Origin of the sequence: Pyxidicoccus xibeiensis, from assembly GCF_024198175.1 — a bacterium.
Taxonomy (GTDB): domain Bacteria; phylum Myxococcota; class Myxococcia; order Myxococcales; family Myxococcaceae; genus Myxococcus; species Myxococcus xibeiensis.
Genome location: NZ_JAJVKV010000003.1, coordinates 922747 through 978816, shown reverse-complemented (window position 1 = coordinate 978816; position 56070 = coordinate 922747). Strand labels below are relative to the sequence as shown.

The window sequence follows — 56070 nt, the reverse complement described above, 5'->3', positions numbered from 1 at the left end:
TGCCGCCGGTGGGCATGAAGCTGCCGTCCACCACGTAGAGGTTGGGCACCTCGTGTGCCCGGCAGTGCTTGTCCAGCACGGACGCGGACGCGTCGTTGCCGAAGCGGCAGGTGCCGTGCTGGAGGATGGTCGTCTCGCCGCGGACGGTGCCGCGCTTCACCTCGTCCGGGTCCAGGCGCATCAGCACCTCCTCACCGCGCTCCACCAGGAAGCGCGTGGCGGCCAGGTCCATGGGGTGCCGCTCCACGGTGATGGCGGCCACGGGGATGCCGTACTTGTCCTTCACCTCGTTCTCCACGGACACATAGGTGCCGGGGGTGGAGAGGAACTCGGCATACACCTCGAACTGGAGGATGCGCGAGTCGCGGTAGTCCCGCATCCTGTCCTTCAGCGCCTTGCCGAAGACGGCGGACGTGCCCTTCCCGGCCAGGCCCACCGCCGCGAAGATGGGGTTGGGGTGCGTCCACATGAAGCCCAGCGTGCCGCCCTTGCGGAAGCCGAAGCGGGCGTCCGGCATGAGGTAGAAGTCCTGGAGGCTGCGGTTGATGAAGGGCGCCGGGTCCTTCAGCCACGGGCGCTTCTCGGCGTGCTTCGACACGCGGAAGGTGGCCTGGGACTCGCCGAAGGAGCTGAACGTCAGGTTCCTTCCCACCAGCCCGCTGCCGTTGGCCAGCCCGCGCGGGAAGCGGCTGGAGGTGGAGTTGAGGAGCAGCCGCGCGCTCTCCACCGAGGTGCAGGACACCACCACCACCTTCGCCGGCTGCTCCTGGGTGACGCCGTTGGCGTCCAGGTAGATGACGCTCTTCGCGCGGCCCTGCTTGTCCACCTCCACGGTGCGCGCCATGCAGCCGGGGCGCAGCTCCACCTTGCCGGTGGCGAGCGCGGCGGGGATGAGGCTGGCGTTGGTGCCGCTCTTGGCGCCCATCTCACAGCCGTAGCTGCCGCACAGCGCGCAGTACGAGCACCCCGCGCGGCCCCGGTACGGCTTGCTGATGATGCCGCGCGCGGTGGGCACCGAGTGCCAGCCCATGGCGGTGCACGCCTTGTCGATTTCCCCGGCCAGCGGGTGCACGTCCAGCGGGGGCAGCGGGTAGGGGCCGGAGCGGGGCTCGGCGAAGGGGTGGGGCACGGCCTCGCCGGACACGCCCATCTCGGCCTCGGCCTTGTCGTAGAAGGGCGCCAGCTCCTCGTAGGAGATGGGCCAGTCCGCCACCGTGCTGCCGGGCACCGGGCCCAGCGTGGAGCTCAGGCGGAAGTCCACCGGCTTGAGCCGGTAGAAGTAGCCGCTCATGTGCACGGTGCCACCGCCCACGCAGTTGGCCGTCCACGCGGAGTTGGAGCGCTCGTAGCGGCCCTTCGCGCCCTGGCGCATCAGGTGCGGCTCGTCCCACGGCAGCGGCATGAAGAAGTTGCGCCGGCTGTTGAGGATTTCGTCGTGGACGAAGTCCTGCGGCTTGTAGTGGCGGCCCTTCTCGAGCACCACCACCTTGAAGCCCGCGCGGCCCAGCTCCAGCGCCATGGGCGCGCCGCCCGCGCCGCTGCCGATGATGCAGACGTCCACCTCGGGGAGGCTCACTTGTGGACCCCGCACTCCTTCAGGCACTTCGGGCCGTCATAGCCCTCCGGGGGCGCCATGGCCACGGTGCCCACGGCGTCGAACCCCATCAGCCGCCAGCCCACCTTCCCCTTGTTGCCGCCATAGGACGGGTCCCCGAGGAAGCCCTCCATCGTCATCACCGTGAGCAGCTCGAAGAAGTGCGCCTCGCCGCTGCGCACGGGGCTGTCCTTGAAGACGGTGAGCAGCTCGTCCTGCTGCGCGGGGGTGAGGGCGGCGAAGCCCTTCTCGAACATGCTGTGCGAGCGGCGCTCCAGCGCGGCCAGGCCGCTGAGGAAGTCCTCGCGTATGCGCTCCAGGGACGGTGTCTGGAGGATGCGGTCGATGTAGACAGGGACGTCCGCGTCCACGGCGCCCGGGTCCTCGTCGCGCGGGAGGATACGCTCGGTGGCGGCGACCACCACGGCGTATTCGAATGTCGAGAAGGTGCGAAGCGGCTGGCCGCCCGCCGTGGTGCCCAGGGGGCCGGGGTCGGCCGGCTGCGCCTTGGCCTGCTCCTCGGAGCGCTTGCAGGCGGGGCCGAGCAGCACCACGCCTCCGCCGAGGAAGGTCAGCCGGTGGATGAAGGAGCGCCGGGACAGGCGCCTCCGGGGGGAGTGGGCGCGTGACATAGGGCCGGGAGTCTAGCCCAGCGCGCAGCGCTCCGCCGCATGGATGAAGCATGCTCGGCTGCTCCCTGTGACGGCTCGCTGGCATAGGATGGCGCGACGTCGTACAGGGCCGACACTTCGCAAGGAGAAGCACATGAAACGGCACGTCTGGGCACTCGGGATGACGCTCGCGCTCGGATGCGGGAAGGACAACCCGGGCAACCCGGATGGGGGCACCAAGCCGCCGGATGACCCGAACGCCAACTCGCCCTTCACGCGGCTGGTGGTGGACGCGGCGGCGGGCGACTTCGACCCCATCTCCTCCATCGCCATGGCGGTGGGCCCGAATGACCGCATCGGCATCGCGTACTTCTCCAAGACGGGCACCCGCACGGAGAACGCGCCCGACTCGGACCTCTTCTACCGCGAGTTCAACGGCGGCAGCCTGGGCGCCGCGGAGAAGATTGCCACCGTGCAGCGCGTGTACGGCGTGTCCCTGGCCTTCGGGCCGGACGGCCAGCCGGCGGTGACGTACCTGGGCGGCGGCCGGGATGACTCGACGTTCTGGTACCAGAGCGACCTGGCGGTGTCCTACCGGAGCGCGAACGGCACGTGGACGCAGCGCATCGCCGTGACGCGCTCCAACCAGGCGGTGGCGGGCAACCCGGTGAGCGACAGCCCCGGCGGCTTCCTCGTGGGCCTCAACGCCTCCATCGTCTTCTCCGGTGGTCAGGCCATCGTCGCGTACCGCGACGGGCACCAGGGCAACTTCGGGCGCCAGGACTGGGAGGCGAGCGATTTGGAGCTCGCCACGGGCGGCCCCACGGTGTGGCAGCACCGCGTGGTGACGGCGGGAGGCAATGACAAGCAGGGCTACGGCGGCCACCTGTCCCTCATCATGGCGGGCGCCCAGCCCGCGGTGGTCCACGACACGGCACCCGAGGCCGCGCTGGCGCCTGGCTCCAACGTCATCTTCCAGCGGCGCAACCCGGACGGCGCCAGCTGGTCCACGCCGGTGCGCGTCCAGCAGGTCGCCAACGCGCAGCTCGGCCCGTCGATGGCGTACGACGCCACGGTGGGCTTCGGCATCGCCGCGGTGGACCGCGTGGGCGACAAGCTCACGTACATCGAGTGCGACGAGGGCTCGTCGACGAAGTGCACGGCGGCCGGGGACTGGTCCACGCCGGACCCGGTGTACAACGCGGGCACCGGTGGCTGGTACCCGTCGCTGGCGTTCGACCCGGTGAACCACGAGCCGTCCATCGCCTTCTACGTCTGCGCGCTGGAGTCGGGCCGCAACGACACCGGCTGCAACCCCGGTGACGACGAGCTGGTGGTCACCACGCGCATCTCCGGCAACTGGCGCGAGACGCTGGTGGACGCCAACGGCGGCTGGTCTCCGAAGCTGGCGTACCTGTCCAACGGCAAGCGCGTCGTGCTGTACCGGTCTCCGGTGATTGCCTCGGACAAGGGCGCGCTGAAGCTCGCGGTGGAGAAATGAGCCGGGCGGCACGTGCACTGGCGGCGCTGGGCGTCGCGGCGCTGACCTTCGGGGCGGGCCTGACGGCGTGCGGGCTGGAGGACAACACGCTGGAGGGCAGCGTGTCGGAGCTCTTCCCGCTGGGGGACATCTCCCGCGTGGAGGTGCTGCGCAACTCGGAGGCGCTGCAGGTCAGCTACTTCCGCAACAACGAGCTGGACGTGGACCTGGTGGCGCGGCTCACGGTGTCCACCGAGGGGTTGGACTTGCGGCCCGGCGCGAAGGTGGACCTCGCGGGCACCACGCCCTCGGGGCAGGCGCGCGCGTCGGTGGTGCACCTCAACGCGGGTGAGCCGGCGCGCGTCTTCGCGCCGGTGGAGAACGGCGACCTCCAGCTGGAGGAGGGCGGCAACCCGGGCGAGAAGACGCGCGGGGACTTCTCCATGTCCTTCCGCAAGGGCGACGGCTTCGGCGCCGGCCGCAGCCTGGAGGGCGCCTTCAACGCCGTGGCCGTGGACGCGAGCTTCGGCCCCGAGCCGGGCGAGCTGCTGGACGCGGGCGTCCCGGCTCCGTAGCCGGGACGGGCTGCTACCGCTCGGGGAGGGCCCCCCGGGCGGAGCAGGGCAGAGGGGCTGCTGTTCGGAAATGTCGGGGGTTTTGCGCCGCGAAAAGTCCCGACATTTCCGAACAGGGAGCGCCCGGTGCGGCTACGGAGCCACGCAGGTGCTGAGCGCCAGGCCCCGGGACACGGAGCCCTGCGCCACGGCGTGCCGGGCGAGCGCCGTCGCGCCACCCTCCTCGTACACGCGGCGGGCGAGCGCCACGGCCTCGCGCGCGTGGACCGTCAGGGTGGTGCCGGCCGCGTCCGTCACGGCGACGGCGCCGTCATCCGCCTCCTGGGCCTGGAGGAGCATGGCGCCCGCGTCGTCCCGGACGACCATGCCGTTCTCCAGCGGCTCGAAGTAGCGCACCATGGGCTCCTGGCCCTCGCGCTCCAGCTCCAGGCGCATCACCCCGCTCGCCTCGCGCGACAGCTTCAGCGTGTCCGTGGGCGAGAGCTGGACGATGCGCGTCTTCGAGTCCACGCCGTCCGCGCTCGACACCGGGTTGCTGCCGGTCCAGAACTCGATGCTGTTGACCACCAGGGCGTCGATGAGGGAGCCGAGCTCGTAGACGGGGACTATGACCAGCACCAGGAACATCAGCCACTGGATGAACTTGTTGCCGGAGATGCCCTTGTTGAACTTCCAGATGGCCTGCGTGAGCTTGAACTGGCCGAAGCACCCGGTGGCATGGACGGAGATGAAACCCGCGCACAGCACGGCGAGCCAGGGGGACGGACGCTTCATGGTGACTCCTCCTCGGGGGAATGGCTGGACTGCGAGTGCGGCGCCACGATGCCATGGCGTCCGCGTGTGTCACGGCCTGTTCCTGGCGGCGTCCGCTGCACGGCAGTTGCCCGGGACTGGCGACGGAGCGGCCTCATGAGCTCGCGCACCGTCCTGCTGCTCCTGCTCCTGCCCCGGCTGGCCCTGGCCGCGACGGACGCGCCGCCCGCGCCCCTGGCGTGCCTGGCGAAGTGGTACCCGGTGGTGGAGCCGGTGCGGCTGGAGTCGGGCTGGGGCTACCGGCTCCCGGACGGGCGCACGTACCCGTTCGACGACGGCCGCGTGAAGACCTTCGCCCAGCGGCTGGAGTCACCGGACCTGGAGGACACGCTCTGCCTTCCCTACCGCACCGGCCCCATCCAGCCGGTGACGAAGGAGGACGAGGACCCCGGCCGCATCCGCTTCGACCCGCTCTTCCAGGCCACCTATGGCGCGTCGGCGGAGGCCGTGGACGTGGTGCCCATCCGCTTCCTCGGGCAGCGACTCGAGGTGCACCGCAAGGTGGCGCCCGCCTTCCTGCGCGTGGCCACGAGGCTGGAGGCGCTGCTCGCGAAGGATGCGTCGGTGAAGCCGTACCTCACGCGCCTGGGCGGGACGTTCAACTGGAGGAAGGTGGCCAACACGCAGCGGCAGAGCGCGCACTCGTACGGTGTCTCCATCGACCTGAACACCGCGCACGCGCACTACTGGGAGTGGCAGCGACCGAAGCAGCCGGTGCGCTGGCGCAACACCGTGCCCCAGGCCGTGGTGGACGCCTTCGAGGCCGAGGGCTTCATCTGGGGCGGCCGCTGGTACCGCTACGACACGATGCACTTCGAGTACCGGCCGGAGCTGTTGGACCCGGCCTGCGCGCCGCGCTGACGGCGCGCCCTTCAGTCGCCCTCGCTCTGCACCAGGCCGTACTTGTGCAGCAGCGAGTAGAGGTGCTTGCGGTCCAGCTCGGCCTCGCGGGCGGCGCGGGCGATGTTGCCCTTGGCGCGGCCGAGCAGGCGGGTGAGGTACTCCCGCTCGAAGGCGCGGACGAGCTCGTCCTTGCAGACCTTGAAGGGGCCGGTGAACTCCGCGGGGAGGAAGTCGCCGGCGGGGGCGGGGGGCTCGCGGGTGAACTCGCGCAGCAGCGTGTCCCCGGCCAGCTCCGGGATGTCCACCATGTGCCGGGCGCGCTCCAGCGCGTTGCGCAGCTCGCGCACGTTGCCCGGCCAGGTGTGCCCGTTGAACTGCTCGCGAATCTTCTCCGGCAGCCGCGTCCACAGGCCCTCGCCGGCGAAGGCGTCCACCAGCAGGGGGATGTCCTCCTTGCGGTCTCTCAGGGCGGGCAGGCTGAAGGTGAAGACGGAGAGGCGGAAGTAGAGGTCCTCGCGGAAGCGGCCCGCCTGCGTCTCCGCCCACAAATCCTTCTTGCTGGCGACGACGATGCGCGCGTCGAAGGAGATGGGCGACGAGGAGCCCAGCCGGCGGAACTCCCGGTCTTCGATGGCGCGCAGCAGCTTGGGCTGCAAATCGAGGGCGAGGTCGTCGATTTCGTCCAGGAAGAGGGTGCCACCGTTGGCTCGCTCCAGGCAGCCGATGCGCTGGCCCACCGCGCCGGTGAAGGCGCCCTTCTCGTGGCCGAACAGCTCGCTCTCGATGAGGGAGTCGGACACGCTGGCGCAGTCGAAGACGACCAGCGGCCCGGGGGCGCGCGGGCTGAGCTTGTGGATGGCCTTGGCGGCGGCGCCCTTGCCGGAGCCCGTCTCGCCCACCAGCAGCACGGTGGAGTCGGTGGGGGCGATGCGCTGGAGCAGGGCGAATATCTGCCGCATGGGCAGGCTGCGGCCCACCAGGTCGCCCAGCCGGTCCTCGACGGTGGGCTCCACCTGGACGGGGGACACCTGGGGGCTGAAGCGCAGGCGGACGTCGCCGACCTCGAGCAGGGCGCCGGGGCGCAGGTACGCCTCGCGCACCTGGGCACCGTCCAGGAAGGTGCCGTTGGTGGAGTCCAGGTCCTGCACGAGGAAGCGGTCGCCCTGGCGGCGCACCACCAGGTGGTTGCGGCTCACCGTGGGGTGGTCGATGACGACGTCGTTGTCCGGCGCCTTCCCCACGCTGAGGGACTCGTTGGCCAGGGGGAAGACGGTGCCGGCGCGCTCGGTGTCGAGCAGCACCAGGTGGAAGTGCTGCTCGGAGAGCCTCTCTCCCTGCGCCCGTGCGCCGACGACGGTGTGGGTAGGGATGGGGGCGGGGGGTAGGGCGGGCATGACTGGTGGGGATTCTAGACGGCTTCGAGCCGCGTGGTGACTTCCTATCCCTGGAGGCTGACTCTGCCCACCAGGCAGCCGGGCGTGGCCGGGGCCCGGCGGGACCTGCTACGACGCCCTCCATGCGCACACGCTCCCTGCTCCTGCTGCTGGCCACCGCCTGCGCCTCCGCCCCCCAGACACTTCCACCTGTTGAGAAATTGGTTCCCGCGCGCCCGCCCTCCCGCGTCTGGAAGCAGCCGCGCGCCGTCGTGGTGCGGCATGCCACGGTGATGCCGGCCACCGGCCCGGCCATCGAGGACGGCGCGGTGGCCTTCGTGGACGGGAAGCTCACCGCCGTGGGCCGCAACGCGGACGTGACGTCGCCCCCGGGCGCCGAGGAGGTGGACGGCACCGGCCTGTACGTGACGCCCGGCATCATCGACGCGCACAGCCACCTGGGCGTGTATTCCTCACCGTCCAGCTTCTCCAACGACGACGGCAACGAGGCCACCGCGCCGGTGACGGCCGAGGTCTCCGCCGAGCACGCCTTCTGGCCCCAGGACCCGGGCCTGCGGCGCGCCGCGGCGGGCGGTGTCACCTCGCTCCTGGTGCTGCCGGGCAGCGCCAACCTGATTGGCGGGCGGGGCTACCCGGCGAAGCTGCACTTCGGCCGCTCGGCGGCGGAGCTGCGCTTTCCGGGGGCGAAGGACGTGCTGAAGATGGCGTGCGGTGAGAATCCGCGCCGCGTCTACGGCGAGGGGAAGAAGGTGCCGCCGGCCACGCGCATGGGCAACGTGGCGGGCTACCGGCAGGCCTTCGCGCAGGCGCGCGAGTACATGGACAAGCTGGAGGAGTGGAAGAAGAAGAAGGAGAAGAAGCCCGACGAGGCCGGCCCCGCCCCGCTGCGCGACTTGAAGCTGGAGACGCTGGCCGACGTGCTGCGCGGCGAAATCCTGGTGCAGAACCACTGCTACCGCGCGGACGAGATGGCGGTGATGCTCCAGGTGGCGGAGGAAGCCGGCTACCAGATTCGTGCCTTCCACCATGCGCTGGAGGCCTACAAGCTGCGCGACAGGCTCGCGGAGAAGAACGTGGGCGTGGCCACGTGGGCGGACTGGTGGGGCTTCAAGCTGGAGGCGTGGGACGGCATCCCGGAGAACGCGGCGCTGGTGGCGCAGGCGGGCGCGAAGGCCGTCATCCACTCCGACTCGGCGTACGGCATCCAGCGGCTGAACCAGGAGGCGGGCAAGGCGATGTGGCGGGCGCGCGAGTCCGGCCTCCCCGTCACCGAGGAGGAGGCGCTGCGCTGGGTGACGCTCAACCCCGCGTGGATGATGGGCGTGGAGGCCGTCACCGGCTCGCTGGAAGTGGGGAAGATGGCGGACGTGGTGCTGTGGCGCGGGCACCCGCTGAGCGTGTACGCGCGGGCGCAGCGCGTGTGGACGGACGGCGTCGTCACCTTCGACGCGGCCACCGGCGTGGTGGACGCCAGCGACTTCGAGGTGGGAGAGAGCGCCGCCAACGCCGCGAAGCTGGTGGCGAAGTCCGCGCCTTCACCGTCGCTGGAGGACCTGGGCCTCGCCGCGCGCTGCGACGTGACGAAGGATGCGGCCTGCGCCGCGCTGCTGCCCCTGGAGCCGCAGGCCTGCACCGTCTTCACCGGCGTGACGGCCTTCACCGGCACCGAGTGGGTGAAGGACGCCCTGGTGCACGTGGTGGGCGGCCGGGTGGAGGCCGTGGTGCGCAGCGCTCGCGGGACGCTGCCCGCGGGCTGCCGGCAGGTGGACGGGAAGGGGCGGGTGCTGACGGCGGGCCTCATCGACCCGCTGACGGAGCTGGGGCTGGTGGAGGTGGGCGCCGAGGAGACGACGCAGGACGACGGGCTGCGCGGGGACGCGGCGAAGCAGGACGTGCGCGCGGCGCTGCTGGCCGCGGACAGCATCCACTCGGCATCGGCCGCCTTCCCGGTGGCGCGGCTGGGCGGAGTCACCGGCGTGGTGTCGGCGCCGAGGGGCGGGCTCTTCGCCGGGCGCAGCGCCTTCGTCACGACGGACGGTGCCATCCGCTACACGCCGTTCGCCATGCACCTCAACCTGGGCATCACCGGGCGGGACGCGGTGTCCGGCTCCCGCGCGCGGGTGCTGGAGCGGGTTCGCGAGCTGCTGTTCGACGCGCGTGAGTACGGCCGGCGCAAGGCGGACTTCGAGCAGCGCCGGATGCGCGACGTGGCGGCGAGCCGGCTGGACTTGGAGGCCCTGCAGCCGGTGCTGGCGGGAAAGCTGCCGGTGGTGGTGCGGGCCGAGCGCGCGTCGGACATCCGCGCCGCGCTGGGGCTGGCGAAGGAGTACGGGCTGAAGCTCATCATCGCCGGGGGCAGCGAGGCGTGGATGCTGGCGCCGGAGCTGGCGAAGGCGAACGTGCCCGTCATCCTCCAGCCCACGCAGAACCTGCCGGCGGACTTCGACCGGCTGCACAGCCGGCTGGACGCGGCGGCGCTGCTGCACGCGGCGGGAGCCCGGGTGCTCATCTCCGTGCTGGGTGAGCCGGGCATGGTGCGCACGCTGGCGCAGGAGGCGGGCAACGCGGTGGCGTGGGGCCTGCCTCACACCGAGGCGCTGCGCTCGGTGACGCTGGAGGTGGCGGCGGCCTTCGGCCTGCCGGACGAGGGCCGCATCGCCCCGGGCGCCTCGGCGGACCTGGTGCTGTGGAACGGCGACCCGCTGGAGTCGTCCACGCGCCCGGTGGGTATGTGGCTGGCCGGCAAGCAGGTGCCGCTCACCAGCCGCCAGCAGGCCCTGTTCGAGAAGTACAAGGTGCTGCCGAAGTAGGGCGCTTCCGGAAATGAAGACGGCGGCCGTCCCCTGGTGAGGAGGACGGCCGCCGTGCCCTTCAGGCCACCCGGGTGGGGTCAGTCACCCGAGTAGATACCGATGGCGCCCGTCGTCTGGACGTTGGTCTTCGGATCCAGGGAGCCCATGAAGGCCACCAGCATCCGGCGCTTGCCCGTCGACGTGTCCGCCTGGATGTCGCTGATGCGCAGCATTCCGTACTGCCGGCCGAACTCGTTCAGGCTGTAGTTGGTGATGCTCCCGCCCTTCACGCGGGAGATGCCGCCGCCCCAGCTGGCGCCCGTCCAGACGCTGCCGTCCAGCGGGTCCAGGGAGAGGGCCGACAGGTACTTGTCCACCAGCCCCGAGCCCGCGCCCAGGCGCCCGACCACGTTGCCGCTCGCGTCCAGGCGCGCCAGGCCGTTGCTGAACGAGCTCACCCACACCGTGCCGTCGCCCGCCACCGCCACGCCGGACACGTGGTCCGGCACGCGCTCGTTCGGCTTCGAGTACTCGGGCTTGGCGTCCGGCCACAGGTCCAGCTTGTTGCTGGCGTCGTTCTCCGTGCCCGTCTGCGCGCGCCAGAAGTTGCCGCCATTGGTGCCGTACTTGAAGCGCGTGGAGCGGTCCGAGCCGCCGAACCAGACGTCGCCGCTGGGGTCCAGGCCCACGCCGTAGTACGCGTCCGTCAGCAGCACCGTGTTGCCCGCCGCGTTGAGCGCGTTGATGTGCGGGTGCACGTGCTCCAGCACGCCCGAGCAGTTGAGCTGCCCGTTGCACATGGGCGCGCCCTTGAACTCGGCCTCGCCGCGCGCGAAGCCGTGGTTGGCGCCGAACCAGACGCTGTTGGTGTTCTTGTCGTACTTGATGCGGAGGATGCTGCAGATCTTCTCGCGGCCACGCAGCTCGTCCCGCACCACGTTGGGGCCGGAGAAGATGTCGTAGTGCACCACGTTGATGGCGCCGTCCGTCAGCAGCGTCACCTTGTCCGCGTCACCGCTCTTGTAGCGCGCCGGGTCCGGCCTGGGGCCGTCCCAGTTGCTCTCGCAGTGGTCCGCGCCCGTGCCGGGCATGCCCTCGTAGCCCACGTAGACGGTGCCCGCCTTGCCGCCGGACACGGAGATGACCTTCAGGTACTTGGCCCCGGCGGGCGCGCTGCCGTCCGGCATGAAGCCGTAGGGCCGCAGGCCGTCCTCCAGGCCGTAGCGCTTGAAGCGCTCCGCGCCCGGCTTCAGCAGGAACAGGCCCTCCTCGCCGCCGGCCACCCAGACGTTGCCGCCCTCGTCGGCCGTCACCCCGTACACCACCTTGGGGCCGCCCTGCTCCACGCCATAGAAGGCCCAGCCCGCGGTGGTGGGAAGGGGCGGAATCTCCACCTTCGGCCCCGACGGAGGCGGAGGCGGCAGAGGAGGAGGCGGCGGAGGCGGCGGCTCCTGCGGCCCACCGTCCGGAGGAGGCTCCTGCGTGCCCCCGTCCGGCACCGGGTCCACGGTGCCGCTGTCCGGCACCGGGTCCACCGGTGGGTTCACCTGAGGGCCCCCCGGCCCTTCCGGAGGCTGGGGCGTCGGGTCGTCCAACCCGGGGTTGCCCCGCTCCGACTCATCCGCGCTGCTCTCCGAGGAGCAGCCCGCCGTCCACATCGCACCCGCCACGAAGAGCGCGCCCGCCCATCCCCATCCGCGCTTCATCCGCCACCACCTCATTCGAGAAAGCCGGCTGTCCCGCCGTGGGACGCCGTTTCCGCGCCTTCCCATGGCAAGGAGGGTGCCAGCGGCCCCTGCCCGAAGGAGGGGCGGCTCCGTCCGCTCCCCGACAGGGCGTGGGTAGCGGCGTTCCCACCCTGAGCACGCGGCTGTCCCGAATTGCCCCGGAAACGTGCTAGTTGCTCCCCAGATGGGCGGGAACGACGCGCGGGGCCGGACGCCGTTATCACTCGTAGGGCAGGAGCCGGACCTCCTCTTCTACACACGCCAGGCAACCGAGCACGGCGAGCCCGTGCTGGTGCTGGGCGCCGCCAATGGGCGCGTGGTGTGGGCCCTGGCCGAGCACGGCTTCACCACCGTGGGCGTGGACCCGTCCGAGGTGATGATCCGCTCCGCCGAGGAGCGCCGCGCCTCGGAGTCCCAGGAGGTCTCCCACCGCGCCCGCTTCCAGGTGGGCGACTTGCGCTCGCTGCGCCTGCCGGACCGCTTTCCGCTGGTGCTCGCCCCGCAGCACGCGCTGGGGCTGATGCCGGGCAACGACGACCTGGAGGCCTTCCTCGCCACCGTGCGCCACCACCTGGCCCCGGGCGGGACGTTCGTCTACGACGTGCTCAACACGCCCCGCGAGCCGGTGCTCCCGCGCGACGACGAGGAGCCCGGCGCCGGGCTGGAGCCCCGCCGCCCGCTGTTCGCGCTGCACCTACGCGAGCGGAAGCGGCCCGGCGCCCCCAGCCCCATCCGCCGCCTCAAGCTGCGGCACTTCTCCCCGGAGGAGCTGGACACGGCGCTCACCACCGCCGGCCTCGTCCCGCGCGAGCGCTACGGGCGCTTCGACGGCAAGCCGTTCGACCTGGAGGACTCGCGCCACATCGGCATTGCCGGGCCCTAACGCTCGAAGCGGTAGCCCAGGCCGCGCACGGTGAGGAAGTGGCGCGGCGCCTCCGGGTCCGGCTCGAACTTGAGGCGCAGCTGGCGCATGAAGTTGTCCACGGTGCGCGCGCTGCCCTCGTAGTGGTAGCCCCACGCGCCGGACAGCAGCTCCTCGCGGGTGAAGGTCCGGTCCGGGTGCCCGAGGAAGTGGGCCAGCAGCTTGAACTCCTGCGCGGTGAGCTCCACGGGCGCCCCCGCGCGCGTCACGGTGCGCGCGGCCATGTCCACGCTCACGTCGCCGAACGTCACCGTGGGCGCGGCGTTCGCCGACGGGTAGCGCCGGCGCAGCACGGCCTTGATGCGCGCCAGCAGCTCCTGGAGGCCGAAGGGCTTCACGACGTAGTCGTCCGCGCCCAGGTTGAGGCCGAGAATCTTGTCCGTCTCCATGCCCTTGGCGGACAGCACGACGACGGGCGTGTCCCGCCCGCGCTGGCGCAGCTCCTTGAGCACCTCGAAGCCGTTGAGCTCCGGCAGCATGAGGTCCAGCACCACCAGGTCCGGCGCCTCGTCCAGCGCGCGCGCCAGTCCCGCGCGCCCGTCCTGGGCCTGGAGGACCTCGTAGCCCTCGAAGCGCAGGTTCATGGACAGGCCGGCGAGGATGGACAGGTCGTCCTCCACCACCAGGATGCGCCGCGTCTTTTCGGTCATGCCTTCCCCACCGGCAGGTGGATGGTGAACCGGCTGCCCCGGCCCGGCTCGCTCTGCACGGCGATGCGGCCGCCGTGAGCCTCGACGATTCGCCGGGCGATGGCCAGCCCCAGGCCGCTGCCCTCCGTCTTGCGCGTCATCAGGTTGTCCACGCGGTAGAAGCGCTCGAAGATGCGCTTGCGTTCCTTCGGGGCGATGCCCACGCCGTTGTCCTCCACGGACAGGTCCACGAACTTCCCTCCCCCTCGCGCGGTGAGGGTGATGCGCCGGTCCGCGGGCCCGCTGTACTTGTAGGCATTCTGCAGCAGGTTGAGCAGGGCCCCGGCCACCGCTTCCTTGTCCACGTCCAGCCGCGGCAGGCCCTCGGCCACGTCCACCTTCAGGTCCACGCCGCCCTCCAGCCGCTGCGCGCGGAAGGCCGCCACCGCCGCCTCCACCACGTCCATGACGGGTAACGGCGCGCGCTGGTACACCTTGCGCCCGCCCTCGATGCGCGCCCAGTCCAGCACGCGCTCGATGAAGATGGAGAGCCGCTCCGTCTCGCGCGTCAGCAGGGTGAGCACCTCCTGCATCTGCGCCGGGTCCTTCAGCCGGCCCAGGGCGAGCGTCTCGATGAACATGCGGATGGAGGTGAGCGGCGTGCGCAGCTCATGGCTCACCAGGGACACGAAGTCCGTCTTCATCCGCGACAGCTGCGCTTCACGGTAGAGGGCGCGGCCCGTGTAGACGACGCCAAACGTCAGCGTCAGGTAGAACAGGCCCAGCAGCACGCCGTACAGCACGCGGTTGCGCGTGGAGGCGCGCGCCACCGGGTCCTCGCCGGTGGGCAGCACCACCAGCCGGAAGTCCTGCAGGGGCGGGGACAGCACGCGCTCCGCCAGGCCCATGGGGCCCAGGGCGCTGGCGCGTGCCTGCGCCACCTCCGACACCAGCTTGCCCATCAGCCCGCTCTCGGTGGCCTCGCGCGGCACCGGCTGCAGGGTGAAGCGCACCGGCTCGCCGGACACGGCGCGGGGGTCCACCCGCTCGGCCATCAGCGTCTCCAGGGCCCGCACCGACAGGCGCACGCCGTGCACCACGTCCCCCTCGCGCTCGGCGGCCACCATCACCGCGCGCGTCCCCGTCGCCAGGGAGAAGACCGTCGGCTCGGTGGGGAGTGCGCCCGCCTCCGGCAGCACGGCGGTGAGCGCCTCCTGGAGCTGCGGGTCGTTCGTGTGGACGCGCCCGCCCTCCACCTGGAAGGTGCCGTCCGGCTCCGACACGCTGCGGCCATCCGGCAACACCAGGCGCAGCGTGCCGGCCTCCTCCACCAGGCGCGCCGACGCCAGCGCCCGGGGCAGCTGGTCCGCCATCGACTCCAGCGTCCCCCGCCAGGCCGACTCCAGCCGCTTCTCCACCGCCGCGCGCTCGTTGATGATGGCCACCACGCCGAAGCCCGACAGGCCGGCGGACGGCACCACCACCAGCACGATGAGCAGGGCGAACGTGCGCCGGAAGTTGAGGATGACAGGGGGCGAGCGCGACACGGCTCCTCTCCTTTACTCCCACCCGGAGCCACATGCTCGCGGCGTTTGGACCCGGACTGCGGGAGTGGACTGTCCACCACCCGCACGCTGGGTGTGGAAGGAATCGACTTCCGGGGCTTTCTGGTGCAAGCATGTGGGGCCGCGGGGGAGGCGAGCGTCCAGGGCCGGCCGCCATTTCCCCCGTCACAAGGCAAGGCGTTCCGGAATCTGGCACGGGCAGGTGGGTGGTGGGCCGGGGCGCACGAGGAGGACATCCCATGAGACGGCACGTTCTGGCCGCGGTAGTGGCTTCGGTGCTGGGGCTGACGGCGTGTGGTGACCGTCAGGCCGAGGCAACCTGGAGCAATTCCTCCGGCTCGGTGGCGCTCAGCCGCGACGACGCCTTCCTCTACGTGGTGGACGCCGACAACGGCATCCTCGCGGTGGTGGACACCGCGCGCGGCGAGAAGGTCGGCGAGGTGAAGGTGGGCCAGCGCCCCGAGCGCGTGGCGGTGGGCCCGGACGACACCGTCTACGTCTCCAACCGGGGCGAGCGCAGCGTGTCCGTCATCCGCCGGGGTGACTGGAACGAGGCGGCGCGCATCTCCGTGGGCGTGGAGCCCATGGGCCTGGCGGTGGCGCCGGGCGGGGACACGCTGTACGTGGTGAACAGCACCGCGCTGGACTCCACCGCGCACGGCACGCTGATGGCGGTGGACACGCGCTCGCTGCAGGTGCGCTGGGAGCTGCCGGTGGGCGAGGAGCCGCGCGGCATCGCCCTGGTGGACGGTGGCAAGCGCGCGCTGGTGAGTCTCTTCCGCCACAGCGACCTGGTGACGGTGGACCTGGCGGACAGCGGCCGGCCCCGCGTGCAGCGGGAGCGCACGGACCTGTACTCGCGCGCCAACGTCCAGAGCGGCCCCAGTGACGTGCCCGAGGACCCTTCCTTCCCGGGGCAGTTCACCAACGTCACCTTCCGGCCCCGGGGCATGGCGGACGTGGTGGTGACGCCGAACGGTGAGCGCGCCCTGGCGCCGATGCAGTGGGCGCGCGAGGACCGCCTCGGCGGGCCGAGCCAGCCGGGCATGCCTTCGGGCGGCGACTCGCTGTACGGCGGCGGCCCCCCCTGTGGCACGGGCGGCGCCACGGGCGGCGTGGTGGCCCCCGGCATCGTCACCTTCGACACGGAGGACGGCAGGCCGCTGGTGGACGACCTGGACCAGTGCCGCCCGCCCCCGGAGGAGATTCCGGACTTCGTGCCGTCCACCATCCGCAGCCCGGAGCTCACGCACGCGATTCAGGGCCCGGTGGCCGCGGTGGTGGACCCGTCCGGCCTGTGGGTCTTCGTGGTGAACCGCGAGACGGACAACGTGGCCATCATGCCCACGGACCGCCGCACGGGGCCGGACCTGGTGAACTTCACCGGCAGCAGCGTGCGCCAGCTGGTGCGCGTGGGCTCGGGGCCCACCGGCATCGCCATGACGCGGGATGGCCGCAAGGCGTACGTCTACAACGCGTTCGACCACACGGTGACGACGCTGGTGAGCGACGGCTCCGGCAGCGTGGCCAACGTGCGCGCGGAGGGCCTGCCGCTGCCGCTGGCGGGGGACGTGCTGGAGCCGCAGGCGGTGGCCGGCCGCAAGCTGTTCTTCTCCGCGCTGGACACGCGCATGACGAGCGCCGCGGTGGGCACGTCCTGCGCGTCCTGCCACCCGGACGGCCGGGATGACGGCCACGTGTGGGGCTTCCCGGACGGCCCGCGCCAGACGCCCAGCCTGGCCGGCCGCATGGTGACGAAGACGGGCCCGTTCCACTGGAGCGGCGAGTTCCCCACGCTGCGCGACTTCCTGGACACCACGGTGCGCAAGCGCATGGGCGGCTCGGCGCTGGACAGCGTCATGGTGTCGCAGCTGTCCGCCTTCGTGGACGTCATCCCCGCGCCGGACAACCCGCACAAGCGCGAGGCGCTCACCGACGCGCAGGCCCGCGGCGCCCAGGTCTTCAAGAAGGCCGCGTGTGACGGCTGCCACGAGGGCGCGACGTTCACCAACAACAAGCAGGCGGACGTCGGCACCTTCATCACCACCGGCCCCATCCAGGACGACGTCCTGGTGCGGCGGCTGGGGCTGAACACGCCGTCGCTGCTGGGCCTGGCGCGCACGGCGCCGTACCTGCACGACGGCAGCGCCACGTCGCTGAAGGACCGGCTGGCGCAGGGGCGCAACTCGAACAAGCACGGCTCCACGGCGCAGCTCACCGACGCGGAGCTGGACGACCTCGTGGAGTACCTGCTGACGCTGTAGTCCGCGGGCCGCGCACGGGACGATGGGGGCCGCTTCGCGTGAGGACGCGGGGCCGGCCCCCTCGCCGTTTCAGGGCTCGCCCGCGTCGGGCGGCGGCGGCGTGGCGAGCGCGGCGGGCGTCGTGGCGCCCAGGGCGGAGCGCGCCACGTCGAGCGCCCGCTCCGCGTCGCCCCCCAGCCAGGTGACGACGAGCGCGCACGACGTGTCGTCATCCCACGTCATCACCTGCAGCATGCCCTGGGCGGGGGCGCGGCGGACGGCGGCGCGGCCCAGGGCGGGCACCTCCACGCCTCCGGCCTGGAGGGTGGGGGCCAGCAGCGCGTGCACGTCCGCCTGCGCGTAGCGGGGGTTGCAGTCCCACGTCACGGAGACGGAGACGTCCTTCTCCGACGTGGAGCGGAACGCGCACAGCGGCCCGCAGGTGGGGCACGCGCGCTCCTCCGTCATGGTGAAGCCGGGGAGCATCAAGTCGCGCGCGTCCGCGGGGAGGAGCACCTCGCAGCCCGGAAGGCCCGCGCCGGTGACGGTGGAGGAGGGCAGGGCGCCCGCGTCCGTCGCGGCGGAGTCGGCCGTGCGGGAGCGGCAGGCGCCCAGGGCCAGTGCCAGTACCAGTGCCGCTCGCCCTCCAACCCTCATCCCGTGGTCTCTCCCTGGCGCACGTTGGCGCGGCGCGGATGGTAGACCGGTACGGGCCCGGCGCGGCCACGTTTCCCGTGCACGGCTGCCCGCTACCGGACTGCGCCCACGCCGGGCCGGCGAGCGGGCGGGCTTCCCTCGTCTCGCCCCCCTCGGTGGACTAAGCTCGCGCCCGCTTCCATGGTCTCCGCCCGCCTCATCTCCCTGCTGCTCCTCGCCGTCCCGGGCGCACCCGCCCTGGCGCAGTCGTCCGCGGAGTCGCCCGCGCGAAACCCCACCCCGGACGAGTCCTGGGCGGCGCCCGCCGAGGTGGAGGCGCCCCGGCGCAACGGGCGTCCGGACGACGCGTCCTGGGAGGACTTTCCGGGCGCCACGGCGGTGCCGGCGGGGCAGGACGCCGCGGCGCTGCCGCAGTTGCCGGAGGTGCCGCCGCTCATCCCCGTGGAGGACGACGACGCCGTCCCCCGGGTCCGCCCGCGTGCGCCGCGCAGGCCCGAGGGGCCGCCCTTGCCGCCCAACCGGGTGAGCCTGCTGGGGGCGCGCACGGTGGGGCAGGGAGGGATTGCGGCGGGCCTGTCCCTGGGCTTCCCCACGATGTCCGCCCGGGTGGCGGTGGGGCTGCTGCCCCGCGTGGACGCCATCGTCGGGGTGGAGAGCCTCTACGGGCTGATGAACGAGGTTCGCGTGGGCGGGCGGTGGATGGTGCTGGATGGCGGTCCCCGCTGGAGCCTGGGCGTGGCGGTGGAGGGCGGCCATGCCTTCTTCCTGCGGCCGGCGAGCGTGGAGGAGAGGGGAGCGCGCTACATCAGCGGCCGGCGCAACTGGAACGTGCTGCCCGGCGTGGTGGGCAACCTCCAGCTGGGCAGGAGCCGGGGGACGCGCCTGTACATGGACCTGCGCTACCACCTCTCGCTGGACACGGAGGCCATCCAGCGTACGCCCTTGGGCGGGCTGCCGCCCTCGGTGGTGACGGGCAGCGCCTTTCCGCTGCGGTTCGGCGCGGAAGTGCCCCTGAGCGAGAAAACGTCCTACTCTGTGACGGTGGGCGGGGACCTGCGGACCCGCCCCGAGGACGCCGACTTCATGCCCGTCATCGCCGTCGGCATCGTCACCGGATTCTGAAGAGGCTCGAGAGCGGCCTCTCCTCCCACCCCCCAGCGAGGTCCTGCATGCGCGGCACTGTCATCGGCTCCGGCTCCTTCGGTACGGCCCTGGCGAACGTCCTCGCGGTGAACTGCGAGGAGGTGCGGCTGTGGGGCCGTGAGCCCTCCGTTGTCGAAGGCATCAACACCCGGCACGAGAACATCACCTACCTGAAGGGCATCCCCATCTCCGAGCGCGTGCGCGCCACGAACAGCCTGGAGGATGCGCTGGCCGGCTCGGAGTTGGTGGTGCTGGCCACGCCCAGCCATGCCACGCGCGAGGTGGTGGCGAAGGCGACGCCGTACCTGCCGCGGCATGTGCCGCTCATCACGGTGGCGAAGGGGATTGAGAACGAGACGCTGCTGACGATGACGGAGCTCTTGGAGGACTGCCTGCCGGAGGAGTTCCACCCGTACATCGCGGTGCTGTCGGGGCCGAGCTTCGCGAAGGAGCTGGCGCGGCGGATGCCCACGGTGGTGACGATTGCGTCGCACTGGGACAAGGTGGCGGTGCGCTGCCAGAAGGCGCTGCAGACGGAGACGTTCCGCAGCTACACGTCCACGGACGTGGTGGGCGTGCAGTACGGCGGCGCGCTGAAGAACGTGATTGCGATTGCGGCGGGCATGGCGGACGGGCTGGGCATGGGCCACAACGCGCGCGCGGCCATCATCACCCGGGGGCTGGCGGAGATTACGCGCCTGGCGGTGCGCAAGGGCGCCAACCCGCTGACGCTCTCCGGGCTGTCCGGCATGGGGGACCTGGTGCTGACGTGCACGGGCGAGCTGAGCCGCAACCGGCACGTGGGCATGGAGCTGGGCAAGGGCCGCAAGCTGCCGGACATCCTGGCGGAGATGAAGGAGGTCGCCGAGGGCGTGAAGACGGCGAAGAGCGCGCGGGATTTGGAGACCCGGACGGGCGTGGAGCTGCCCATCTGCCATCAGGTGTACCTGATTGCCTACGAGGGCAAGAGCGCGAAGGCCGCGGTGGTGGACCTGATGACGCGCCAGCCGAAGTCGGAGCTGGCGGGGGGCTGAGCGGGAGGCGTTTCGCGCGCGGAGACAGGACTCAAGCAGGCGCCGGGCGTGGCCATTCAGCACATCGCCCGGTCCTGCGCCAGCGCGCCGCGAAGCACTCAGTCCTGAGGCTCGACGACCAACCACCTTCCGGCTGGCAGGGATGGCGGAGCCAGTTTGCCCAGGACGTCAATCAGCGCGGACTCGATGTCTGCAGTTGAGTCCGCCAGCTTCTCGGGCACGAGGTCGGCGACGTCCTCAAGTTCCGTCGCCGGATGAATGGCATAGCCACCGCCCGGCGAAGGGGCCGGGACATCCAGCCCCTTTCGCCGACGACTCCGTGCGAGGTATTGTCACCACCTGCCAGGAACGGTACCGGGCTGCCTCTTGATGCCTAGAACTCCGGGGGTGACCAGTTCTTGGAGGCCGGAACCACCGGTGGCCACCGCGCTGCCAGTTCATCCGTCAAGGCAAGCCCGCGCTCGGAGAGAAAACGCTCGAACTCAGCGAAGAAGACACGAACGTTCTTCTCCGACCCGTCCATCAGGTCGATGTGTCCCGCGAACCCCAGAGTTCGCTTGCTCTTCAGCTTCACGGCCAGCCACCGTTCGAACTCTTCCATGAGCCCGGTCTCTTCTTCGGAGAATCCAGGTAATCCCAGGTCTTGCCGGGCCTCTACATACCCTCGCAAGTACGTGGCCAGCGTACGGACGCGCTCGTCACCCATATACATTCCAGGTCGCTTCCGAACAGCACTCAAGAATGGGAGCAACCAGGAGTCCATTGATTTCAACGCCATATACTCACCCCTCAGAAATTCGAGGTCATTCACGTATAGGCTCCCAACGCCCGCTCTATCGCGCATCCATCCACTCCCGACGGCTGAAGTACGGCCCGAGTCCGATGGACATCTCGTGGGTGAAGGACATCGTCCATGAGAGGTCCGGTGGAAAGACATGGATTTCGTTCCTGAGCGAGATGAAGTCCGGTAGCAGGTGGGCTTCGAGCCTGAGTGCGGGCAGGGCCTCACTCTCCGGAATCACCAGCACCTCGCCCGGTTGCTCGAGCGAATAGGCATGCTGCGCCTTGGTGCCGCTCAGCGCGTGTGCGTATTTGAAGCTGAACACGTGCCACTCGAACTGCCCGTGCTTCCACTTGCCCGTCGCGGCATGGAGCGACGACGCATAGACGCTTCGCCACTCCTGCATCAGGCGCCAGCGCTCACGGCGCGACACCTCCGCCATGGTGCCGCAGCGGGACAGGACTGAGAGGTAGTCGCTCGTGCTCATCAAGCCCCCGAGTCCCAGCACGTCCCTGGAGGCGGCACGGTGACTGCTAGTACCTGCGCACGCTCGCATCGGGCGTAGCGCCGCGGACGCGCCACACGGTGAGCCGCTGGGAGTTGGTGTGGCTCACCACCAGGCCCTCCTGCTGCATCTGCTCCAGCAGGCGGTTCGTCTTGAGCCGATCCAGGCCCACCGACTTCGCCAGCATGTCGCCCGGCATGCCGCTGATGTTGCGGCGCAGCTCGTTGACGATGGCGCGCTTGAACTCGTTCTTCTGCAGGCCGTCCAGGTCCTGCGTCCTCCACGCCTGGAGGATGCCCGCGGCGATGATGACCAGCGTGAGCACGGCCAGCGCGGGGTAGATGATGTGGCTGTTCTGCTCCAGCAGCTCGAAGTACTTCGGCGACAGGGAGGAGACCGGCTTGGTGTATTCCGGTGCGGCCTGCGCGAGCAGCCCGTTCATCAGGAGCGTCTGGAAGGAAGTCATCGCCACGCCCCCGACTCTAGGAGGAGCCACGCCTCCCCCGCAACCGGGCGGAGGAGGCGCGGAGTGCCCCCGGGTCCTAGACGGCGCCGATGGCCTCGGTCGCACCCTCGGCGAACAGCGTGGTGTCCGCCTTGGCCAGCAGGGAGGCAAGCCCCTCGCGCGTCGCGGCGCTGATGGCCACGCCGCCCCGGCTGCGCAGCAGCGACTCGATTTCCTCTGGCGCCAGCTTGTCCGCCTTGTTCCACACCATCAGGCGCGGCTTCTCCATCAGCTCCAGCCCCTCGAGGATGTTCTCCACCGCCTCCACCTGCTCGTCCCGCGACGGGTCCGCCGCGTCCACGACGTGCAGCAGCAGGCTGGCGTCGTACAGCTCCTCCAGCGTGGCGCGGAAGGCCGCCACCAGGTCCTTGGGAAGGTCCCGGATGAACCCCACCGTGTCGGTGATGATGACCTCCCGCTCCTGCGGGAAGCGCAGCCGCCGGCTGGTCGGGTCCAGCGTGGCGAACAGCTTGTCCTCCGCCAGCACCTGCGCGTTGGTAATCGCGTTGAGCAGCGTGGACTTGCCCGCGTTGGTGTAGCCGACGATGGAGATGACGGGCAGCTCGCGCCGGTTGCGCTGGGCCCGCCGCACGCTGCGCTCGCGGCCGATGGCGTCGATGCGCTTCTCCAGATTCGTAATCCTGTCGCGCACGCGGCGTCGGTCGATTTCCAGCTTCGTCTCGCCAGGGCCCCGGCCGCCGATGCCACCCGCGAGCCGGCTGAGCGAGTCGTCGCTCTGCACCAGCCGGGGCAGCCGGTACTTCAGCTGTGCCAGCTCCACCTGGAGCTTGCCCTCGGCGCTCTGCGCGCGCTGCGCGAAGATGTCGAGGATGAGCTGCGAGCGGTCCAGCACCTTGAGGCTGGTGGCCTCGCCGATGTGGCGCCCCTGTGACGGGGTGAGGTCCTTGTCGAAGATGAGCAGGTCCACCATGGACTGCATGGAGCGGAGGTTCAGGTCCTCCAGCTTGCCGCGGCCGATGAGGTAGCGCGGGTCCGCCTCGCGGCGCACCTGGAGCACGCTGTCGATGACCTCCACGCCCGCCGTGCGCGCCAGCTCCTTCAGCTCCGCCAGGCTCGCCTCGGCCTTGCCGCGGTTGCCGTCCAGGCACACCGCCACGAGGATGGCCTTCTCACGGCCCGCCACGGTGCGCGCCGCCGCCTTGCGGCTGAACTCCTCCTCCAGCGCGCCCAGCGTGTCCGTCAGGTCCGGCTGCTCCCCGTGGACGGAGGGCAGCGTGCTGACGTGCCAGAACTCGCCGGTGCCATTCTCCGGCACGAGGTACGCGTAGTGGAGCACGCCGGGCAGGCCCTCCTGCTCCACGCCGATGGCCGCCACGCAGTCCAGGCGCAAGAGCGCGAGGTCCGTGAGGTCGTCCTTCGTCAGGGGCTCGCTCTTGAGGTGGGTGTGGACCAGCCGCAGGCCACGCAGACGCACCTGGCCGGCGCGGGCGCGGCCGATGTCCGGCAGCTCCAGCTTGTGGGCATTGCCCACCACGACATGCTCGATTTCGCCCTTGCGGTTGATGAGCACACCCACCTGCCGGTTCGTCTCACGCGACAGCTCGGTGAGGTGACGGGCAAGCTCGGGCGACACGATTTCGTGCGGCGACACGCGTCGCCGGAAGGTGTTGCGCAGCCGGTGCTGCTCGCTCGACTTGAGGCCCAGGGTGTTGCCGTAGATTTCCTTCAAACCGTCTCTCCTGGCGGGGGACTGAAGGCCCCCCGCGCATCCGGAACTCTATATGGCCACCCGGGGGGTGGGTTTCATGCCGCGGCCCGTTCCGAAAACCGCGACTGGATTGAACACACGGTGGACGCGCTCTCTTTCCGTTTCTGACCTACGCTGGTGACTGTGACTCCGATTTCCGCTGGCCGCACCGCCCTTCGCGCCGCCCGGCGCGTGGTGGTGAAGATCGGCACCAACGCCCTGACGAACGCCACCGGACGCTTCAACCGCGACCATTTCGATGCGCTGGGCCGGGATTTGTTGTGGGCCGCCCAGGGGCGCGAGCTGGTGGTGGTGTCCAGCGGCGCCATTGCCCTGGGCGTGGAGCGCCTGGGCCTCCCGGGGCGCCCCCGGGACATCCCGAGCAAGCAGGCGTGCGCGGCGGTGGGGCAGAGCCGGCTGATGCAGGCGTACGAGGAGGCCTTCAGCGGGGCGGGGAAGGTGGTGGCCCAGGTGCTCCTCACCCACGAGGACGTGCAGGACCGGCGACGCTACCTCAACGTGAAGCACGCCCTGGAGCGGCTGCTGGCCTCGGGCGTGGTGCCCGTCATCAACGAGAACGACACCGTCTCCGTGGACGAGCTGAAGTTCGGCGACAACGACACCCTGGCCGGGCTGGTGGCGGGCGTGGTGGAGGCGGACGCGCTCGTCCTCCTCTCGGACGTGGAGGGCCTCTACACCGGCGACCCGCGCCGGAACGCGGACGCCGAGCTGATGCTGACAGTGGAGCAAATCACTCCCGAAGTGCTGGCCCTGGCGGGGGGCACCACCAGCGGCGTGGGCACCGGAGGCATGGCCACCAAGGTGCGCGCCGCCGCACGGGCCACCGAGTCGGGCATCCGCTGCGTCATCACCTCCGGCGCCGTGCCCGGCCGCCTGAGGGCCGTGCTGGAGGGCGAGCCGGTGGGCACCCTCTTCGAGCCCGCCGGCAACCGCCGCAGCGCCCGGGCCACCTGGATTGCCCATGCCCTGCGGGCCCGGGGGAGGATCACCGTGGACGCGGGCGCGCGCGAGGCCATCGTCGGCCGCAAGCGCAGCCTGCTGCCCAGCGGCGTGCGCGGGGTGGAGGGCGACTTCGGACGCGGAGACCCGGTGGACCTGGCGGACGAGTCCGGCGCCGTGTTCGCCCGGGGGCTCGCCGCCTATGACGCCGGGGAGATGCGGCGCATCGCCGGCCGGCGCACGGGGGACATCGAGGCGGTGCTGGGCTACCGCTACCTGGACGAGGCGGTGCACCGCGACGACCTGGCGGTGCTGTAGGGGACCGCGGGGCAGGACAGCGGGCCTCCCTAGATGGAGGAGCCCTTGCTGTCGCGCTCACCCAACTGCATCAGCGCGCGGAACTCCGGCGAGTCCACCTTCATCAGGAGCAGGGACACCTCAAGCTCGCCCGGCACCCGGCCGAGCTGGAGCTTGCGCTGCTCGCCGTGCAGGAGCGCCAGCTCCGAGTGGCCCTCGGCCTCCGGCAGCAGCAGGTCCAGCTGGAGGAGGAAGGACTTGCCCTCGGCCCTCGGGGTGAGGACCAGGCTGTAGTCGGCGATGGGGGCGCCCGGGCGGCGGCGCTCGGCGCGCAGGGTGCGGCCCGTCTCTCCCAGCAGCTTCGGCTGCGCGACGAGCCGGCCCTCGCGGCGGACCTCGACGGCGAAGTAGAGCGGCTCGGCCCTGACGGCCGCGGGAGACACCACACTGCACAACCCCACCAGCAGCGCCAGCCCGGCAACCACGTTTCGGACGAGGAAGGTGCGGCGCATGGTGAGGTCCCTTCGGAAGCGCCCTCGCCGCGTCGGCCGCGCGGCGTCCAGCCGGGCGGGGCCCGGAACCGGCGCTTCTCACATCTCTTTAGACGCCTCAGGAATATCCCAGTCGCGCCCGGAGTGCGAGCCCCCCGTCGGGGGTTGTCCGCTTCCGGGCTGAGGGCCCGCCGACGTACAGACGAATACCTGCTTGTCTGTTCAGTGGATGCGGGATATCCGCCCGGACGCGAGCGGGCGCGCCGCCTGTTTCCTATCGTCACACGCCACTGCCTTGACCCCCCGGGGCCCGCCCGGCATGGTCGCCGACCTTCCGATGGAACGCACCGAACGCATCCTCGACCTCGTGGCCCTCCTGCTCGACGCGCGCGAGCCCATCTCCTGGGCCGAGCTGCGCGAGCACTTCCCCGCTGACTATGGAGGCTCGGACGACGCCGCCGAGCGCAAGTTCGAGCGCGACAAGGCGGAGCTGGTGGAGCTGGGCTTCCCACTCACCTACGTGCAGGGCGACGACGAGCGCAGGGACGGCTACATCGTCGACCGCGACGCCTACTACCTGCCCGAGGCGGACCTCACCAAGGAGGAGCTGGCCGTGCTGTACGCCGCCGGCTCCGCGGCCCTGGCCTCCGGCGCCTTCCCCGGCCGGGACGACCTGGCGCATGCGCTCCGGAAGATTGGCTTCTTCGCCGGCGAGTCACTGCCCACGCCGCGCGTGCGCATGGAGCTGGGCGGCGTGCAGGAGGGCGAGGAGAAGGAGGTCTCCGCCCGCCTGGAGCAGCTCTGGGAGGCGTGCGCCTCGCGCAAGTGGGTGGACATCACCTATGCCAGCCCCAAGCACCCCTCCACCACGCAGCGCAAGGTGGACCCGTACGGCCTCGCGCTGCGCCGCGGCGTCTGGACGCTGGTGGGCCACTGCCACCTGCGCGGCGGCCTGCGCACTTTCCACGTGCACCGCGTGCGCGAGCTGAAGGTGAACACCGCGCGCCCGCGCACGCCGGACTTCCAGGTGCCGCAGGACTTCTCGCTGGACGCCCACGTGGCGTACTTCCCGTGGCAGCACCGCTTCCACGAGCGCATGGAGGTGGTGCTGCGGCTGTCCGGCACGCTGGCCTCCCGCGCCGGAGGGCTCTTCCCGGGCGCCACGCTGGAGCCGGCGGAGGAGGGCGTGGTGCGTGCCCGGCTGCCGGTGACGTTCGTGGATGGCCTGGTGCGCTTCTGCCTGGCGCTGGGGCCGGACTGCCGCGTGGAGGGGCCGGAGCGCGCCCAGCAGCGGCTGCGGGAGATGGCGTCGCGCATCGTGGAGCGCCACACGGACGACACGCAGGACGAGGTGAGCGCATGAGCAACGTCCATGAGCGGCTCCGCCGCCTGCTGTTCCTCGTCCCCTACGTGTCCAAGCACCCCGGCGTCACGGTGGAGGCGCTCGCGAAGGCGCTCAACATCAGCCGGGAGGACCTGCTGGAGGAGCTGGACCTGCTCACGTGCGTGGGCCGGCCCCCCTTCAACCCGGATGACTACATCGACATCTACGTGGACAACGACCGCGTCTACGTGGACCTGGACCAGCGCCTGTTCGCGCCGCCCCGGCTGACGGCGGGCGAGGCCGCGGCCCTGGCCGCCTCGGCGGAGCTGTTGCGCCCGGCCGCGGGGGACGCGCTGCAGAGCGCCCTGCAGAAGCTGGAGCGCATCCTCCCGCCCGCCACCCGCGAGCGCTACCGGGAGATGTACCGGAAGATCGACGCCTCCGCGGAGGCTCCGCAGGCGCTGGGGCCCCTCACGCGCGCCATCATCGAGCGGCTGGAGGTGACGTTCGCCTACGCCAGCCCCGGCCGCGCCCCCGAGCCGCGCCGCGTGCGCCCGTACGAGCTGCTCAGCCACCGGGGCCAGTGGTACCTGCAGGGCTTCGACCACATGCGCCAGGACGCGCGCCTGTTCCGGCTGGACCGCATGGAGGACATCACCGTCACCGACACGGCCTTCCTGCCCCCGCCCGACGCCAGGGCGGACGTGCCCAACCCGGCCAGGAGCCGCGGCGAGGCGTCCGTGCGGGTGCGCTTCTCGCCCGTGGCCGCTCCATATGTGAAGGAGCGCTTCGGCCGGGACGCCCGCCCGCTCTCCGACGGAGGGGTCGAGGTGGTGGTGGCAGGCGACAGCGAGCGCTGGCTGACCCAGTGGGTGCTGTCCTTCGGAGGCGAGGCCCAGGTGATGGAACCGGCCAGCGCGCGTGCGGCCGTTGCCCGGGCGGCGCGGGCCTCTGTAGGATAGTAGCCCCCCATGCCTTTCCAGCTGACGATCTCCGAAGGAAGAGAAGCCGGTAAGGAGTTCGTCTTCGACCAGGACTCCGTACTCATCGGGCGGTCGACGGACTGCGACGTCGCGCTGTTCGACCCCGGTGTCTCCCGCAAGCACTGCCGCATCTTCCTCGACGGAGACGGCTATTCCGTCGAGGACCAGGGCAGTGCCAACGGCACGCTCGTCAACGGCACCCCGGCGGGCTCCCAGCCCCTGCAGGACGGCGACAAGCTGACCCTGGGCCCGGTGACGTTCGTCTTCGCCATGATGACGGACGAGCCGTCCACGGGTGAGGAGGCCCTCCCCGCCGGCGCGGAGGACGGCGCCAACAGCACCCGCATCGTGTCCGTGGACGCCCTGAAGCGTCAGCGCAACAAGGGCATGGCGCTGGCCCCCGAGGGCGCGGACGAGGAGGAGCTGGAGGAGCTGCGCCAGGGCGCCACCCGCAACAACCTCCGGGCGCTGCGTCCCGTGTCCGGGGCGTCCCGCGCCTCCGAGCCGAAGGCGGAACCGAAGTCGGAGCCGAAGGCCCTCGAGCGCGGTGGGGCCGCCACCTCGCCGCCCGCGCGGCGTCCGCAGACGGGGGCGACTCCGGCGCGCGTGCGTCCCGCCACGGGCGCCACGCCCGCGGGCGGCCTGTCCGCGGCCGAGCGCGCCCGCATCCGCCGCGAGTCCCCCGGCCTCGTCGCCAGCGCGAAGCTGTTCTGGGCGGACGCCAGCTCGGCCGTGCGCAGCGGCATCATCGGCGGCGGTGTGGCCGTGGTGCTCGGCATCTTCGGCCTCCTGTACTGGCTGGTCCTCAGCGAGGGCGACACGCGGCCGGCGGGCGAGGAGCCCGCGACGCTCGGCCAGCAGCCCATCCGCGACTCGTTCGGCCTGGGGCCGGGCGTGACGTGGGAGCGCGCGGACATGAAGATCTTCAGCTGGGAGTACACCGCCGCCACCAAGGCCGTGGTCATCCTCCACTACCAAGCGCAGGGCATCTCCAAGGACGAGGTGGTGGTGAGCGTCAACGGCGTGGACGTGGGCAAGGTGCCGCCCGACACGCTGGCCAGCCAGGACCGCTCGCTGGAGCTGATGATTCCGGCCCAGAACCTCAAGAAGGGCGAGCCCAACCGCATCATCTTCGACAACGTGAAGAACCCGCCGGGCGAGGAGCCCTGGCGCATCTGGAACGTGTGGGTGGAGCGCGCGCTGCTGCCGGACCTGCTCGCGGAGGAGCTGCTGCGCCAGGCGAACGAGTCCTACAAGCGCGGGCGCAAGAACTTCGAGACGCCGGACATCGGCGCGCGCAACCGCTACGAGGCGTGGAAGTCCTTCCGCGAGGCGTGGCTGATGCTGGAGGCCCACCCGGAGCCCAAGCCGGACCTCTACTTCGAGGCGCAGGAGCGCATGAAGGCCGCGCAGCAGGAGCTGGACCGCACCTGCGCCAAGCTGCTGCTCGAGGTCGAGGGCTACTACAACCAGGGCAACTACAAGGGCGCCTCCGCCACGCTGGACCACGTGAAGGAGTACTTCCCGGAGTACGACCAGCCCTGCGCCACCCGCGCGGAGAACAAGCGCGCCGAGTACGGGCTATAGGCCCGGACTCGACGTCGCACTTCCGGGCTGTAGGCCCGGACTCGACGTCGCACTTCCGGGCTGTAGGCCCGGACTCGACGTCGCACTTCCGGGCTGTAGGCCCGGACTCCCGGGCCTGACCTGGCCTCGTCCCTCCGGACTCCAGGCCCGGGGGACGAGCCGCCCTTGAGGAGTCCACGAACCATTGCCCGCCGGGACGGGGGGTTGCTCCGTCTGTCAGCGGACGTTGTCGCCCTCCGGGCGGACGGGCATCGGGGCCTTGGGTTGCCGGGTCGCGGAGGCATCCGCACCGTACGGTAGCCATGCGCGACCCGGAGGTGGTGATCCAGCAGTCAGGTGCTTCCAGTGAGGCGGAGTCCCGGCTGGCCCGCGCGGTGGGGCCGGTGCCCGCGCACCCGCCCGTGTGGAGCCCGAACGTCTCCGCGCTGCTCCTGTCGCGGTACTACCTGCCCCGCAGCCACGCCGTGGTGCAGGGCAACGCATGCCAGCTCCTGCGAGACGGGGTGGAGGCGTACCCGGCCATGCTGGAGGCCATCCGCCGCGCGCGGCGCTACATCCGGCTCGAGACGTACATGTTCATCACCGACGCCGTCGGTGAGCTGTTCGGCGAGGCGCTGGCGGAGGCGGCCGAGCGCGGCGTGCACGTGAAGGTGCTCTACGACGCGGTGGGCTCGTGGACGAGCCGCAAGAGCTTCTTCGAGGCCCTGCGCCGCCGCGGCGTGGACATCCGCGCCTTCAAGCCCTTCAGCCTGGCGAGGGGCCTGCGCCACCTGCTGCGCAGGGACCACCGGAAGATTCTCGTAGTGGACGGCGAGGTGGCCTTCACGGGCGGGGTGAACATCTCCGCGCACTGGGCGCCGGCGGGGCAGGGCGGGGGGTGGCGCGACGACGTGCTGCGCATCGAAGGCCCGGCGGTGCACGAGCTGGAGCGGCGCTTCCTGGCCACCTGGCGGATGATGTTCCAGGACAAGATCCACCGGCTGGCGGCGGGGCTGCGGCGCTGGCACCCCCGGCCCGTCCGGCGCGGGCAGGTGAGCCTGGCGGTGCTGTCCAGCCGGCGGAGCATCCACCGGGCCTACCTGCACGCCATCCACCGGGCGCGCAGCAGCGTGCTCATCGCGGCGGCGTACTTCATCCCGGACCGGCGCATGGTGGCGGCGCTGCGCGAGGCGGCGGGCCGCGGGGTGGAGGTGCACCTGCTGCTCAACGCGAAGAGTGACCACCCCCTCCTGGAGTTCGCCACCCGGGCCTTCTACGAGAAGCTGCTCGGCGCGGGCATCCGCATCTTCGAGTGGCAGCGGGGCGTGCTGCACGCGAAGACGGCCGTGGTGGACGGGGTGTGGGGCACCATCGGCTCGTTCAACCTGGAGCGGCTGAGCCTGGCCTTCAACCACGAGGTCAACGCGGTCTTCGCGGACCCGCGCCTGGGCCGGCAGTTGGAGGACTCCTTCCGCACCGACTGCGGCAACTGCCGGGAGGTCACCCTGGCCGAGTTCCGCCGCCGGCCCCTCTGGCGCAAGGTGCTGGAGCGCGTCCTGTACGCCTGTCGCAAGGTCCTCTGAGCAGGCCGCCGGGCGGGTGGGGAACCGTCCGCCCCTGGATGACCGCGCAGGAACCCTTTGCAACGCGTCAAAGGGGGCCTTAGAAGTCGCCGCATCCTGCGCACGGAAGGACGGCAACGCACATGACCGACAGTTTCGGCACGAAGTCCCAGCTCAAGGTGGGCTCGGCCTCCTACGACATCTACAGCCTGGCCAAGCTGGCCAAGGCCCACCCCGCGGTGGACCGCCTCCCGTTCTCGCTCAAGGTCCTGCTGGAGAACCTGCTGCGCCACGAGGACGGCCGCGTCGTGAAGCGCGAGCACGTGGAGAAGATGCTCGCGTGGGACCCCAAGGCCACGCCGGACGTGGAGATCTCCTTCCACCCCGCCCGCGTCCTCCTCCAGGACTTCACCGGCGTGCCCGCCGTGGTGGACCTGGCCGCCATGCGCGAGGCGCTCGCCTCCATGGGCGGCGACCCGGCCAAGATCAACCCGCGCAACCCCGCCGACCTCGTCATCGACCACTCGGTGCAGATCGACTCCTTCGCCACGTCCGCCGCCTTCAAGGAGAACGCGGAGCTGGAGTTCGAGCGCAACCGTGAGCGCTACGCCTTCCTGCGCTGGGGCCAGAGCGCGTTCAAGGGCTTCGGCGTCGTCCCGCCGGACATCGGCATCTGCCACCAGGTCAACCTCGAGTTCCTCGCCCAGGTGACGTTCCGCCAGGGCAAGACGGCCTACCCGGACACGCTGGTGGGCACCGACAGCCACACCACGATGATCAACGGCCTGGGCGTGGTGGGCTGGGGCGTGGGCGGCATCGAGGCCGAGGCCGCGCTGCTCGGCCAGCCAATCACGATGCTGATTCCCCAGGTGGTGGGCTTCAGGCTCACCGGCCAGCTGCCCGCGGGCGCCACGGCCACCGACCTGGTGCTCACCGTCACGCAGATGCTCCGCAAGAAGGGCGTGGTCGGCAAGTTCGTGGAGTTCTACGGCAGCGGCTTGAAGAGCCTGTCCCTGCCGGACCGCGCCACCATCGCCAACATGGCCCCCGAGTACGGCGCCACCATCGGCTTCTTCCCGGTGGACGAGGAGAGCCTCAACTACCTGCGCTTCACCGGCCGCCCGGATGACGTCGTGGCCCTCACCGAGGCCTACGCGAAGGAGCAGGGCCTGTGGCGCAAGGACGGCGCGCAGGACCCCGTCTTCAGCGACACGCTGGAGCTGGACCTGGCCACCGTGGTGCCCAGCCTCGCCGGCCCCAAGCGCCCGCAGGACCGCGTGCCCCTCAAGGACATGAAGGCCGGCTACGAGAAGTCGCTGGTGGAGATGCTGGCGGCCGGCAAGAGCAAGGGCGAGGACGACGAGGGCGGCGGCAAGGCCAAGGCCCCCGCGGCCGAGGTGCCCCCGGAACGCCTGGCCCAGGCCGTCACCGTGAAGCAGGGCCGCAGCAGCTACCAGCTGGGCCACGGCGCGGTGGTGATTGCGTCGATTACCTCCTGCACCAACACCTCCAACCCGGCGGTGCTGGTGGGCGCGGGCATCCTGGCGAAGAAGGCCGTGGAGCGCGGCCTCAACCCGAAGCCGTGGGTGAAGACGAGCCTGGCCCCGGGCAGCCGCGTCGTCACCGAGTACCTGCGCGAGTCCGGCCTGCTGCCCTACCTGGAGGCCGTCGGCTTCCACGTGGTGGGCTACGGCTGCACCACTTGCATCGGCAACTCGGGTCCGCTGACGGAGCCCGTCGCCAACGCCGTCGTCGAGGGCGACCTCGTGGTGGCCGCGGTGCTCTCCGGCAACCGCAACTTCGAGGGCCGCATCAACCCGCACGTGCGCATGAACTACCTGGCCAGCCCGCCGCTGGTGGTGGCCTACGCGCTGGCCGGCGAGGTGGGGCTGGACCTGGACAAGGAGCCGCTGGGCCTGGACCCCAACGGCCGCCCCGTGTTCCTCAAGGACATCTGGCCCACGGACGAGGAGATCCGGGAGACCATCCGCTCCTCCGTGAAGCCGGACCAGTTCCGCAGCCAGTACGCCAACGCCATGGAGGGCGACGCGCTCTGGCAGCAGCTCCAGGTCAGCAAGGGCTCCACGTTCCAGTGGGACGACACGTCCACCTACGTGCGCAAGCCGCCCTTCTTCGAGAACCTGCCCAAGGACCCGAAGCCCACGCAGGACATCAAGGGCGCGCACGTGCTGGCGCTGCTCGGTGACTCCGTCACCACGGACCACATCTCGCCCGCCGGCAACATCGCCAAGACGAGCCCCGCGGCGAAGTACCTCATGGCCCACGGCGTGGAGCCCAAGGACTTCAACTCGTACGGCGCCCGCCGCGGCAACCACGAGGTGATGGTGCGCGGCACCTTCGCCAACATCCGCCTGAAGAACCTGCTCGTCCCCGGCGTGGAGGGCGGCGTCACCGTCCACATCCCCACCCGCGAGCGGATGAGCATCTACGACGCCTCCATGAAGTACCAGGCGGAGGGCACGCCGCTGGTGGTGCTGGCCGGCGCGGAGTACGGCACCGGCTCCAGCCGTGACTGGGCCGCCAAGGGCACCATGCTCCTGGGCGTCAAGGCCGTCATCGCCAAGAGCTTCGAGCGCATCCACCGCTCCAACCTGGTGGGCATGGGCGTGCTCCCGCTCCAGTTCGAGGCGGGCCAGGACGCGCAGTCGCTCGGCCTCACCGGCCAGGAGAAGTTCGAGATTACCGGCGTCGCGGAGAACCTCGCCCCGCAGAAGAAGCTCACCGTGAAGGCCACGGGCGAGGGCGGCACCAAGGAGTTCACGGCGCTGTGCCGCATCGACACGCCGAACGAGCTCGACTACTACCGCCACGGCGGCATCCTGCAGTACGTGCTGCGCCAGCTCGCCGCCGCCAAGGCCTGAGCCTGACGCAGGCAGCGCCGTAGCACCCGCGGCCCGGAGCGTCCTCAGAGACACTCCGGGCCGTCGTGCTTCAGGGCTCCTTCAGCCGGGCCCAGGCGGCGCGGTAGCGGGCCAGCCGCTCGGCGTCACGGGGCGTCACGGCCGCCAGCCGGCGCACGTCCATGTTGTCCTCCAGGTCCGCCAGCTTCACCCGGCGGGCGAGCGCGTTGGGCCTGAGGCGCTCGACGAAGGCCTCGTACGTCTCGCCGTCGCGGCGGGTGAGGGCGTCCAGCGCGGCGAGGACGTCCTCCGGGTAGCCCAGCCCGCGCAGCCGCTCCAGCGAGTACGGCGTGTCCTCCACCACGTCATGGAGGATGGCCACCGTGCGCTCGGCCTCCGAGTCCAGCCGCATCATCACCCGAAGGGGGTGGAGGATGTACGGCTGGCCGGCCTTGTCGCGCTGGCCGCGGTGCGCCTCCACCGCGAGGGAGATGGCTTCTTCGAGTGCGGGCACGGGGGCCTCCAGGCTCCAGGAGGGCGGCCCCGGCCCCCCTGCACGGCGGGCGGGCCACCCGGGCCTCGTTCTAGCCGCCCAGGCCCGTCCGGCGCGAGGCCCTCCCCGTGGAACGACGAGGGGAGGGCCCGGCCCCGGCCGCTCAGGGCGCGACGGAGGTGCAGCGGGTCGGGTCCACGTGGCGGCACTGGTGCTGCTCGTGGGTCAGCGGCAGCTCGTACACGTTCTGCAGCACGTCGCTCACCTCGGCCACGTCCACGGAGGTCGCCTGGCGCTTGCCGGGCTCCTGCATCACCGAGCTGTAGCGCACCACGCCCTGAGGCGAAATCATCACCGCGGTGGCGGGCTCCGGCGGAGGCGCCAGCACCGTGCGCTCCTGGTAGCGCTGGCCCTCCAGCGAGAGGGCGCAGTTGGGCAGGCCGGTGAGGAAGTCCGCCTGGTAGAAGCGGGCCCGCGCGGCGCTGCTGTCGCAGACGGTGCCGTCCTGCCGCGGGTAGATGACGTTCCACAGCGTGCAGCTCGCCACGGTGGACGCGCCGCCAGCCGTCTTGTGCTCGAGGCCGTCCGTGTACTCCAGCACCCAGCCGGCCCCGTCCGGCGCCGCGCGCGGGCCGGTGCAGACGGACGGCGTGGTGCTGGTCGGCGCGGTGCAGGTGGAGCTCGTCACGTTCACCAGGTCGCCGCCGTCAGGGTCGGCGGACGTGCGGTCCGTCAGCCGCGCGTCGTCGAACTCCTGCGCGGTCTTCGTGCCCGCGGCGGGAGCGGTGAGCTCCTCGCCGAACGTCGGGCCGTTGATGCCGCCGTACACCCGGATGCCGAAGAAGCGGTTCTTCCCCAGGTCCGCGTCGTCGCGCGTGAGCTCCAGGTCCGCGTAGTTGGGCGCCGCGCCGCTGGTGTTGAGGCAGCGGAAGTTGCCGAGCGCGTCCCGTCCGCACTCCACGCGCGCGGAGCTCAGCCCGGTGTAGTCCTGGGGCGAGTCCGGGCAGGCCTTCACGTCGTACTTCTCGAAGCGCGCCGTCACCACCGTCTCGCCCGGGTTGCCGCAGGCGCTCAGGGTGGAGGCGGCGGTGGTGAGCGTGTTCGAGGTGATTTCCCCGGGCGTCCAGTACTGGCGCGCCTGGGTGACGCGGCGGCCGATGCGCTCCACCCGGTAGTCCACGTCCACCTCGCCGCAGCCGTACTTCGCGCAGGCCTGCGGGTTGTCGAAGCGGCAGATGCCGGCCTTGTCGTCCAGCAGCGCGTACCGGTCGCCGGTGCCGATGAGGGCCCGCATGGCGCCCGTGCTCGGCTGGATGCCGATGGAGGGCACGTAATAGAAGGGCCACACGTTGTCGAGGCTGCGCCCGGCGCCCGCCGTGGCGGCGCCGTCGCGGTCCATCTGGAAGGCGCGCGCGGCGCTCCAGTTGGTGATGAGCCCGGTGGAGGTGTCCACCTCGCCCGGCTGCGACATGCGCGCCACCCACAGCTGGCCGCGCATGTCTCCGAAGACGGCCGTGTCGAAGAAGCCGTCCTGGCTCACCTCCTTGCCCACGCCGTAGTCCACCAGCCCCACCGGGGCCACCACGCTGTGGGTGAGGTGCCGGGCCGGCCCGTCCTGCTCACCGCTGGCCGTCGGGTCGTACTCGAACTTCCACCACAGGTTGTCCTGCCGGTTGGGCACCGCCAGGTTCCAGGCGTCCACCACGTACACCCCGCGGCCCTTCTCCAGGCCCGGAGACCAGCCCCCCGACAGCGCCACCACCCACTGCTCCCGCGTCTTCACCTCGTAGCGCTCCACCGCTTCGGTGTCAGTGTCCGCCGCCCGCAGCAGCACCGGGCCGATGGGCGGCGCCTTGGGGCTGAGCGAGAAGAGCGTCTTGCCGAAGAGGGCCGCCTCCGCGGAGGCCGGCTGGGGGAACATCCACCGCAGCTTCGGCGGCTGGAAGCGGCCGGTCCCCGCGTCCACCCGCAGGTCCAGCGCCAGGTAGTGCACGCCGCCGCGGCCTTCGGACACCACCGCCAGCGTATGGAACTCCGAGGACTCCTTGATGTTGTTCAGCCCACCGGAGTTCCCCGAGCCATCCGCCCACACGTCGCGCACCATGATGTCGCCGTCCACGAAGTACTGGTGGCCCGCCGCCAGCTCGTGCAGCCGGGACAGCAGGTCCGGGGGAATGAAGGCCCACTCCTCCTCGCCCGTGCTGGCCGCGTACTCGACGATGGGCAGCCCGCGGTCACACCGCTCCGTCGCGGTGCTGTCGCGGAAGGCGTGCACCATGCCGTCGTTGGCGCCCACCAGCACCACCTTGTCCCGCTTGCGGTAGCGGTCCAGGTACGCCTCGTAGGCATCCACCTCGCGGGTGACCCCGCAGCGGGTGACGGACTCCCTGGCCAGCGGCGTGGGGGCGACGTTCAGGTCGGAGCTGTAGAGGGTGCGGGCACACTGGGTGCTCAGGCCCAGGTCGCACAGGAACTTGTCCATGGGCGGCTCCACCAGCACCGGCGACGAGTGGAAGATGTCGCCCAGCACGGAGCGGCGTACCTCGGTGCGGTTGCCGTTGCCGTTCTCGTCCGCCAGGTCCTGGCCCCGGACGTACTGGATGAGCACGCGCAGGCACAGGTCGTCCAGGAAGGTCTGTCCCTGGAGCAGCGTGCTGATGACGGGGAAGGTGACGCCCACGGCCGTGGCCGCCTGGGCCGGCGTCAGGTTGAGGCCCGTCAGCAGGCTGCCGGGGTCCACCTCCAGCGGCAGCAGCAGCTCCAGCTTCGGGCACACGGGCGTGCCCACCACGCCCAGGTAGGGCTTGAGTCTGTTGCGGTTGGCGACAGTGAACTCGGTGGGCTCGTCTCCCTCACCGAGCCGGCCGTCTCCGCTGTCGTCCAGCGCGGTGTATATCTTCCGGCTGTTGAGCGGCCGGGCCATCAGCACCCGGCGGGCCTCCCAGAACTCCTCGGCCGCGGTCGTCGTGCCGTCCTTGACGAAGCTGCCGGCCGAGTCCTCGACGACGATGTCCCCGTCCTGGTCGACGACGAAGATGTCATCCATGTCGCTGTCGCCGTTCTTGTCCGCGCCTTCGACGAACTCGTTGAACTGGTTGAAGCGCCACAGGTCCCCGCGCCAGGCGCTGCCTGCGGCCGCGGGCGACAGGCGCGGCATCAGCGCGCTCAGGGTGGTGCTGCCCGTCTGGAACGAGGAGATGGCGGCGGCGGAGAAGGCGATGTTGCGGCTCTGCACGTCGTCCACGATGGACTGCAGCGCCGTCTTCAGCTGGCTGGAGTTGGTGGCCGCGAAGAAGCGGCCGCCGCCCACCTCCGCCGTCTTGCGCAGCAGGTTGAGGGCCTGGGTGTTCGTCAGCGCGAAGCCCACGGTGTACGTCGCCACGCGCTGCGTGCCGGTCAGCTCCGGCCGCATGTCGTGGTCCCACATCCACTTGGCGATGCGGTGGATGTGACTCTGGCTGCCGCCGCTGAACTGGCCCTGGCCCGCGGCGGAGCAGTTGTCGCACGGGACGACCTGGTCCCTCACGACCTGCGGCACCTGGGAGTCGGCGTCGTTCGGCTCGTTGGGCTCGCCGTCCGTGAGGAGAATCATGGCGTTGAAGCTGCAGCTGAAGCACGACGAGGCCCGGCCCGGGGACGCCGCGTCGTTGAAGTCCGTGTCGGCCATGTAGCCCCCGCCGAACCAGCCGGGGAACGGGTCGCCGGTGCTGGAGCGGAAGTAATAGCTGGAGCCCCACAGCACCTGCGTCAGGGGCGTGCCGGTGTTGAAGCGCAGGCCGTTGCGCATCTTCACCAGCAGGTTGTCACGGTGGGTGTTGCGCGCCGTGGCCGTGGTGGCGTCGCTGCAGGCGGGGCCGAACTCCGCGAAGCGCACCACGTCCTCGCCGTTCCACGCCTGGATGTTGGTGGCCTGGTTGCTATGGGAGAACGTCATGATGCCGAAGCGCGTGCGCGCCGAATCCCGGATGACCTGGGTGATGACGTTGACGGCCGAGTGGCCGCGCGGAGAGTAGAAGTTGAGGAAGTTGCCCGTGGCCAGGCGGCGGTCCTTCCGCCACTGGAAGTAGCCCCGGGTGGACAGGCAGCTCATGCAGGCGGTCTGGGCACCGACGCTGGCACCGACGAGGTTGGCACACGCGGCGCCTGCGCTGTTGGTGATGACGGTGTTCGGCGGGGGCTGGTCGAACTGCACCGGGTTGTTGCCCATGCCGAAGCTCTCCTGCTCGTTGTCCCCCTCACCGTCGAAGCGGTAGTACCTCGCGGGGTCGAACCAGGGAGAGTTCTGGTTCGTCAGCGACAGCCACAGGCGCGGGTAGGCGACGTTCGGGTCGTAGTTCAGCGCGTTGATGTTCGCCTGGCGGCAGCCCGGCTCGGCGCCGAACCGGTCCTCGTCGTAGCTGTAGTAGCTGTCGTTGTTCCAGCGGATGGGCCAGTACTTCATGGAGCCCGACGTATCCAGGATGATGAGGATGTTGGGCGGGCCGCTGGGGTTGGTGAAGAAGCGCTCGTCGCTGCCGCGCGCGGGGTTGAGCATCGCGTCCAGGCGGGAGGTGGACTGCAGCGAGCAGGCCGCGGCCTGGGCATCCGCGCGCGGCGCGGCCAGCAGCAGGGCCGCGGCCAACAGGAGCGACAGGGAGGTGAGGAGGACCTTCATGGGGGACTCCGGAAAGGGCGGGGGCGGGAGCACTCAGATGCCGAAGCGGAAGACGAACTCGGTCTCGGCCTGGCGGCCGCCGGGCTCGTCACACATGACGACGACGCGGTAGAAGCCACCGGTGCCGGTGCCCTTGCGCAGGGTGTTGGTCGCGTCGCTGACCAGCTTGTTGGCGCCACCGAAGGAGTTGGAGTCCAGCTCCGCCGTCGTCGGCCCGCCATCCGGCGCGTGGGCCGAGCCCAGGTGGCTGGTGCGCATGATGGTGCGGTCCGCTTCCTCCTGGTCGTCCGGCAGCTTCTCCTGGAGGGTCACATCGATGGGGCGGGTGGCGAAGGCGCCATGCGCCTTCAGGCGGGACAGCACGTACTGCCGGGCCGTCTCCGCGCACGCCTCGACGCGCTCGCCGCGCATCTGGGCCACGGCGGCGGCCTGGTTGCGGCCGGTGAAGGTGATGACGCCCACCACCATGGTCAGCAGGACGGCCAGGGCGATGAGGGTGATGACCAGGGCGCTGCCCCGGGAAGGTGCGTAGCGGTTCATGGACTATCCTCCCCCGACGTTCTTCTTGCTGGTGGCGTCGGTGGGGTTGCGGAGGTCGGGGATGAAGAAGGTGCGGGACGTCATGTTGGGCACGCGGATGGACGTCTCCACCGTGGAGCGGAAGAACGCATCCGTGCCGGCGGGCGCCGGCGCGTTGAGCAGCCGCGGCGGCGGCTCCAGCTCCCGGGCCTGGGAGGGCTGCTGGCGCGACGAGCGCACGGTGAGGCCCACGCGCACGGCGCGGATGTTGGCCGGGTGCGCGGTGTAGCGCTCCACCGCGTCGTACTGCGTGTCGTACGTGGGGCGGGTGGGGCCGGTGTTCGGCAGCAGGGCGACGTCCTCGTCACCCAGCAGCCAGCTGGTGCCGGTGCCCTCCGTTGCATCCGGAGCGGCCTGGCCCACGCAGCAGGTGGAGCTCGCGGGGGGCCGGTTCATCTGGTAGGCGACCTGGAAGGACTCGACGTTGGCGACGAGCGGGTCGAAGTCGGAGTCGGCCGCCCAGCCGTGGCGCACCACGAGGTACGGCCGCCCGCCGAACGACTCCACGCGCAGCCGCTTCTCGTGCACCAGCAGCACGAAGGCGGGCCTGTCGGCGTTGGTCAGGCAGGCCGGAAGGGCCGGGCTCTCGGGCACGGCCGTGAGCGCGGCGGTGTTGGCGGTGGCGAGCGCGTCCGCGTTGAGGCGCCCCAGGAAGTACTCCAGGCCGCCGGGGCAGGCCAGCAGCAGCGTCTGCCCCAGGCGAAACCCCTGCCCGAAGGAGGTGCCGGCCTCCAGATTGAGGGTGTACGGGCCGCTGCCGCTCACGTGGCCGCGCCGCAGGTACATGGGGTCCCGGTAGCGGAACGCCAGGTCGTCGGTGATGACGGTGCCCCAGGGCGTGAGGTCCTGGACGAAGTTGTCCTTCGCGTTGCCCGGCAGGCCGGCGGTGTTGAAGTCGAAGGCCAGCGCGGGGTCCAGCCCATAGCCGGCCAGCCGCAGCGTGCGCTTGAGGTAGTCCATCCCCACGCGGCTGCCCTCCACCGTCTGCTTGGAGAGGCTGTTGCCCTGGAAGACGCTGTTGACGCCGATGACCGTGGCGGCCACCGCCAGCAGCACGACGGAGGAGATGGTGGTGCCAATCAGCACCTCCAGCAGCGTGAAGCCCGCGCTGCGTGCCTGGGAGGGCCGCCTCATGGCGTCACCCCGGCGACGTTCTGCCTCGGCTCGTAGACGCCGATGAACTGCTTGACGTAGCGGCGCTGGCCCGCGCTCCGGAAGGACACCACCGCCGCGACGGAGTCGATGTCGCCCAGGGCGTTCCACACCAGGACGCGGCGGTACGCGTCGCGCTCCTCGCTGGAGTAGGCCGGCACCAGGACGGCGTCGGGGGCCACGGCGTCCTCGTAGGCGTCCAGGTCCACCACGCAGGTGCCGGCGATGGACTCCAGGCCCCCCGCCAGCGCGCGCGTCTCCGCGTCGGCGGTGCAGCGGCCGGTGGTCAGCGGCCCTCCGGCGGCCTTCAGCCGGGTGTAGCCGTGGATGTGGATGCCGGAGCGAATCTGCGTGGCGATGGCGCTCGCCTGCGACAGGCGGCGTGCGTCCACGTTCTGCTGGCTGGCGAGTATCAGCCCGGCGAAGACGCCGCTGATGCCGAGCGCGAGCACGGCGGCGGCGGCCATGCCTTCGATGAGGGTGGCGCCGCGCATGGCCGCGCGGCGGCGGGAGGAGGAGTCATTCAGGGGCTTCATCAGCGAGACCTCGAGTCGACGAACCCAGCCGGACCGGAGACTGCGAACAGGAACTCATGCTGGCCATCCGAGGAGACGAGCCCCAGCGACCCGGCTCGCTGCACCGCGCCAGCGCCCGTGGGGACGAACGTCGTGCCCGCGCCGTCGACGAGGCGCGCCGAGCCGTCCTCGCGGAAGACGATGGCGCCGCGCCGCGGGGTGCCCGTGCAGAAGCTGCAAGCCGAGGGCGCCAGCCCGGCGAAGACGCCATCCCAGACGAGCTGGCCCGTGCTGCCGAAGCGCACGCTCCTGCGCGTGTAGTCGTCCATGTAGATGGCATCCACCAGCGAGCCCTGGTCCGGCGAGGGCTCCACGGCTCCCGGGGGAGTGAAGGTGGCGTAGCGCAGATGGCCGGCAGGAGGGGCGCTGGTGCTGCCGAAGTCGCGCCGCCGGTCCTCGACGAGGAACCAGCCCCCTGAGCCCTGTCCGGCCACGCCCTGGTCGTCGATGTCCGGGTAGATGATGAGCCACACCTCCGCCTGACGGTCCACCGCCCGGGCGCGGGCCTCGGACAGCGCGCCGGACAGGTCGGCGGCGGCGTTCTGCGGCCCGGTGCGCACGCTCAGCCGCTCGTACGTGGCGAATGACAGCGCCGCGAGGACGCCGATGATGGCCAGGACGACGGACAGCTCCAGCATCGTCAGGCCGCGCTCGCTCCGGCGGCTCATCGCGCCACCTCCACGCGCACGTGCAGCGGCCGCCGGCCCGTGCGCAGCACCAGCAGCTCCGCGCGGCCCGCGCGCAGCCCCGCCAGCGAGATGAGGTTCGGCTCACCCACGCCCGCGTCCAGCACCTCGGGCGCGTCCACCCTCACGTGCTCGGCGCCCGGCACGTACAGGTTCGCCTGGTGGTCCACCGCCACCCGCACCACCTCGGAGGACGACTCCGCGCGCGCGACCTCGGCGGCGAAGTCCGCCTCCGCCGGCTTCGAGGTGGGGGCCGCGGACGAGGGCTCCGCCAGCACGGCGGGCGCGGCCAGCGTCAGCAGCAGCGGTGCCCACAGCCACCGGCGCGGGCCGGACGCGGAGGGGCGACGGGGGGGCAGGGGGCGCGGAGAGGGGTTCGCGAGCGAGGGCATGGGGGATGTCCTGCGGTGAACATGGCCCCAGGGGCTGGGGCGATAGAGACACAGGGGGTGTTTGTGCACACCTCATGCCTCCACGCCTGCCGCCCTAACCCCGCGTCAATCCAGGCACACCACCGCAATCCCCGCAATTCGTGCAGACCGTAGGGTATGCAACCTCTGCGAGCTCGCAAACTTTACGAACACCGACACTGTCCCTGTCCGTGAGGGCTGGAATCTGTCGCCTCGAAACGGCGGCAACGACTCACCAAATAGACTTGCTATTTCGCAGGGACTTCTTCTCGGAAGTGCGCTTCTTGCCTTCCAGCCGCCGCCGCTTGGAGCCCGCGGAGGGCTTGGTGGCGCGGCGCACCTTGGGCACGAAGGTGAGGGCCTTCAGGCCCTCGCGCAGCCGCTCGAGGGCCACGCCCTTGTTCTGCACCTGGCTGCGGCGCTCGGTGGCGCTGACGGACAGCTCCGTGGGCGGGTGGGTGAGGCGCACGCCGCTGGCGGTGGTGTTGCGGTGCTGGCCGCCGGGGCCGGAGGCGATGAAGTAGTCCACCTCGCAGGCCTTCAGCAGCGCCTCGTCATCCAGGGCGAGGGCGGCGAGCGCGGCTTGTCGGCGTGCGGGCGAGGTGCTCATGGCACCCCTCAACCTAGCCCTCACCGGTGGCCTCGTGCACCGCTGTCGTGCGGCGACTTCACGGGCACGGCCCCTTCCGGCCCTCCGCCCGGGTGCCCGTCCAGCGGCCGGGCAGCTCTCATTCGGAGCCCCTCTCGTATCAGATTGAGAGGGGTTGCCCCGGGTGGAGCGGCGTGCCCCGAGTGATTCCCGGGGGTTGTCACCTGGCCCGGGCGTTGCTCAGGGAGGGCCCGGGACACAAGGAAGAGAGGCAGGGATGATCTACGTCCGCTCCGCTGAAGACAGGGGCCATGCCAACCATGGCTGGCTGGACACGCACCACACGTTCTCGTTCTCGGACTACTACGACGCGGACTTCATGGGCTTCCGCTCGCTGCGGGTCATCAACGAGGACACGGTGGCGCCCCGGCGGGGGTTCGGCATGCACCCGCACCGGGACATGGAAATCATCACCTACGTGCTGGGCGGCGCGGTGGAGCACAGCGACAGCATGGGCACGCGCGCGGTCATCAAGCCGGGCGAGGTGCAGCGGATGACGGCGGGCACGGGCGTGCTGCACAGCGAGATGAACAACTTCGACCAGCCGCTGCACCTGCTGCAGATCTGGATACTGCCGCGGGAGCAGGGCCTGAAGCCCGGCTACGAGCAGAAGGCGTTCGACGCGAAGGAGCGGCAGGGCCGCTTCCGGGTGGTGGCGTCGCCGGACGGGCGTGACGGCTCGCTGACGGTGCACCAGGACGTGGTGCTGCACGGCACGCTGCTGGGCCAGGGGGCGCAGGCGGAGTACGCGCTGGCACCGGGCCGGCATGCCTGGGTGCAGGTGGCCCGGGGCTCGGGCACGCTGAACGGGGTGCAGGTCAAGGCCGGTGACGGCGTGGCGGTCTCCGCCGAGGCGCGGCTGGTGCTCGCCGCGCAGGAGCCCATCGAGGCGCTGCTGTTCGACCTGGCGTGAGCCGGGAGCCGGAGGGCAGGTGTCGGCCCTCCGGTGCTTGCGCCGCGTGCTCCGGGCCGCGCGGCGGCGTCTGGTGGGGCTACGGGCGCAGGTTGACGGTGAAGCCGGTGGTGGCCTGCCGCCCGTCCTCGCTGGTGGCGACGACGGTGGTGGGGATGGGCAGCGGCGTGGCGGAGCGCTCCGTGAAGACGAAGAGGTTGGTGTTCGACTGGCCCGCGGCGATGGTGGCGGCGTCCGCCCGGACGCGGGTGGTGGGCGAGGTGAGCGTCACCGTCACCGGGCCGGTGAAGCCCTCCGCGCGCGTTATCGTCACGGGCACCTGGGTGCTCTGTCCGACGATGAGGTTCACCTGCCTGGGCGCCACGGCGACGGAGAAGTCCGGCTGGGTGGTGGGCAGCGGGAGGATGACGAGGAAGAGGGTGGCGCCGGCCGCGACGTCGTTGGCGGCGTCCTCCGCCAGCAGCTGCGTGCGCTGCATGCCCTGCGCGGTGGTCTCCGCGGCCACCGCGAGGGTGGGGGACGCGGTGATGCTGGTCTCTCCCTCGGGGAGGATGACCTCGGGGGTGAGGGTGACTCCCGCGGGGGCGTTGGCGAGGTTGAGGCGCACCTCGCCCGGGAAGTCCGCCTCGCGGCTCAGCGTGATTTCCAGGGGCGTGGACTCACCGGGCGCCAGGGTGACGGTGTCGGTCGCCTGGATTCCAATTCGGAAGAAGGGCCTGTCGCTCGCGCAGGAGACGGCGAGCATGCAGCCAAGGAGGAAGAGGCTCCGGCGGATGGTGGACATCATGGTCGTGAATCTCCTGGGGAGCCGGCAGCATCGGTCCGACGTGGCGCTTCGGCAAGGCGACCCACGGGCAGGCGTGCTCACCGGAACACCTGTCGCGCGACCTCGTACGTGCCCACGTGCGCGTCGATGGTGGCGGACAAGGGCTTCGCGTAGCCACCGCCGAGGGTGAGCACCGCGGGGAGGCTTCGGTGTCGGGCAGTGGCCAGCACGATGCGGTCGCGCTCGCGCAGGCCTGCGAGGGTGAGGGAGAGCCGGCCCAGCGCGTCCTCGGCGAGCGGGTCCACGCCGGCCTGGAAGAAGAGGATGTCGGCGCCGGCCGTCTCGAGCACCTCGGGGAGGTGGAGGGCGAGCGCGTCGAGGTAGGCGGCGTCCCCCGTCCCGTCGGGCAGGCCCACGTCGCGGTGGGAGGGCTGCTTGCGGAAGGGGAAGTTGTGCTCGCCGTGCATGGAGAAGGTGAAGACGGAGTCATCGCCCGCGAAGATGGCGGCGGTGCCGTTGCCCTGGTGCACGTCGAGGTCGACGACGACGGCGCGGCGGACGGTGCGGGTGGCCTGGAGGGCGCGGATGGCCACGGCGATGTCGTTGAAGACGCAGAAGCCCTCCCCGTGGTCGGGGAAGCCGTGGTGGGTGCCTCCGGCGAGGTTGCCGCCGATGCCGTCCTGGAGGGCGGCGTGCGCGGCCTGGAGGGTGCCGGAGACGGCGGCGCGTGAGCGGGCGAGGAGGCCGGGGGACCAGGGGAAGCCGAGGCGGCGCAGCTCGGCGTCGGTGAGGGTGCCGTGGAAGAAGGCGTCGAGGTAGCGGGGCGTGTGGACGCGCTCCAGGTCCTCGCGGGAGCAGGGGGTGGACTCGGTGAGCCAGCAGTCGGGCACGACGCCGCGCTCCACCAGGGCCTCACGCACGAGGCGGTACTTCTCCATGGGGAAGCGGTGCCCGGGAGGCAACGGGACTTCGTAGCCGTCCGAGTGGAAGACGCGCATGCGGTGGGTCAGACCTCCCTGAACTTCGTGCCGGTGACGTGGGCGCGCTCCAGGGCGTGCTTGATGTCCTCGGAGACGATGAGGGCGACAGTCCAGCCCCAGGGGCGGAAGACGTGGGCGTTGCCGACCTTGGAGGGGTCGATGCGCATGCCGGCGACGACGCGGTACTTGCCGACCTTCTCGGGGCGCCCGTCCTCTGGCTTCCAGTACCGCACCTCCTCGGAAGCCTGGTCGTCGATGCACCGGATGAGCCGGGTGGCGACGACGATGCGGTACGGGTCCGTCTGCCCATCGATGTCCACGGGGAGGATTTGCAGGTCGTCGGAAGCCACCTCCTCAAGGAGGTCCGCCACGTGCGCGCGCACGACGGGAACGTCCATGCCGCCCAGCGTGAAGTCGAGCGGTACTCCGTCTACTTGGAGTGGCATTCGCAGCCGACCGCTGAGCTGCACTGAGTGTCCCTTGGTGAATTGCCAGGGGTTCACTTCTTCGCCGCGCTCGTCGAGCGGCGTGTGGAGATGCCATCGTCCCGGGACGTAGACGTCATCGGACAGGTCGAAGTACCGCTTCGGCATTGAGGATTCCTAGCGTTACTCACTCTTGGTGACCAGCTTGTTGAGCCGGGTTGCGGGCGTGCGGATTTCCACCGCCAGCGCTCGTAGTTCGCCCATCAGTCCCTCCCTGCAATGCTGGATGGTGAGGCAGTCGTCTGTAGCCTCGCGTAGCCGTCTGAAAACCTCCTCGTGATAATCCTGCGGGTGCGGTCCTTTATGTCCTGGAACGCGGACCCTGTTCGCTGGGTCGTCCAGGGACATGCCGGCCCGGTCGAAGAGCCTCTGAAGCTTCGGTGTCCATGGTCCACCGCTGTGCGTGGCGTCCTTCCACTTGTTGGTGGCGATGTGGTGCTCGTGCCCCTCTCCGTCCACCGGGCCTGAAGCAGCGCCATTGGGGTCGCGCGCTGTCGAGGCCACCGCACCGGGGTCCAGCCCGATGGTGATGACGCCGCCCGAAGCCACCTCCACCGAGACCACCTGTCCCGCCGCGGCGAGCCGGAAGCCTCCCTGCTCCGCGCCCACCAGCGCCGCCTGCGCGGAGCCGGGCAGCGTGGGCAGCTTCGCCGCCATCGTCTGCGCCGTGCTGCCGAGCGCCGCCATCGCCAGCATGACGAAGGCGCGCGCGGCGTTCTGGCCCATCACCCTCCCGTACTTCTCTCCCGCATGCTGAAGCTCCTCGAAGGTACTGGCCGCTCTGACTTCCTCGGCGAGGACCCGCCAGCCCTGGACGAGACTCCAGACCGTGTCCCAACCGAGATACGCGACGAGGCCCACCGTGAGGACTGCGGCCACGCCCTTTGAGAAAGGCTCGGGCAGCAGCCACAAGCCGAAGTAGACGACTCCAGTGGTGGCCAGCATGGCAATCACCGCGTCCCTGTCCGTCAGGTCCTCCAGCGCTTCGGCGGTCTCGTCCCACACCGAGTCGATGGCGAAGCGGAAGGCGAGGGTGCGCTTGCCCTCCTCGTCCAACGTGAGCCCCCGGTCCAGCAGGCGGAGGCAGTCGCTGGAGCTGCTCTTTTCCTGGCACCAGCGCTCGTAGGCACGGGCCAGCTTCGCTCCCGCGTCCTGCTGCTCGGGAAGCAGGTGCAGGCTCTGCCGAGGGCGTCCCACGGTGACGATGCCCAGCTTCCCGGCGGAATGCGGGCTCAGGGAGTCGGTGAACAGTCTCAGCGCGGCCCTGCGTGGGCTCTCGGCGATGGAGACGTCGCGCCCCATCCGCTCGATGGTCTCCTCGAACTCCTCCTTGCCCAGTTCGACAGGGGCGCTCTGTGTGCCTGGCGTGAAGACGAGGGCTTCACCCTGCCCGGTCCTCAGCCGCACGCTCCTCGAGGACGTTCCGCACCCGACGAGCGCCACCACCAGCAGCGTCATCAACCCGCGCGCAATCATGTCTTTCCAGGGCCTGACTCGCATGGATGCCGAGTCGGTTTGAAGGCGTTTCCCGCAGCCTACGCCTGAGCTTGAATGCGTGGGATGTCGCCAGCCCTCCTTTCGGAGCAACCCATGTCCGTACGTCGCGCCTCATGCAGTTGCGGTCAGCTTCAACTGGCGTGTGAAGGCGAGCCCGTTCGGATTTCCATGTGCCACTGCCTCGCCTGCCAGCAGCGGACGGGCAGTGTCTTCGGCGTGCAGGCCCGGTTCCCACGAGAGGCAGTCACCGCCATCACGGGACGCTCCACGTCCTATGTCCGTGTCGAAGACAGTGGAAACTCCAGCACTTTCCATTTCTGCCCGGAGTGCGGAACGACCGTCTACTGGGAGTTCGGCACCCTGCCAGAGATGCTCGCGGTCGCCGTCGGCGCCTTCGCCGATCCCAGCTTCCCGGCGCCAAGGGTCTCCGTCTACGAGGAACGGCGCCATGCCTGGGCCCTTCCAACGGCCATAGAGCTCGAACACATGGATTGAGGTCCGGGGCCCGCGTTTCACATGAACCCGGGGCGTAGACCTTTCGTCGGACCCGTCCGTTAACGACTCGAACGCGCGCGCAGCCCCAACCGAAACCGCAGTTGTTCGACTCCCCTGGAGAACGCCATGGACCTCAAGTCCCTGTCGCGGGCCGCCCTGTCGGCCGCGCTCGCTACCACCCTGCTCGCCGCCCCCGCCCTGGCCGAGAGCCCCGTCACCTCGCCCCCCACGAAGGACCTGAAGAAGCCCATCGTGCCGAAGTCCACCGACGACGCCGCGAAGCCCGCGCCGCCGGCGCAGCAGCAGGACAAGGTCGCGCCGGAGCAGGCCCAGGGCCAGCGGCCGCGAATCGAGGTCGTCTTCGTGCTCGACACCACCGGGTCCATGGGCGGACTGCTCGAGGGCGCGAAGCGGAAGATCTACTCCATCGCCTCCCGCATCGCCCAGGGCCGGCCGACGCCGCACCTCAAGGTCGGCCTGGTGGCCTACCGCGACGTGGGCGACGCGTACGTGACGAAGCGCTACGAGCTCAGCGACGACCTGGACACCGTCTTCTCCAACCTGCGCAAGTTCCAGGCGGATGGCGGCGGTGACACCCCGGAGCACGTCGGCCGCGGGCTGGGCGAGGCCGTGTCGAAGCTGTCCTGGAGCCAGAACCGCGAGGTGATGAAGGTCATCTTCCTCGTGGGCGACGCGCCTCCGGCCGAGCGCAACGACGACTGGAACTTCAAGCACTGGGCGAAGCGGGCCCGCGACAAGCACATCGTCGTGAACACGGTGCGCTGCGGCTCGGACGCGGAGACGGAGACGGCCTGGCGCCACGTGGCGAAGCTGACCGACGGCACGTTCGACTCGATTGACCAGGCCGGTGGCATGGTGGCCGTAGCGACGCCGTACGACGCGGAGCTGGCGAAGGTGAACTCGGAGCTGGCGTCGAAGACGCTCTACACGGGCAAGGCCGAGGTGCAGGCCGAGAACCGGGCGCGGGCCGACGCGATGGCGAGCCTGGGCGCCGAGGCCGCCGCGGAGCGCATCAGCTACATGAAGAAGACCCGCGCGGCGGCGAAGCCCGCCGGAGCGGCGGCGCCCGCCATGGAGAGCAGCGCCCCGGCGGCGGTGGGCGGCGCGGTGGACCTCGTGGCGGCCCCCACGGCGCTGGCGACGGTGAAGGACGACGAGCTGCCCTCGGAGCTGAAGGGCCTCAGCAAGGAGGACCGGTCCGCGAAGGTGAAGCAGCTCGCCGAGGACAAGAAGGTGCTGGAGGCGAAGGCCTCGAAGCTGGCGGCGGACCGCGACGTGTGGCTCTCGAAGAACGTCGAGGAGAAGGAGGACGCCTTCGACGCCAACGTGATGAAGGGCGTGAAGGCCCAGGCCGCGAAGCACGGCCTCGCCTACTGAGCCCCACGGACACGCCAGCCTGGAAGCCGCGGTCCCCCGAGCACGGGGCCGCGGCTTCGTCCTATTCGCGAGTCACCGCGTGCAGCACCACTTCCCGCCGCTGCTCCAGCACCCGCAGGGCCAGGGGCAGCACGCCCCGGTACAGCGCGACATTCAGCCCGGCGCACAGGGCCACCATCGCCGCCGTCTGCCACGTGGGCCCGCCCTTGCCCGCCAGCTTCAGCGCCCAGCCGAAGGGCGCGCACCCGGCGCTGGCCGCGAGGATGCCGAGCATCGACGCCGTCAGCGGCACCTTGTCCCGCCGCTTCAGGCTCGCGTGGAACTTCACCGGGAAGTACAGCGACAGGAAGTTGCCCGCCGCCAGCAGCACTGGCAGCACCGCCGCCACCGCCGCCAGGGCGCAGGCCACGTCCACCGCCGTCCCGAAGCCGAAGTACACCCGGTAGAAGAGCGCCACCAGCACCGCCATCAGCACCGCCGCCGCCCCCTGCACCCGGTTCTTCGCCCGCAGCACGTCCGCCAGGTCCAGCGGCGCCGCCAGGAACACCGCGAAGCCCTGCCCGTCATAGGCGAAGGTGTTCTGCGAGAAGGTCGACGCAATCACCACCGCGCCGTAGATGCACAGGCCTCCCATCAGCCACGCATCCGCGGAAGCCCCCAGCAGGTAGACGAACAAGTCCCGCCCGGACAGCAGCTTCAGCAGGATTGCCAGGATGAACGGCACCGACGCCAGCAGCCGCGCGCGCGGGTTGCGCCACAGGTCGAGCGCCTCGCGCGTCACCAGCGTGGAGTAGCGCGTCTTTGTCCGGGCGAACGGATTGCTGTCCCCGGAGTCCCGGCCGGACGGGCCCGCGCGCCCCGACTGCCGGTGGAAGCGCATCAGCAGCGCGTACGCCACCGCCATGCCCACCGCGGCGAAGAAGAAGAGCCCCGTCGCCTCCAGCAGCGCCACCTTCGGGCGCCCCCAGGCGAGCTGCCCCAGCCCGTCGCCGAAGAAGCCCGGCGGCACCCGGCCCAGCGCCACCGCCGCGTTGATGATGAGCGACATGTCCAGCGCGCCCACCCCCGCCTCGCCCACCGCCGTCAGCCACGAGGTGTCGATGGGCGGGATGAACGACGCCGCCACCAGGAATGCCAGCAGCCCGCCGCCCATGATTTCCGCGCTGCGCTTCTCCCGCAGCACGTTGATGACCGCGTACAGCGCCACCCGGCTCCACGCCGCGCACAGCAGCGCGAACAGCCCGTACATGATGACGGCCAGCCACGGCGCCGCCAGCCAGTTCACCGACGCGTACCCCAGCGCCGCCCCCGTGAGCGGCGCGTAGAACACCAGCGCGCGCGGCTCGAAGAGACTCGCCACCGTGGAGGCGATGAGCAGCCGGAAGGGCGAAATCGGGAACGCCGCGTACCGGCTCAGCTCCGAGTGGTCATCCACGCCGGCTGACAACAGCGGCCACGTCACCCACACGGAGAACGTCACGAAGCACAGCAGATTCAGGATGAAGTACGGCCACACGTCGCTCTGCGCGACGGGGGCCAGCCGCATCAGCGTGAAGAAGAACAGGCCCAGGAAGAAGCCGGGCGCGCTCGACGCCAGGAACACGCCCACCGCCAGGAGCCGGCTCTTGCCCGGTCCCTGGTTGAGCCCGATGTTGAAGCGCAGCCCCCACAGCAGCACCAGGTGCCGCAGGAAGCCGGGCACGGCGGGGCGGCTCATGCGGACTCCCGGCGCAGCGGCACCGGCGCCGGCGCCACGTCCCCGTAGAAGGACAGGCGCGCGTTGCGCGAGGCCGGCACGGCGATGAGCTTCTCGAACACCGCCTCCAGCGAGGGGCAGTCGTACCGCTCCAGCAGCGAGCCCACCGGCCCCTGGTCCAGCATCTTCCCGCCGCGGATGATGCCCGCGTGCGTCGCCAGCCGCTCCGCGATTTCCAGCACGTGCGTGGTGAGCAGCAGCGTCACCCCGCGCCGGCTCAGCTCGCGCAAGAGCTCGCGGATGACGCCCGCCGCCAGCACGTCGATGCCCTCGAAGGGCTCGTCCAGCAGCACCAGCTCCGGCGCGTGGATCAGCGCCGCGGCGATGGCCAGCCTCCGCCGCATGCCCTTGGAGTACTCCGCCACCAGCGAGCCCGCCTTGTACGTGAGCTCCGTCAGCTCCAGCAGCTCCGTGGCGCGCGCGGCGGCCTCGTCCCCGTCCAGCCCGTACATGCGCGCGCAGAAGGTGAGGTACTGCCGGCCGGTGAGGCGCTCGAAGAGGCTCAGCTCCTCGGGCACCACGCCCACGCGCCGCTTCACCTCCATGGGCTGCGCCACCGCGTCCATGCCCAGCATGCGGATGGTGCCCGCGTCCGGGCCGTACACCCCCGTCAGCAGGGCGATGCTGGTGGACTTCCCGGCGCCGTTGGGGCCCAGGAAGGCATAGAAGGCGCCGCGGGGAATCTGCAGGTCCAGGCCATTGAGCGCGGTGAAGCCGCCAAAGCGCTTCAGCAGCCCACGAGCGTCGACGGCGAGGTCATCGGTGGAGGAGGGCATCATCGGAGTGCCCACCATCACACCCGAGCCTCGCCCCCGGGTACAGCCCCCCTCTGAAGACCGGCGGCTGCCCGCCGGGCCCGTCAGTGGACGAAGGCCATCTCCGGCGGGCCGGCGATCTGCTGCACCGTCATGCGGACCTTGTCCAGGTCCACCGGCTTGGAGATGTAGCCGGCGGCGCCCACCAGCTCGGCCTCCCACTCGAAGCCGTAGCCGGAGATGATGATGATGGGCAGCCCGCGCGCACGCGGCATCTTCTTCAGCGCATCGAGCAGCCCCCAGCCGCTCATGACGGGCATCCGCAGGTCGAGCAGGACGGCCGAGGGCATGTCACCCTCGAGCAGGTCCAGCGCTTCGCGGCCGTTGGCCGCCTGCACCGTGCGGTAGCCCATCTCCTCGAGGGCATCGCAGATGAGCGTGCGGTGACTCGCGTCGTCATCGACGACCAGGATGTGGGACATGGCGGGCCTCAGGGAGTGCGGCGGCTTCTTCGTCCGCGAAATTCTATGGTCGGCAAGATGGGAACTCCTCTTCCATTCCGGAAGGGGCTCCGCCACTTTTCAACAGCCAACGACACGCGTACACGAGGCTTGCTCCGCCCCCCATCTGGCGCCTCAGGCCCCGAACAGGCGGAGTGCATTCTGACCCAGGACTCCCGCCAGGGCCTCGTCATCCAGCTTCAGGCCGAGCAGCGCCTTGAGCTCGCGGTCCCAGGCGTAGGGGAGGTTGGGAAAGTCCGTGCCGTAGAGGATGTGCTCGGGCCGCACCTCCAGCGCCCTGCGGGGCAGGGGCACGGGGAAGTAGCCGGACACCGTCATGGTGGTGTCCAGCCAGAGGTTGTCGTGACGCTCCAGCAGGCGTGAGTACGCGTCGAACTCGTCCGCCCCCAGGTGGGGCACGCACAGCTTCAGCGTCGGGTAGTCCTCGAGGACGCGCTCCACCCGCTCGGCGGCGCAGAGGGCGTACGTGTCACAGGCATAGTGTGGGCTCGACGGCTCCCGGCCCGCGTGCATGACGAGCGGCCGGCCCGCCCGCGCGCAGGCGGCATACACCTCGTGGAGCTGCGGCGCGTCCGGTGAGAAGCACTGTACGTGGCAGTGCAGCTTCACGCCCTGGAGTCCGGCGGCGAAGGCCTCGGCGAGGATGTCCGCGGCGCCCTCCTCGCCCGGCAGCACGGTGGCGAGCCCCAGCACCCGCGGCTCCGCGCGGGCCACCTCGGCCACATAGGCATTGAGCGCGCGCGCCATGCCCGGCCGGTGGGCGTAGTGGAGCGCCACCACCCGGCTCACCCCTCGCGAGAAGAGGAAGGACAGCACCTGCGCGGTGTGCAGCTTGTAGCGGATGGGCCAGCCGTACTGCTCGAACCAGCGCCACACCGCCTCGAAGACGCGGTCCGGGAACAGGTGCACGTGCGCGTCCACCACGGGCGGCAGTCCCTCGGGCAGGCGCGGGCCCTCCTCGTCCTGGAGCGCGGGGAGGGGAAGCGAGATTCCGGAGTCACGCCACGCGGGCGCGGAGGCCAGGCAGGGCTCGGGGGCGTCTGACGGGGGCGGAGTCACGGACAGGAGGCCTACTCCTTCTTCGCGTCGCCGTCCTCGCCCTCACCGTCCGTCCGCCGCAGGTACGTGTTGTGCGAATACCCCTGCCGCGCCAGCCGCTGCGACTCGATGGCATCCGCGACCTTGGAGCACACCTGGCCGAGCATGCGCAGGGACTCGGCCAGCAGCCGCTCGGCGTGGTCCTGCGCGTCCGCGGCCTGGATGGTGGTTCGCTCTTTGCGGAACAGCCCGGGCAACTTCATCCCCCGGAATCTAAGGGAGGCGCCGCCCGCGTGCCACCGGCCCGCGAGGCCCCGCCGGACCCGCCACCTCTTCGGCCGGATGATCCACCGGCCCACCCGGAAGGGCCGTTAACCGCATTGACGTGCCGGCAAATTTACATTTTTGAGCACTCGCCCCCCGGCGCCCCCTGCCTGCCCCCCGAACCGTCGTGTAACCGACTGGATTTCAAGGCCATTGACGAATTTTCAAGGAGGGGGATGACAGCGAGTTAATTCATCCCTACATTGGCATCCGTTGGCTTTACGGCAGAGGAGCTGCGCATGGCTTACGACGGCGAGCTGGTGAAGATGGAGAACGGTCGCTGGGCGCGGTTCCAGCGGTGCCAGGTGTACCGCCCGGGCGTGGCGGACGCGGGCGAGACGATGCTGCTCATCGCGGTGGAGCTGGAGGAGCGCTACCAGCAGCTGCTCGACGACGCGGCGGACTCCCTCGCCCAGTACCGGCTCCGGGGCGTGCCCGTGCAGGTCCGGTTGGACCCTGACGCGCAGGCCATCACCCTGCAGCCCGAGCTCTCCGCTCCCGCACTCGCGGTGCACTGAGCCCTGACTCCGCGTCGGCGCCCCGGGCGCCGATTGACGGATTCACAACACTTCGGGCCTCGCGATTCACATCGCGGGGCCCTTTGCTTTTACAGGCCCCTTCACCGGCGTCAGGCGCCCTCCAGCCAGCGGGTGTAGGCACCGAAGTCATGGTCGCGCCCCAGGAAGTCCCTCACCAGGTCGGCTGCGTCCTTGGAACCTCCGGGCCCCAGCACGGTGTCGCGGAAGCGCCGCGCGGTGGCGGGGTCCATCAGGCCGTGCTGCTGGAAGGGCGTCAGCAGGTCCCTCGCGATGACGAGCGACCAGAGGTACGCGTAGTAGGCGGAGGAGTAGTAGCCGTCGAGCTGGGTGAAGGAGAGGTGGACGTAGGTGTCGTCCATGGCGCGGAAGGGCAGGTAGCGCGCCTGGAGGTCCTTCACGCGCGTGGTGGTGTCCAGGCCGGCCGGGTCCCCGGTGTGCAGCTGGAGGCTGACGGCGGCGTAGAAGAGCTGCCGGCGCAGCCACAGCCCCTTGCCGAAGGCGTCCGCGCGCCGCATGCGGGCGATGGTGTCCTCGGACAGGGGCTCGCCGGTGTCCACGTGCCGGGCGAACAGGCGCAGGGACTCGGGGCGCCAGGCCCACTCCTCCAGCACCTGCGCGGGGGCCTCCACGAAGTCGCGCTCGGTGCGCGAGCCGGACAGGGCCGCCCAGCGCGCGCGGCCTCCGAGGATGTGGTGCAGCAGGTGGCCGAACTCGTGGAAGAAGGTGCGCACCTCGGCGTGCTGGAGCAGGGCGGGGTGGATGCCGGGGCGGGGGAAGTTGCACACCAGCACCGCCTCCGGCAGGGACTTCCCGTCGCGGCCGGTGGCCAGGTCCCACTGCGCGGCGTGGGTGAACTTGCCCGGGCGCGGGTGCATGTCCAGGTAGAAGCGCCCCAGGTGCGTGGGGCCCTCGTAGACGTCCCAGGCCTCCACGTCCGGGTGCCACACGCGCGCGTCCGGCACGCGCTGGTAGGTGAGCCCGAACAGGCGCGAGGTGATGTCCAGCAGCCCCTGCTTCACCCGCGTGTACTCGAAGTACGGCCGCAGCTCGCGCGAGTCGAAGCGGTGCTGCTCGGCGCGCACCCGGTCCTCCAGCCACGCCTGCTCCCAGGGCTCCACCTCCGTGGCGTCCGGCACGTCGCGCCGCTTGCGCGCCAGCAGCGCCGCGTAGTCCTCCCGCGCGCGCCCGGCGGCGGCGTCAGAGAGGCGCTCGATGAAGTCCGCGGCCACCTGCTCCCGGCCCACCATCTTGTCCTCGGAGGCATACGCGGCCCAGCTCGGGTAGCCCAGCAGCGTGGCCAGCGCGTGGCGCACCCGGAGCATGCGTGACAGCGTGTCCAGGTTGGCCGGGTGGCCCCGCATCCGGCTGGCGCGCCAGAGCGCCTCGCGGGCCGGGCTGCTGCGCGCGTAGGCCATGAAGGGCAGGTAGTCCGGCGTGTCGGTGGTGATGCGCACCCGGCCGTCCGGCCCCGGCGGGTGGGCGCGCACGTAGTCCTCCGGCAGGCCCTCCAGCGCCTGGGGCAGCAGGTCCACGTGCCGCACGTCCTCGTGGATGTGGCGGCTGAACACCTGGCCCAGCGCGGTGAGCTCCTCGTGCAGCTGCCGCAGCCGCTCGCGCGTGGCCGCGTCCCGGTCCACGCCCGCGCGCCGGAAGCCGCGCAGCACCCGCGTGACCCAGCGCCGCGTGGCCACGTCCTGTCCTCCCAAATCCAGGGACGCCAGCGCCTCGTAGACGCGCCCGTCCAGCGACAGCGCCGTGCGCACCGCCTCCACCTCGCGCTCGCACCGCTCGCCCGCCGCGCGGTAGCCCGCGTCCGGGTGCGCCACGGCGGCCACGCCCG

49 protein-coding genes (2 of these 49 cut by a window edge) are annotated in these 56070 nt (G+C 71.0%); 18 read left to right on the top strand and 31 right to left on the bottom strand.

From position 1 onward, the window contains the following. Window positions 1-1576: the 5' portion of a GMC family oxidoreductase gene (locus tag LXT23_RS16875; RefSeq protein ID WP_253981183.1), read on the bottom strand. Its footprint begins 77 nt before the window's first position; the window shows 1576 of its 1653 coding nt (coding positions 1-1576); the start codon lies at window positions 1574-1576; its stop codon lies beyond the left edge, outside the window. Then, complete coding sequence (locus tag LXT23_RS16870) at window positions 1573-2226, bottom strand: gluconate 2-dehydrogenase subunit 3 family protein (RefSeq protein ID WP_253981182.1); 654 nt, start codon at window positions 2224-2226, stop codon at window positions 1573-1575. The genes LXT23_RS16875 and LXT23_RS16870 overlap by 4 nt, the downstream gene beginning before the upstream one ends. A 133-nt stretch (window positions 2227-2359) precedes the next feature. Here LXT23_RS16870 and LXT23_RS16865 point away from each other — a divergent pair, with 133 nt between their 5' ends. Continuing rightward, window positions 2360-3706: a hypothetical protein gene (locus LXT23_RS16865; protein ID WP_253981181.1), complete on the top strand. Its 1347-nt coding sequence runs from the start codon at window positions 2360-2362 to the stop codon at window positions 3704-3706. Continuing rightward, complete coding sequence (locus tag LXT23_RS16860; protein WP_253981180.1) at window positions 3703-4260, top strand: hypothetical protein; 558 nt, start codon at window positions 3703-3705, stop codon at window positions 4258-4260. The genes LXT23_RS16865 and LXT23_RS16860 overlap by 4 nt, the downstream gene beginning before the upstream one ends. A gap of 132 nt (window positions 4261-4392) precedes the next feature. On the opposite strand, the gene LXT23_RS16855 is transcribed toward LXT23_RS16860, so the two are convergent. Continuing rightward, on the bottom strand, window positions 4393-5034 hold the full coding sequence (locus LXT23_RS16855; protein ID WP_253981179.1) for a DUF3332 domain-containing protein: 642 nt from the start codon (window positions 5032-5034) through the stop codon (window positions 4393-4395). A gap of 135 nt (window positions 5035-5169) precedes the next feature. Here LXT23_RS16855 and LXT23_RS16850 point away from each other — a divergent pair, with 135 nt between their 5' ends. After that, window positions 5170-5934, top strand: coding sequence for a M15 family metallopeptidase (locus tag LXT23_RS16850; RefSeq protein WP_253981178.1), 765 nt, complete (start codon window positions 5170-5172; stop codon window positions 5932-5934). 11 nt (window positions 5935-5945) lie between these two features. On the opposite strand, the gene LXT23_RS16845 is transcribed toward LXT23_RS16850, so the two are convergent. Next, entirely contained in the window at window positions 5946-7310 is a 1365-nt protein-coding gene (locus LXT23_RS16845) for a sigma 54-interacting transcriptional regulator (RefSeq protein WP_253981177.1), read from the bottom strand. A gap of 122 nt (window positions 7311-7432) precedes the next feature. On the opposite strand from LXT23_RS16845, the gene LXT23_RS16840 reads away from it, so the two are divergent. Beyond that, window positions 7433-10120, top strand: a complete 2688-nt coding sequence (locus LXT23_RS16840) for an amidohydrolase family protein (RefSeq protein ID WP_253981176.1) — start codon at window positions 7433-7435, stop codon at window positions 10118-10120. Window positions 10121-10200: 80 nt separating this feature from the next. Here LXT23_RS16840 and LXT23_RS16835 read toward each other — a convergent pair whose 3' ends face one another. Further along, window positions 10201-11808 (bottom strand): ligand-binding sensor domain-containing protein, encoded by a 1608-nt coding sequence (locus LXT23_RS16835; protein WP_253981175.1) that lies wholly within the window; start codon window positions 11806-11808, stop codon window positions 10201-10203. A gap of 187 nt (window positions 11809-11995) precedes the next feature. Here LXT23_RS16835 and LXT23_RS16830 point away from each other — a divergent pair, with 187 nt between their 5' ends. Next, window positions 11996-12712: a class I SAM-dependent methyltransferase gene (locus LXT23_RS16830; protein WP_253981174.1), complete on the top strand. Its 717-nt coding sequence runs from the start codon at window positions 11996-11998 to the stop codon at window positions 12710-12712. Here the strand turns inward: LXT23_RS16830 and LXT23_RS16825 are convergent. Continuing rightward, on the bottom strand, window positions 12709-13401 hold the full coding sequence (locus LXT23_RS16825) for a response regulator transcription factor (RefSeq protein ID WP_253981173.1): 693 nt from the start codon (window positions 13399-13401) through the stop codon (window positions 12709-12711). The genes LXT23_RS16830 and LXT23_RS16825 overlap by 4 nt on opposite strands. Next, window positions 13398-14927: a sensor histidine kinase gene (locus LXT23_RS16820; protein ID WP_253981172.1), complete on the bottom strand. Its 1530-nt coding sequence runs from the start codon at window positions 14925-14927 to the stop codon at window positions 13398-13400. The genes LXT23_RS16825 and LXT23_RS16820 overlap by 4 nt, the downstream gene beginning before the upstream one ends. Before the next feature lie 257 nt (window positions 14928-15184). Between LXT23_RS16820 and LXT23_RS16815 the strand changes: the two genes are divergently transcribed. Further along, window positions 15185-17209 (top strand): c-type cytochrome, encoded by a 2025-nt coding sequence (locus tag LXT23_RS16815; RefSeq protein WP_253981171.1) that lies wholly within the window; start codon window positions 15185-15187, stop codon window positions 17207-17209. Between the two features lie 69 nt (window positions 17210-17278). Here LXT23_RS16815 and LXT23_RS16810 read toward each other — a convergent pair whose 3' ends face one another. Continuing rightward, entirely contained in the window at window positions 17279-17845 is a 567-nt protein-coding gene (locus tag LXT23_RS16810) for a hypothetical protein (protein WP_253981170.1), read from the bottom strand. A 180-nt stretch (window positions 17846-18025) separates the two neighbouring features. Between LXT23_RS16810 and LXT23_RS16805 the strand changes: the two genes are divergently transcribed. Both LXT23_RS16805 and LXT23_RS16800 read left to right on the top strand, forming a co-directional pair. After that, window positions 18026-18967, top strand: a complete 942-nt coding sequence (locus tag LXT23_RS16805) for a hypothetical protein (RefSeq protein ID WP_253981169.1) — start codon at window positions 18026-18028, stop codon at window positions 18965-18967. Between the two features lie 47 nt (window positions 18968-19014). Continuing rightward, window positions 19015-20022 (top strand): NAD(P)H-dependent glycerol-3-phosphate dehydrogenase, encoded by a 1008-nt coding sequence (locus LXT23_RS16800; RefSeq protein ID WP_253981168.1) that lies wholly within the window; start codon window positions 19015-19017, stop codon window positions 20020-20022. 373 nt (window positions 20023-20395) lie between these two features. On the opposite strand, the gene LXT23_RS16795 is transcribed toward LXT23_RS16800, so the two are convergent. From LXT23_RS16795 to hflX, 4 genes are all read right to left on the bottom strand, one after another. Then, on the bottom strand, window positions 20396-20833 hold the full coding sequence (locus LXT23_RS16795) for a hypothetical protein (RefSeq protein ID WP_253981167.1): 438 nt from the start codon (window positions 20831-20833) through the stop codon (window positions 20396-20398). 22 nt (window positions 20834-20855) lie between these two features. Then, a complete protein-coding gene (locus LXT23_RS16790) occupies window positions 20856-21290 on the bottom strand; it encodes a DUF4275 family protein (RefSeq protein WP_253981166.1) in 435 nt (144 codons plus the stop codon). A 46-nt stretch (window positions 21291-21336) separates the two neighbouring features. Then, on the bottom strand, window positions 21337-21774 hold the full coding sequence (locus LXT23_RS16785) for a hypothetical protein (protein WP_253981400.1): 438 nt from the start codon (window positions 21772-21774) through the stop codon (window positions 21337-21339). Between the two features lie 76 nt (window positions 21775-21850). Next, the gene (gene hflX / locus LXT23_RS16780; protein ID WP_253981165.1) at window positions 21851-23503 is read right to left on the bottom strand and encodes a GTPase HflX; all 1653 of its coding nucleotides are present in this window, start codon (window positions 23501-23503) and stop codon (window positions 21851-21853) included. Between the two features lie 162 nt (window positions 23504-23665). On the opposite strand from hflX, the gene proB reads away from it, so the two are divergent. Next, window positions 23666-24799, top strand: coding sequence for a glutamate 5-kinase (gene proB / locus LXT23_RS16775; protein ID WP_253981399.1), 1134 nt, complete (start codon window positions 23666-23668; stop codon window positions 24797-24799). A 29-nt stretch (window positions 24800-24828) separates the two neighbouring features. Here the strand turns inward: proB and LXT23_RS16770 are convergent, their stop codons facing one another. Further along, a complete protein-coding gene (locus tag LXT23_RS16770; RefSeq protein ID WP_253981164.1) occupies window positions 24829-25290 on the bottom strand; it encodes a hypothetical protein in 462 nt (153 codons plus the stop codon). A 316-nt stretch (window positions 25291-25606) separates the two neighbouring features. On the opposite strand from LXT23_RS16770, the gene LXT23_RS16765 reads away from it, so the two are divergent. From LXT23_RS16765 to acnA, 5 genes are all read left to right on the top strand, one after another. After that, the gene (locus LXT23_RS16765; RefSeq protein ID WP_253981163.1) at window positions 25607-26632 is read left to right on the top strand and encodes a helix-turn-helix transcriptional regulator; all 1026 of its coding nucleotides are present in this window, start codon (window positions 25607-25609) and stop codon (window positions 26630-26632) included. Further along, window positions 26629-27555, top strand: a complete 927-nt coding sequence (locus LXT23_RS16760) for a WYL domain-containing transcriptional regulator (RefSeq protein WP_253981162.1) — start codon at window positions 26629-26631, stop codon at window positions 27553-27555. Before LXT23_RS16765 ends, LXT23_RS16760 begins: the two co-directional genes overlap by 4 nt. 9 nt (window positions 27556-27564) lie before the next feature. Beyond that, window positions 27565-29163, top strand: a complete 1599-nt coding sequence (locus tag LXT23_RS16755; protein ID WP_253981161.1) for an FHA domain-containing protein — start codon at window positions 27565-27567, stop codon at window positions 29161-29163. A gap of 302 nt (window positions 29164-29465) precedes the next feature. Further along, window positions 29466-30725 carry a phospholipase D-like domain-containing protein gene (locus tag LXT23_RS16750; RefSeq protein WP_253981160.1) on the top strand — a complete coding sequence of 420 codons (1260 nt, stop codon included), beginning with the start codon at window positions 29466-29468 and terminating at the stop codon, window positions 30723-30725. A gap of 122 nt (window positions 30726-30847) precedes the next feature. Beyond that, window positions 30848-33586: an aconitate hydratase AcnA gene (acnA, locus tag LXT23_RS16745; RefSeq protein WP_253981159.1), complete on the top strand. Its 2739-nt coding sequence runs from the start codon at window positions 30848-30850 to the stop codon at window positions 33584-33586. Between the two features lie 70 nt (window positions 33587-33656). On the opposite strand, the gene LXT23_RS16740 is transcribed toward acnA, so the two are convergent. The 8 genes from LXT23_RS16740 to LXT23_RS16705 form a co-directional block, all read right to left on the bottom strand. Next, window positions 33657-34079 (bottom strand): GTP pyrophosphokinase, encoded by a 423-nt coding sequence (locus tag LXT23_RS16740; RefSeq protein ID WP_253981158.1) that lies wholly within the window; start codon window positions 34077-34079, stop codon window positions 33657-33659. 142 nt (window positions 34080-34221) lie between these two features. Beyond that, window positions 34222-38712, bottom strand: coding sequence for a pilus assembly protein (locus LXT23_RS16735; protein WP_253981157.1), 4491 nt, complete (start codon window positions 38710-38712; stop codon window positions 34222-34224). A 33-nt stretch (window positions 38713-38745) separates the two neighbouring features. Further along, window positions 38746-39252: a hypothetical protein gene (locus LXT23_RS16730; RefSeq protein ID WP_253981156.1), complete on the bottom strand. Its 507-nt coding sequence runs from the start codon at window positions 39250-39252 to the stop codon at window positions 38746-38748. Between the two features lie 3 nt (window positions 39253-39255). Next, window positions 39256-40425 (bottom strand): PilW family protein, encoded by a 1170-nt coding sequence (locus LXT23_RS16725; protein WP_253981155.1) that lies wholly within the window; start codon window positions 40423-40425, stop codon window positions 39256-39258. Further along, window positions 40422-40979 carry a type IV pilus modification PilV family protein gene (locus LXT23_RS16720; protein ID WP_253981154.1) on the bottom strand — a complete coding sequence of 186 codons (558 nt, stop codon included), beginning with the start codon at window positions 40977-40979 and terminating at the stop codon, window positions 40422-40424. Before LXT23_RS16720 ends, LXT23_RS16725 begins: the two co-directional genes overlap by 4 nt. Next, window positions 40979-41686: a pilus assembly FimT family protein gene (locus LXT23_RS16715; protein ID WP_253981153.1), complete on the bottom strand. Its 708-nt coding sequence runs from the start codon at window positions 41684-41686 to the stop codon at window positions 40979-40981. The genes LXT23_RS16720 and LXT23_RS16715 overlap by 1 nt, the downstream gene beginning before the upstream one ends. Then, window positions 41683-42096, bottom strand: a complete 414-nt coding sequence (locus tag LXT23_RS16710) for a pilus assembly protein N-terminal domain-containing protein (protein WP_253981152.1) — start codon at window positions 42094-42096, stop codon at window positions 41683-41685. Before LXT23_RS16710 ends, LXT23_RS16715 begins: the two co-directional genes overlap by 4 nt. Window positions 42097-42346: 250 nt before the next feature. Continuing rightward, the gene (locus LXT23_RS16705; protein ID WP_253981151.1) at window positions 42347-42724 is read right to left on the bottom strand and encodes a peptide chain release factor family protein; all 378 of its coding nucleotides are present in this window, start codon (window positions 42722-42724) and stop codon (window positions 42347-42349) included. A gap of 256 nt (window positions 42725-42980) precedes the next feature. Here LXT23_RS16705 and LXT23_RS16700 point away from each other — a divergent pair, with 256 nt between their 5' ends. Further along, the gene (locus tag LXT23_RS16700) at window positions 42981-43676 is read left to right on the top strand and encodes a pirin family protein (RefSeq protein ID WP_253981150.1); all 696 of its coding nucleotides are present in this window, start codon (window positions 42981-42983) and stop codon (window positions 43674-43676) included. Window positions 43677-43755: 79 nt separating this feature from the next. On the opposite strand, the gene LXT23_RS16695 is transcribed toward LXT23_RS16700, so the two are convergent. From LXT23_RS16695 to LXT23_RS16680, 4 genes are all read right to left on the bottom strand, one after another. Beyond that, window positions 43756-44463, bottom strand: a complete 708-nt coding sequence (locus LXT23_RS16695; protein ID WP_253981149.1) for a hypothetical protein — start codon at window positions 44461-44463, stop codon at window positions 43756-43758. Window positions 44464-44540: 77 nt separating this feature from the next. Next, complete coding sequence (locus LXT23_RS16690) at window positions 44541-45440, bottom strand: histone deacetylase family protein (RefSeq protein ID WP_253981148.1); 900 nt, start codon at window positions 45438-45440, stop codon at window positions 44541-44543. Between the two features lie 8 nt (window positions 45441-45448). Next, window positions 45449-46015 carry an imm11 family protein gene (locus tag LXT23_RS16685; RefSeq protein WP_253981147.1) on the bottom strand — a complete coding sequence of 189 codons (567 nt, stop codon included), beginning with the start codon at window positions 46013-46015 and terminating at the stop codon, window positions 45449-45451. A 15-nt stretch (window positions 46016-46030) separates the two neighbouring features. After that, window positions 46031-47383: an AHH domain-containing protein gene (locus tag LXT23_RS16680; protein ID WP_253981146.1), complete on the bottom strand. Its 1353-nt coding sequence runs from the start codon at window positions 47381-47383 to the stop codon at window positions 46031-46033. Window positions 47384-47497: 114 nt separating this feature from the next. Between LXT23_RS16680 and LXT23_RS16675 the strand changes: the two genes are divergently transcribed. Beyond that, window positions 47498-47899, top strand: coding sequence for a GFA family protein (locus LXT23_RS16675; protein ID WP_253981145.1), 402 nt, complete (start codon window positions 47498-47500; stop codon window positions 47897-47899). Window positions 47900-48025: 126 nt separating this feature from the next. Then, on the top strand, window positions 48026-49297 hold the full coding sequence (locus LXT23_RS16670; RefSeq protein WP_253981144.1) for a vWA domain-containing protein: 1272 nt from the start codon (window positions 48026-48028) through the stop codon (window positions 49295-49297). A gap of 61 nt (window positions 49298-49358) precedes the next feature. Here the strand turns inward: LXT23_RS16670 and LXT23_RS16665 are convergent, their stop codons facing one another. The 5 genes from LXT23_RS16665 to LXT23_RS16645 form a co-directional block, all read right to left on the bottom strand. Next, window positions 49359-51014 (bottom strand): hypothetical protein, encoded by a 1656-nt coding sequence (locus LXT23_RS16665; protein ID WP_253981143.1) that lies wholly within the window; start codon window positions 51012-51014, stop codon window positions 49359-49361. Then, window positions 51011-51832 (bottom strand): ABC transporter ATP-binding protein, encoded by an 822-nt coding sequence (locus LXT23_RS16660; RefSeq protein WP_253981142.1) that lies wholly within the window; start codon window positions 51830-51832, stop codon window positions 51011-51013. The genes LXT23_RS16665 and LXT23_RS16660 overlap by 4 nt, the downstream gene beginning before the upstream one ends. A gap of 80 nt (window positions 51833-51912) precedes the next feature. Continuing rightward, window positions 51913-52290, bottom strand: a complete 378-nt coding sequence (locus LXT23_RS16655) for a response regulator (RefSeq protein WP_163996180.1) — start codon at window positions 52288-52290, stop codon at window positions 51913-51915. Between the two features lie 153 nt (window positions 52291-52443). Beyond that, window positions 52444-53388, bottom strand: a complete 945-nt coding sequence (locus LXT23_RS16650; protein ID WP_253981141.1) for an amidohydrolase family protein — start codon at window positions 53386-53388, stop codon at window positions 52444-52446. A gap of 11 nt (window positions 53389-53399) precedes the next feature. Continuing rightward, on the bottom strand, window positions 53400-53630 hold the full coding sequence (locus LXT23_RS16645) for a hypothetical protein (protein WP_253981140.1): 231 nt from the start codon (window positions 53628-53630) through the stop codon (window positions 53400-53402). 300 nt (window positions 53631-53930) lie between these two features. Between LXT23_RS16645 and LXT23_RS16640 the strand changes: the two genes are divergently transcribed. Next, window positions 53931-54209, top strand: coding sequence for a hypothetical protein (locus LXT23_RS16640; protein WP_253981139.1), 279 nt, complete (start codon window positions 53931-53933; stop codon window positions 54207-54209). A 110-nt stretch (window positions 54210-54319) separates the two neighbouring features. Here LXT23_RS16640 and LXT23_RS16635 read toward each other — a convergent pair whose 3' ends face one another. After that, window positions 54320-56070 carry the 3' portion of a M3 family metallopeptidase gene (locus LXT23_RS16635; protein ID WP_253981398.1) on the bottom strand. Its footprint extends 286 nt past the window's final position, so the window shows 1751 of its 2037 coding nt (coding positions 287-2037); its start codon lies beyond the right edge, outside the window; its stop codon occupies window positions 54320-54322.

Bases quoted from the DNA above. Each gene is read 5' to 3' on its own strand.
- LXT23_RS16735 (WP_253981157.1), bottom strand. From the start codon at position 38,712: ATGAAGGTCCTCCTCACCTCCCTGTCGCTCCTGTTGGCCGCGGCCCTG.
- LXT23_RS16825 (WP_253981173.1), bottom strand. From the start codon at position 13,401: ATGACCGAAAAGACGCGGCGCATCCTGGTGGTGGAGGACGACCTGTCC.
- LXT23_RS16865 (WP_253981181.1), top strand. From the start codon at position 2,360: ATGAAACGGCACGTCTGGGCACTCGGGATGACGCTCGCGCTCGGATGC.
- LXT23_RS16675 (WP_253981145.1), top strand. From the start codon at position 47,498: ATGTCCGTACGTCGCGCCTCATGCAGTTGCGGTCAGCTTCAACTGGCG.
- LXT23_RS16800 (WP_253981168.1), top strand. From the start codon at position 19,015: ATGCGCGGCACTGTCATCGGCTCCGGCTCCTTCGGTACGGCCCTGGCG.
- LXT23_RS16840 (WP_253981176.1), top strand. From the start codon at position 7,433: ATGCGCACACGCTCCCTGCTCCTGCTGCTGGCCACCGCCTGCGCCTCC.
- LXT23_RS16695 (WP_253981149.1), bottom strand. From the start codon at position 44,463: ATGATGTCCACCATCCGCCGGAGCCTCTTCCTCCTTGGCTGCATGCTC.
- LXT23_RS16690 (WP_253981148.1), bottom strand. From the start codon at position 45,440: ATGCGCGTCTTCCACTCGGACGGCTACGAAGTCCCGTTGCCTCCCGGG.
- LXT23_RS16805 (WP_253981169.1), top strand. From the start codon at position 18,026: ATGGTCTCCGCCCGCCTCATCTCCCTGCTGCTCCTCGCCGTCCCGGGC.
- LXT23_RS16685 (WP_253981147.1), bottom strand. From the start codon at position 46,015: ATGCCGAAGCGGTACTTCGACCTGTCCGATGACGTCTACGTCCCGGGA.
- LXT23_RS16765 (WP_253981163.1), top strand. From the start codon at position 25,607: ATGGAACGCACCGAACGCATCCTCGACCTCGTGGCCCTCCTGCTCGAC.
- LXT23_RS16725 (WP_253981155.1), bottom strand. From the start codon at position 40,425: ATGAGGCGGCCCTCCCAGGCACGCAGCGCGGGCTTCACGCTGCTGGAG.
- LXT23_RS16715 (WP_253981153.1), bottom strand. From the start codon at position 41,686: ATGAGCCGCCGGAGCGAGCGCGGCCTGACGATGCTGGAGCTGTCCGTC.
- acnA (WP_253981159.1), top strand. From the start codon at position 30,848: ATGACCGACAGTTTCGGCACGAAGTCCCAGCTCAAGGTGGGCTCGGCC.
- LXT23_RS16680 (WP_253981146.1), bottom strand. From the start codon at position 47,383: ATGATTGCGCGCGGGTTGATGACGCTGCTGGTGGTGGCGCTCGTCGGG.
- LXT23_RS16850 (WP_253981178.1), top strand. From the start codon at position 5,170: ATGAGCTCGCGCACCGTCCTGCTGCTCCTGCTCCTGCCCCGGCTGGCC.
- LXT23_RS16785 (WP_253981400.1), bottom strand. From the start codon at position 21,774: ATGACTTCCTTCCAGACGCTCCTGATGAACGGGCTGCTCGCGCAGGCC.
- LXT23_RS16770 (WP_253981164.1), bottom strand. From the start codon at position 25,290: ATGCGCCGCACCTTCCTCGTCCGAAACGTGGTTGCCGGGCTGGCGCTG.
- LXT23_RS16860 (WP_253981180.1), top strand. From the start codon at position 3,703: ATGAGCCGGGCGGCACGTGCACTGGCGGCGCTGGGCGTCGCGGCGCTG.
- LXT23_RS16755 (WP_253981161.1), top strand. From the start codon at position 27,565: ATGCCTTTCCAGCTGACGATCTCCGAAGGAAGAGAAGCCGGTAAGGAG.
- LXT23_RS16700 (WP_253981150.1), top strand. From the start codon at position 42,981: ATGATCTACGTCCGCTCCGCTGAAGACAGGGGCCATGCCAACCATGGC.
- LXT23_RS16810 (WP_253981170.1), bottom strand. From the start codon at position 17,845: ATGAGGGTTGGAGGGCGAGCGGCACTGGTACTGGCACTGGCCCTGGGC.
- LXT23_RS16705 (WP_253981151.1), bottom strand. From the start codon at position 42,724: ATGAGCACCTCGCCCGCACGCCGACAAGCCGCGCTCGCCGCCCTCGCC.
- LXT23_RS16835 (WP_253981175.1), bottom strand. From the start codon at position 11,808: ATGAAGCGCGGATGGGGATGGGCGGGCGCGCTCTTCGTGGCGGGTGCG.
- LXT23_RS16730 (WP_253981156.1), bottom strand. From the start codon at position 39,252: ATGAACCGCTACGCACCTTCCCGGGGCAGCGCCCTGGTCATCACCCTC.
- LXT23_RS16720 (WP_253981154.1), bottom strand. From the start codon at position 40,979: ATGAAGCCCCTGAATGACTCCTCCTCCCGCCGCCGCGCGGCCATGCGC.
- LXT23_RS16845 (WP_253981177.1), bottom strand. From the start codon at position 7,310: ATGCCCGCCCTACCCCCCGCCCCCATCCCTACCCACACCGTCGTCGGC.
- LXT23_RS16670 (WP_253981144.1), top strand. From the start codon at position 48,026: ATGGACCTCAAGTCCCTGTCGCGGGCCGCCCTGTCGGCCGCGCTCGCT.
- LXT23_RS16710 (WP_253981152.1), bottom strand. From the start codon at position 42,096: ATGCCCTCGCTCGCGAACCCCTCTCCGCGCCCCCTGCCCCCCCGTCGC.
- LXT23_RS16855 (WP_253981179.1), bottom strand. From the start codon at position 5,034: ATGAAGCGTCCGTCCCCCTGGCTCGCCGTGCTGTGCGCGGGTTTCATC.
- LXT23_RS16640 (WP_253981139.1), top strand. From the start codon at position 53,931: ATGGCTTACGACGGCGAGCTGGTGAAGATGGAGAACGGTCGCTGGGCG.
- LXT23_RS16815 (WP_253981171.1), top strand. From the start codon at position 15,185: ATGAGACGGCACGTTCTGGCCGCGGTAGTGGCTTCGGTGCTGGGGCTG.
- LXT23_RS16870 (WP_253981182.1), bottom strand. From the start codon at position 2,226: ATGTCACGCGCCCACTCCCCCCGGAGGCGCCTGTCCCGGCGCTCCTTC.
- LXT23_RS16790 (WP_253981166.1), bottom strand. From the start codon at position 21,290: ATGAGCACGAGCGACTACCTCTCAGTCCTGTCCCGCTGCGGCACCATG.
- LXT23_RS16665 (WP_253981143.1), bottom strand. From the start codon at position 51,014: ATGAGCCGCCCCGCCGTGCCCGGCTTCCTGCGGCACCTGGTGCTGCTG.
- LXT23_RS16655 (WP_163996180.1), bottom strand. From the start codon at position 52,290: ATGTCCCACATCCTGGTCGTCGATGACGACGCGAGTCACCGCACGCTC.
- LXT23_RS16750 (WP_253981160.1), top strand. From the start codon at position 29,466: ATGCGCGACCCGGAGGTGGTGATCCAGCAGTCAGGTGCTTCCAGTGAG.
- LXT23_RS16760 (WP_253981162.1), top strand. From the start codon at position 26,629: ATGAGCAACGTCCATGAGCGGCTCCGCCGCCTGCTGTTCCTCGTCCCC.
- LXT23_RS16660 (WP_253981142.1), bottom strand. From the start codon at position 51,832: ATGATGCCCTCCTCCACCGATGACCTCGCCGTCGACGCTCGTGGGCTG.
- LXT23_RS16645 (WP_253981140.1), bottom strand. From the start codon at position 53,630: ATGAAGTTGCCCGGGCTGTTCCGCAAAGAGCGAACCACCATCCAGGCC.